The organism is Scandinavium lactucae (genome assembly GCF_033843265.1).
Taxonomy (GTDB): Bacteria; Pseudomonadota; Gammaproteobacteria; order Enterobacterales; family Enterobacteriaceae; genus Scandinavium; species Scandinavium lactucae.
The window spans coordinates 1-43,729 of sequence record NZ_JAWXRD010000007.1 but is presented as its reverse complement, the minus strand read 5'-3'; the positions used below and the strand labels follow the sequence as shown (position 1 = coordinate 43,729).

The following is a 43,729-nucleotide window of genomic DNA, read 5'->3' as shown; positions in this document are numbered from 1 at the left end:
GGTTCCGTTACTATGATACGGAGACGGGGCAGTACCTGACGCCGGACCCGATAGGCCTGGCGGGCGGCATGAATCCGTACGGGTATGTGCATAACCCGCTGAGCTGGGTGGATCCGCTGGGGCTTAAAAATGTTACTGTTGGTCGATGGATGGGCCCAGAAGAATACAAAAAAATGACTGAAACTGGCCAAGTTATGCAAAGTTCAACAGGAACAACTCATGTTGCCTTTCATGCAGATATTAATGCATTTGGAAAACAAGCCAAGAATGGAGCAATGTATGTCGAATTCGATGTTCCCGAATCAGCACTAATCCCAACGAATGAAGGATGGGCAAAAATTGTTGGCCCTGATTCTATTGAAGGTCGTCTTGCTAAACGTAAAGGTTTGCCAGCTCCGGAAATGCCAACAGCACAAAACATTAGAGTATTAGGAAGTAAAATTGATGGGGTAATAATAAAATGTTGTTGAATTTCAATGATTGGATATTGAAAAATACCAATTATAAATGTGTTGTTAATAACAATGAATTATCTGATAGCATTGTTATAGATGTAGATACTGATAAATACATTGCCAGATTTACTGTTTGGGATGATAAAAGCTGCATGTCAGAAATTATTGAAGTAAACACTGGAGAGTATCTTATAAATAAGAGGAGTGAATTTAATGATTTGAACGAGCTATTGTGTTTATTTCATATTTTCAATGAATTACTAAATTAACTTTCTACTTTATGATGATTAGACCCTGTAAATAAATTTGTGTAACTGCCTACGTGTTAAAGGTGATCGCTCAGGCGGTCACCGAATTCGATGATAAAACGGCTCATTGCCAGCCGCCAATTCTTCCACTTTCTCCACGCAGGCTGTATCGCTATATACACCACCTTACACACTGAATCATCTGTTGGGAACACCTTGCGCTTCCTAATGGTGGCACGGATAGCGCTGTCAGTGATTCGCTGGCATTTGACAGTAACGACCAGATAACGCGGTCGGCGTTTGGCGGCATGATGGCGGTGGAGGAGCGGTTCCGTTTCGACACGAACCTGAACATCCGCGAACAGAGCCGCCTGCCGCGCGGGGCGATGTCAGCGCTGGATCCGGTGCAGCAGCGGCAGGCACGGGGTCGGGTGGTGAGCCGTGGCGACTGTGAGTACCGGTACGACGCCGCCGGACGGCTGACGGAAAAGCGGTTGTGCCGGGACGGCTGGCGGCCACAGCGGTGGCGTTACCGGTGGAATGCCCTGAGCCAGCTGAGCGAGTTTATCACCCCGGACGGGGCACGCTGGCGCTATGCGTATGACCCGTTCGGGCGACGCATCCGTAAGGAAAAGCTGTCGGACAGCCCTCCGGCGACAAGACCGGTGGGGTGTGAATACCTGTAGAGCGGGGACCAGCTGATAGCGGGGACACTGGCTGTATGCCCCGGGAGGACTTACCCCGCTGGCGCGACAGGAAAAGGGCAGGCTGCATCATGTGGTGAGCGACCACCTGGGGACACCGCGGGAGCTGCTGACGGAGCAGGGAAAAAGGGCGTGGGCAGGGCGGCTGAGTATCTGGGCCGGTGTCGGCAGTGGGCGGTGGCGGCGAATGATGCGGACAAGCTGAGCTGTAATATCGAGCTTTACGCATGGTGATCTCCTCAGAGGACATAATCAGTATGTCGGAAGATCTCTAAAAGTGAATGGTTCGTTTTGCCCGGATACTTTCACGGGGAGTATGACGGGCATAGAATGCTCTGCGCTTACCGCCTCCTCGGACGACGGCTTTAGTCGTCAGCACCTTACTCAGTTGTTAGCCAACCTTTGGGGTGCAATTCAACGTTGTGTCTGAAGGGCTCAGTAAAACTTTACCCAATCATCGGCAGTTTCAAATCATGTTTCTGTGCACAGGCGACCGCCTGTTCGTAGCCCGCGTCGGCGTGGCGCATTACGCCGGTTGCCGGATCATTCCACAGGACTCGGGCCAGGCGTTTATCCGCTTCCGGCGTACCGTCGCAGACAATCACTACACCGGAATGCTGCGAGAAGCCCATTCCCACGCCACCGCCGTGATGCAGGCTGACCCAGGTTGCGCCGCCTGCGGTATTGAGCAGGGCGTTCAGCAGCGGCCAGTCGGACACCGCATCGGAACCGTCTTTCATCGACTCGGTTTCACGGTTGGGTGATGCGACGGAGCCACAGTCGAGGTGATCGCGACCGATAACGACCGGCGCTTTCAGCTCGCCGTTACGCACCATTTCATTAAACGCCAGGCCCGCGAGATGACGCTCACCCAGCCCCAGCCAGCAGATGCGGGCTGGTAAGCCCTGGAAGGCAATGCGCTCCTGCGCCATGTCCAACCAGCGGTGCAGGTGGGTATTGTCCGGGAACAGTTCCTTCAATTTGGCGTCGGTTTTGCGGATGTCGTCTTCATCGCCCGACAGCGCCACCCAACGGAACGGGCCTTTTCCTTCGCAGAACAGCGGGCGGATATAGGCCGGAACGAAGCCCGGGAAATCAAAGGCATTTTCCACCCCTTCATCCAGCGCTACCTGCCGAATATTGTTCCCGTAATCGACGGTCGGTACGCCCATATGGTGAAAATCGAGCATCGCCTGGACGTGTACCGCCATTGAGGCGCGGGCCGCTTTTTCGACCGCTTTCGGCTGAGTTTCGCGCTCGTCCAGCCAACGGGTTACACTCCAGCCTGCCGGTAAATAGCCGTTAATCGGGTCATGGGCAGAAGTCTGATCGGTAACGATGTCTGGGCGCATCCCGCCCGCTTTGGCACGTTTTACCAGCTCGGGCAGAATCTCGGCGGCGTTGCCGAGCAGGCCGACGGAGATGGCTTTTTTCTCGGCATTGGCCTGCGCGATCAGGTCCAGCGCCTGGTCGAGACTGGTGGCTTTGTAATCGACGTAGCGGGTCCGAATGCGGAAATCAATCCGTGACTCCTGGCACTCAATTGCCAACACCGATGCCCCGGCCAGCACGCCTGCCAACGGCTGTGCGCCGCCCATCCCGCCCAGCCCGGCAGTGAGGATCCATTTCCCGCTGAGGTCACCGTTATAATGCTGACGACCCGCTTCGGCAAAGGTTTCATAGGTGCCTTGCACGATGCCCTGCGCACCGATGTAAATCCACGATCCGGCGGTCATCTGGCCGTACATCATCAGCCCGGCTTTATCGAGTTCGTGGAAATGATCCCAATTGGCCCAGTGCGGCACCAGGTTGGAATTGGCGAGCAGGACGCGCGGTGCATCAGCATGGGTGCGGAAAACAGCGACCGGTTTGCCGGACTGGATAACCAGCGTCTCTTCCGGCTGCAGGCACTCCAGCGAGCGCAGGATCTGCTCGAAGCATTCCCAGTTCCGTGCCGCTTTGCCGATCCCGCCGTAGACCACCAGATCTTCCGGACGTTCGGCGACGTCCGGGTCGAGGTTGTTCTGGATCATGCGGTAAGCCGCTTCAATCAGCCAGTTGGCGCAGTGAAGTTTTTCGCCACGAGGCGCGCGAACCGTACGGGAGAGGGCGGTGGTCTGATGGGTAGTCATGTCATTCCTTCCAGAGACGTAAGTCGTGTCGGTTATCGGGTAAACGCAGCTGCGTTTGTTATGGATATGTAACAATAAAAGCGTTAATGTACATTCCTGTCTATACAACCAGGTGTAATTTCCAGCGCAGATCACATTCGCTTTTATAAAATCTTGCTGTAACAGTCAGATAGCCGAAGCGGTTTAGACTCGCTTAACGCAGCATTACCTCTGCCAGCAGCAGGGTGGCGTCGGTCGACAGTGGAACCAGCTCGCCCGGGGTCTGGTCTTGCCAGCAAATACCGCTCTCTGCTTCATAGCGTTCCCCGGCCAGTTCCCAATTGCCCTGCAACACAAACGCCACGCCGTTGAGGGCAGGCGTCTGCGCGGTGGTAACCACCTTCACCTGTGCCGTCGCCCGGCGGCGCTGGGTCATGATGTTAAAATCTCGACCCGGCGTGATAATGCCTTCCGTCGCCAGCGGCCACTCTCCGGCAAACGACCACGGCTGCCAACGCAGCAGCCGATGGTTAACTTCGCCTCCTCGCAGCCAGAGCGGCCCGCCCACCAGCAATGTAATCACCCGATCGACACCGTCAAACAGCGAAAAAGCGCCATCGCTTTGTAGGGTGGCAACGCTCGCCCGCCATAGAAACGCCGCATCCGGCGAAACAATGTTGACGATTTCCCGGGTTTCGCCACCGCCGTTTTTCCAGTGGGAGACCGGCAGCGAACCTAACTGAAAGGGTTTGATCATCGGGCTTACTCCCTGTTTTATCCGTTTGGCTGTTGTGGTGATACATTTGATATTCAAATTGATTACAAATTATTTACAACATGGCTCACAAATCCATCATTCGACGAGTGTGATGGAAAGTCAATGGTTGTATATACATGTTCTGTCATTTGTTGCACGCCATGCCTTAAGCATGAAACACGCTAATGAAATCGGGAGAATCATCATGAAGCAGCGCACCACTTTTCGCGGGATCTGTCTGACCACTCTGCTTTCAGGCCTGCTGTTGAGCGCCGGGGGCGTGAATGCCAAAGAATGGACCTCGATTACCATCGCCACAGAAGGGGGCTATGAGCCGTGGAACCTGACGTTGCCGGGCGGCAAGTTGAGCGGTTTTGAGCCTGAGTTGATGGAGAATCTGTGTCCGCGGATGGGCATCCAGTGCAAGCTGGTAGTACAGAACTGGGACGGGATGATCGCCGGACTGAATGCCGGAAAATACGACGTCATCATGGATGCGATTGTCATCACCCCGGAGCGTAAAAAAGTCGTTAGCTTCACCGTGCCTTATGCCGCCACCCCGGCATCGTTTATCACCGTGAAAGGTACGCTGCTGCCGCCTGCGCCCGTTATCAAATTGCACGATAACGAAAAAGAGATCCAAGCGGCCATCGCCCCGCTCAAGGCCGCGCTGAAAGGCAAGACCATCGGCATTGCCTCCGGCACGGTCTACACCCCGTTTATCGACAAATACTTTAAAGACGTGGCCGACATTCGCGAATACAACAGCTCGGCTGACGCAATACTTGATTTGCAATCAGAACGCATTGACGCGGTATTCGACGATATCACTTTCGCTAACTCCACGCTTGCTCGCCCGGAAAACAGCAACCTGACCTTCAGCGGCCCGCAGCTGAGCGGCCCTATCTGGGGCGAGGGTGAAGCGATGGGCGTGCGTCCCGCGGATGCGGAACTGAAAGCCAAACTCGATACCGCCATTAACGCCGCACTGGCAGATGGCACGGTGAAGAAACTGAGCGAAAAATGGTTTAAAGCCGACGTCACCCCATAAGCGAGGTTGAAGATGATGAATTTCCTGAGTCTGGGGGAAGACGGCTGGGGACGATTGATCCTCAGCGCCACACTGACCACGTTGCTGCTCTCGATGGTGGCGCTGATGGTGGGGGCGGTAGTCGGCGGAGTGGTGGCTTCCGCTAAATTATCGCCCCGCGCGCCAGCTCGCTGGTTCGGCTCGGCGTACTCTGTGGTGTTTCGCGGTATTCCTGAACTGTTGATTATCTATCTGTTTTATTTCGGCGGCTCCGGTCTGGTCTCGCTGATAGGCCAGATGTTCGGTGCAGACGGCTTTATCGAAATGCCGCCGTTTCTGATTGGCGCCCTGGCGATTGGCCTGATTTCCGCCTCGTATCAGGCCGAAGTCTACCGCGCCGCGCGTCTGGCGCTGTCGCCGGGAGAAGTCGAAGCCGCCCAGGCCATCGGTATGCCGCGCTGGCGCATTCTGCAACGGGTGATGTTGCCGCAGATTTTCCGTTATGCCTTACCTGGGCTGTCAAACGTCTGGCAGATGAGCCTGAAAGATTCGGCCCTGGTGTCGGTGACCGGCATCGTCGAACTGATGCGCGCCAGCCAGATTGCCGCCGGATCGACCCGCGATTATTTCCTGTTCTATCTGATTGGCGGCGGCGGCTATCTGCTGCTGACGCTGCTGTCGAACCGGGCTTTTATCAAGGCGGAAACCCGTCTCAATCGCGCATGGCAGCGCCGTACCGTGGCACAGGCTTAAGGAGCGCACATGGTTATCGACTTCGCTTTTCTCGGCGACACCTTCCTCAAACTGAGTGCCGCATTGCCGGTGACGCTGGGGCTGTTTGCCTGCTCGTTCCTGCTCGGCGGCGTGCTGGCGTTGGGGATTCTGGCGATGCGCATGAGTCAATGGCGCGTGCTGAGCAGCGTTGCCCGGGGCTATATTCTGGTGTTTCGTGGTTCACCGTTGATGATCCAGCTGTTTCTGATTTATTACGGCCTCGGACAGTTCGGCGTTATCCGCCACAGCTTCCTGTGGCCACTGCTGCGCGAGCCGTTTATCTGCGCGGTGCTGGCATTGGTGCTGTGTACTGCGGCGTATACGGCGGAGATCCTGCGCGGCGGTTTGCTGGCTATTCCGGCCGGACAAATTGAAGCCGGGCGCGCCTGTGGGATGTCACGCCTGCTATTGCTGCGGCGGATTATCGCCCCGGTGATGCTGCGTTATGCGCTGCCGGCCTATTCAACCGAAGCCATTCTGCTGGTGAAGTCGACGGCGCTGGCGAGCCTGGTTACGGTGTGGGATGTCACCGGCGTGGCGCAGCAAATCATTCAGCGTACCTATCGCACCATGGAAGTGTTCCTCTGCGCGGCAGCGATTTACCTGATCCTCAACTTTATTATCGTCCAGCTGTACGCCCTGCTTGAGCGTCGGTTGACGCCCCATACCCGTCAGAGCCCGAGAACCCTCGCGCTGAAGCCTGCCAGCAAAGGAGAATAACATGCACGATTTGCGTCCAGTCACCCTGTCGGTCAGCGGTATCCACAAATCCTTCGGCATGCTTGAGGTGTTGAAAGGTATCTCCATTGAGGCCCAAAAAGGTGACGTCATTTCGATTCTGGGGGCCAGCGGCTCCGGGAAAAGTACGCTGCTGCGCTGCATCAATCTGCTGGAAACCCCGGATGCGGGTGTGGTCAGCGTCGGCGGGGAAACCATCGAGATGAAGCAACATGCCCGCGGGCACCAGCTGGCGGCGAACCCTAAACAGATAGAGCGTCTGCGTTCGCGTCTCGGGATGGTGTTCCAGAGCTTCAACCTGTGGTCGCACATGACGGTGCTGCAAAACGTGATTGAAGGGCCGCATTACGTGCTCAAGCGCAGTAAGCGCGAATGTATTGAGCAGGCGGAGCAGCTGCTCGATCGCGTGGGTCTGCTCAACCGCAAAGATTATTACCCGGCCCAGCTTTCCGGCGGTCAGCAGCAGCGCGTGGCGATTGCCAGGGCGCTGGCGATGGATCCTGATGTGATGCTGTTCGATGAGCCGACTTCGGCGCTTGATCCGGAGCTGGTGGGTGACGTGCTGAAAGTGATGCGTAGTCTGGCGGAAGAGGGGCGCACCATGCTGGTGGTGACGCACGAGCTCGGCTTTGCGCGGCATGTGTCTAACCGCGTGGTGTTCATGCATCAGGGCAATATCGATTGTGAAGGTACGCCGGACGCACTGTTTGGCGAACAGGGATCGCCCCGTTTTCAGCAGTTCATCTCCAGTCATTATCAGAAGGAGCAGTCCCTGTGAATGCAACGGTAGAGTGGGGCGATGAGCCTTTACGCTGGCAGGATGTGGCGCGCGTCGCGCGGGGCAAAGCGATCTTAACCCTCAGCGACAGCGTCTGGTCACGCCTCGCGCAGGGACGCGAAATCGTGGCCCTGATTGTGGCTTCAGGCCATGTAGCGTATGGCGTTAACACTGGGTTGGGCGCGTTATGCAATATCAGTTTGCCGGAAGAACAACTCAGCCAGCTGTCGCGCAATACCCTGCTCAGCCACGCCTGTGGCGTCGGTCCGCTGCTGGATGAAGCGCAAACGCGGGCCATCATGTGCGCGGCCATTGCCAATTACAGCCACGGTAAATCCGGGATTTCTCCGGCGATTGTCGAACAGCTACTGGCGTTTCTGAATCAGCAGATTACCCCGCAGGTGCCATCGCAGGGATCGGTCGGCTATCTGTCGCACATGGCGCACATTGGTCTGGCGCTGATGGGCGTTGGCGATGTCGGCTGGCAGGGCGCGGTAGTTCCCGCCGAACAGGCGCTGGCCGAGGCCGGGCTTAAACCGATTTCGCCCGGCGCGAAAGAGGGGTTGAGCCTGGTGAACGGCACGCCGTGCATGACCGGCCTCGCCTGTCTGGCGCTGGACGACGCACAGCGTCTGCTGGATTGGGCAGACGTCACTGGCGCGATGAGCTTTGAAGCGCTGCGCGGGCAAATTGTCGCCTTCGATGAAGAGATCCTCGCCCTGAAAGCCAGCCCGGGTATTCAGCACAGCGGTGCCCGCCTGCGCAGATTATTGGCTGACAGCGCATTACTGGCCGAAAGCGTCGGGGTACGTACTCAGGATGCGCTCAGCCTGCGCTCAATGCCGCAGGTTCACGGCGCGTGTCGGGATCAGTTCAGTCACGCGCGTCAGCAGGTTGAAACTGAACTCAACGCCTGCACCGATAATCCGCTGGTGCTCGGCACGCCGGAGAATTGGCGTGTGGTGTCGCAGGCCAATCCACACGGTGAATCGGTGGCGATGGCCTGTGATGTGCTGGCGATCGCTATGGCGGAGTTGGGCAGTATGTCTGAGCGTCGCCTCGACCGGCTGGTTAACCCGCTGGTGAGCGGCTTACCGGCGTTCCTGGTGGCGAAACCCGGGGTCAATTCCGGAATGATGATCGCCCAGTACGTGGCGGCCTCGCTGTGCGGTGAGAATAAACAGCTTGCCCAGCCTGCGGTGCTGGATAACTTCGTGACTTCCGCCTTGCAGGAAGACCACTTAAGCCTCGGCACGGGTAGCGCACTTAAGCTTCATCGCCTGCTCGGCAACCTGTATCACATCATCGGGATCGAATATCTGCTGGCGGCCCAGGCGCTGCATTTCCACGGTGAAAACAAACTGGCCCCCGGCACCCGTCAGAGCCTGGCGTTGCTGCGCGAAACCGTGGCCCCGTGGGAAGACGACCGCTGGCTGGCTCCGGAGATTGGCAAAGCGGTCAACGTTCTTAAACATCATCAACCGGGATTTTAGCGAGGCATCCATGTCGTCATTTTCATCAGCCGACCCGCAGGCGGGGCAGAAACAGGGGCGCATTTCTGAAACGCGCTCTATTGATTACATCCCGGATAATGAGCGCCACGGGCAGATTTTCAGCCAGTTCACGCTGTGGTTTGGCGGCAATTTACAGATAACCGCGATTGTCACCGGAGCGCTGGCGGTGGTGCTGGGCGGCGACGTGGTATGGTCGCTGATTGGCCTGCTGGTGGGGCAAGTTCTTGGGGCGGCGGTGATGTCACTGCATGCGTTGCAGGGGCCACGTCTGGGCCTGCCGCAGATGATAATCAGCCGCGCGCAGTTTGGCGTTTTCGGGGCTGTTATCCCATTGGCGCTGGTGTGTGTGATGTACGTCGGCTTCTCGGCCAGCGGTACGGTGCTGGCCGGGCAGGCGATGGCCAAACTGCTGTCGGTGAGTAATGAAGCCGGGATGATCATTTTCAGCGCCATTATTATTGTCATCGCGGTGCTGGGATATAAGGTTATCCATAAACTCGGCAAGGTGGCGAGCATCGTCGGTGTGCTGGCGTTTGCGTGGCTGTTTGTGTCACTGCTGTTGGCGACTGATCTCAACACTATCGCGCAGAATAACCATTTCTCATGGGCCAATTTCCTGCTGGCGATTTCCCTTTCGTCTTCCTGGCAGATCGCATTTTGCCCTTACGTGTCTGACTATTCGCGCTATCTGCCGCGAGATGTCTCCGGTAAAAAGACCTTCTTCGCCGTTTTCTGCGGCACGGTGTTAGGCACCCAGGCGTCGATGACCCTGGGGGTGATCGCTGCCGCCATCGCCGGAAGCGCGTTTCCGGGGCATGAGGTGAGTTACATCGTCGGCCTGGGGAAAAGTGATGTGATGGCGATGATTATCTATTTCGCCATCTGCTTTGGCAAAATCACTTTCACCACCCTGAACGCCTACGGCAGCTTTATGTCGCTGACCACCATCGTGTCCGGCTTTCGCCAGCAGGTGACGCTGAGCCAGAAATGCCGGGTGAGTTTCGTGGTGTTAATGGTGGCGATTTCCTGCGTGATAGCCCTGCTGAGCGAACCGGCGTTCCTGAAACACTTCACCCATTTCCTGCTGTTCCTGCTGGCGTTCTTCGTACCCTGGAGTGCGATAAGCCTCAGCGATTACTATCTGATTTCCCGTCAGCAGGTGGATATCCCGGCGTTGTTTGATCCGAAGGCGCGCTATGGTTACTGGAACCTGTTTGGCATCGGGGTGTACGTAGTGGGCGTGCTGATTCAGCTTCCATTCATCGAAAACCCGTTGTTCCATGGCTCACTGACGTGGTTGTTTGCCGGGAATGACGTGTCGTGGATTATCGGCTGGTTTGGTACTGCGCTGCTGTATATCGGCTTGCACAAGCTGGATCGCAGAGTGTTGCCTGCGCAGACAATTTACCCGTCATAAAAATTAGCTCGGCGGCGCTTCGCTTGCCTGGCCTACGGGATCGGAATGTAGGCCTGTGCAAGCGAAGCGCCGCCGGGCAATTTGTGTGTTATGCCTGCGGGTCAACCAGCCAGGTGCCGGGCTTATCCACGGTGATGGTCACGTTCCGGGTTTGTTGCCCGTTGCGCAGGGTCAGCAGGTATTTGCCCGGCGAGAACTGTACCGCCGCATAGCCGTTCACCGGGGTCGGCATTTTCTGCACTTTGCCGTTCACTTCCAGTTGGTCGCCATTGGCAACGTGAATATAGACCCGGGTCTGGGCAGCACCCGCGCCTGCGGGTTTGACGGCTGTTTCGATTGGCGCGACGCTGCGTGCCGGGGCGGTGGATGCCATCTCGGTAGAGGCATTGCGACCAAACAATAATCCTCCGGCCACCAGACCCACCAACACGCCAGCGGCAATCTGTAACGGCATGCGCTGTTTTTTCCACCAGGGATCGGTGACGTTAGATTCTTCCGGTGGCTGTTCAACCGGGACTAACATCGAACCGGTCGGGCTGGACGGTGTCCGTTCACCAGCCTCATTGAGTGCAATACCCGCCAGCGCGGCAAATTCCGCGATGGTCTGCGGTCGGTCTTCCGGTCGCAGGGCCAGCGTGCGGTCAATGGCCTGCAACAACGGCAGGGAATATCCTTCCGGAGCGTTTTCAGCCAGCGGAACGCAGTTATCCTGAATACTGCGCGTGACGCTGGCTGGCGGACGATTGCCGGTGATCAGCGTATAGAGGATCGCGCCCAGCGAATAGATATCGGTCCACGGGCCGGGTGGATTATCGATATCATCAGAATATTGCTCCAGCGGGGTAAAGCCTGGATGCAGCAGCGTTTTATTCACTTCGCCACTTTCACCGCGGGTCTGGCGCAGAGCCCCAAACTCCAGCAGCAGCGGCAGGCCGTTGTCCTGGATTTGGATGCTGTTGAGCGACAGCCGACAATGGATAAAGCCTTTGTCATGCAGCGCCGCCAGCGCCCCACACAGCATCGGCAGCATGCGGCGCAACCAGGCTTCGTTAATCAGCTCAGGATGCTGCTGGAAGAGATCGGCCAGTGAGACACCGCTATAAACCGGGGTCGCGGCGTAGGCCGTTTCGTTATAGGTCCAGAAGCGCAGAATTTGCACCACGTTCGGATGGTTCAGGCGTGCAAGCTGACGGGCTTCGTGAATGAAACCGTCCAGTCCAACGCTAAACGCCGACTGGTCTTGCTTACTGCGCGGCACCAGACGCTGGCTCTCGCTGCGAACGGTCAGCGTGCGCGGCAAAAATTCGCGGATTGCCACCTGACGTTCGAGTTGATGATCCAGGGCGCGATAGACGATGTTGTCATTACTGGTGTCAATGACATCCTGAATTTCAAACTCATCAAAACGATAACCTGGGGGCAGAGCGTCGGGCGGTCGCTGTGTGTAATCGGTATCTGTCATGCTACGATCTCAGCTCTTTAAGTGACAACATCAATTCTGGGTGCGCCATGGGCCGACTGCCGGATCGCGCAACTGCGTTTGCAGCGAGTCAATCAACAGCAGGGTCATCGGGGATTTCGGCTCCAGCCAACCCGCCCAGGCTTTACGCACCTGATTGAGCTGCGTTTGCAGGCTGGCTTCATCCATCGCCATTTCACGTGGGACTTTGACGGCAATGGTGCCGGTCGCCACCCAGGCGTTGAGTTCAGGTTTGTACGGCAGGATCATCCAGCTCTGCGGTGCCTGTTCGTTGCTCACCACCATCCGCTCGTTATTGAGCGTGGTAATCAGCAGGCTGTTGGCATCGGCTCCGTCGCGCAGACCGCTGACCGGGAAACCGTGAACGAAGGTCATCGGCAGACGTTTCTCGCCCGCGCTGCCGCTCTGGACAACCTCGCTGCGACCGCTTAACCAGCCGCCTTTTTCACACAGGCCGTCGGGGATAAACAGCGCCGACGCGCCGGAGCGAGCGGTCCAGAAAGTGCGCAGATGGCAGCCATCCTGCAAGGTAAATTCCTGCCACGGGGTTCTGTCCGCGGGAACGGACTTTTCGGTGGATTGCGTTGGGGCGGCGGCATCGCTTTCCTGAATGGGCGTCACGTTGACATCCCAGTCGCTGTCGCGATCGGCTGTACCAAAGGCCAGCATCGCGCCCTGCGGATCTTCCATTCGCCAGTGTACCCGTTGTAGGGTGGAACACTGGCTTTCGAGCAGCGTGCCCAGTCGCGGCATAAACCCATTCAGGATAGACGGGTTCTGGTCGCCGTTAGCCACAATGCGCAACGGTAATTCTTTCGCACACCAGCTCTGCGGCGAATTACTTTTGATGTTATCAATCCAGATATCCAGCTTCTGCGAGGGTGACTGGACAAAACGGTAGTTCTCCGCCCAGACGCCAGAAGATGCCAGCAGTAATGCCACACCTGAAAGCCAGAATTTCATAGATTTCCTTTATGCATCCAAAAACGGGTAAACAGAAACGCAGGGGCAGAATAAAGATTAGTTAATAATCCACGTTCCGCTGTTGGCGTTCTGACAAGCTTTACTGTTGCTATCCACGTTGACGCAGGTGGTTTTTTTGCTGCCACCCTTCCGGGCGCGCGGGCGATCTTTCTTCAGCGTTTGCGCATACAGTTCGCTTTTGACCAGCGCGCGCGGCGGCACGTAACCCATCAGCTCCTGCTTATCTTCTTGGGCAATCGCCAGCCAGTCATTCTCCACGCTACCGAGCACGGTATACGTTTTGCCGTTTTCCAGCTCGCCGAGAACCTTGCCGCCAAAATCAGGCGTATTCATGACGGAACCGGCATACAGCGCCCGATAGCTGGTATTAATGGGGGTAAATTCTTTAGGTACGGCAACGATATAACGATGGGTAAGCGTGACACCATTTACCTGGCTTGTCACCAGCGTGTCGTCAGTCATTTTCGGCGCAGGGGCTTTACAGCCGACCAGCACAGTGACGACCAAGAGAGGCAATAAATTTCGCAATTTCATTCTGACGTTCCCTGCAACTCGAATGGTTTTGGGTATGGATATTTAACAAGTGTTTAGCACGGATGGGTTGATTTTACATAGCCTGATTAACAATACAATGCTGCTTACACGGATATTTCTGGTGCATCGGTTTGATTTATAAGCAAAGGCAGCGGCTGACAGCGGTTTCTGTCGAGATTTACCTGAATGTGGGAGGCGAAAGGAATGGCTCCCGACGAGGGCGGGAGTCATTTATGGCGTGAATGATTACTGCTTTTTATCCATCTCTTCTCTGGTGTCTATGGCCTTACAGTAGGACGGTCAGGGTTTGGCGTAAACGACAAAATTGCCTTTGTAACCCGCGATGAACTGATTGCTGACCCGATAAAAATAACCGATGAAAAACAGGCGTAGAAGCGTGATATTCATGCCCCGCCAGCTGCATGATACGAATTAGCCTATAGCGGACGGATCTCTTTTGAGTGCAGGGTGACCCTGACCGGCACCGATTTATATGACGGGGTGCCGCTGTCTTCATCCAGATAATTCAGCGGCACCAGCACATTGGCTTCGGGGTAATACGCCCCGACCGAGCCGGACGCGATGTTATAGGCCACCACGGTAATATCCTGTAAGCGCTGGTCACTGCCGGGTAGCGCGGTGGCAATATCCACCCGATCGCCATGTTCCAGCCCAAGCTGCGCCATATCGCCCTCATTCATAAACAGCACATCCCGTCGACCAAACACGCCGCGGTAGCGGTCATCCAGCGCGTAAATGGTGGTGTTGTACTGATCATGGCTGCGCAGGGTTATCATGCGTAAAGTCTGTTCCCCTTCACCCTTGGCATTCTCATCAACGCCGTGAAACACCGAGAACATTGCTTTGCCGCTGGCAGTGGGCCAGACACGTTCCGTTGGCGGGAGTGGCATGCGAAAACCGCCCGGAATGCGGATCCGTTGGTTGTAATCGGTAAAGCCCGGAATGGTTTTTTCAATCAGATCGCGAATGCGGTCGTAATCAGCGATCAGTTCGGTCCATGCGACTTTGCTGTTACGCAGCGTCGCTTTCGCCATCCCCGCGACAATCGCCGGTTCGGAGAGCAGCTGTGGCGAGGCGGGTTTTAACTTGCCGGAGGAGGCGTGAACCATCGACATTGAATCTTCCACGGTGATCGATTGCCGACCGGTTTGTTGCAAATCCAGTTCGGTGCGGCCCAGACACGGGAAAATGTAGGTTTCTTTGGCAACCAGCAGATGGGTGCGGTTGAGTTTAGTGCCGACGTGGACGCTCAAATCGAGTTTTTGCATCGCCGGGAATGCCTGAGCGTGGTCGGGCATCGCCACCGCAAAGTTGCCCCCGAGGCAAATCATCGCTTTGGATTCGCCGCTAATCATCGCCTCAGTCGCCATCACCGCATCGTGCCCGTGGTGTGCCGGAGGGGTAAAGCCAAACACCTCTTCGAGCCGGGAAAGGAACGTGGGTGTCGGTTTTTCGGTGATGCCGACCGTGCGGTTGCCCTGCACGTTGGAGTGCCCACGCAACGGACAAATGCCCGCGCCCGGCTTGCCGATATTGCCGCGCATCAGCAGCAGGTCAGCAATTAAGCGCACGTTGGCGGTGCCTTTATTGTGCTGGGTCACGCCCATGCCGTAGGTGATGATGGTGGCGTTCGATTTGGCGTAGGCCGTGGCCACGCTTTCCAGCTGCGCCCGGGTCAGGCCGGACTCCCGCTCGATAGCGTCCCAGCGTGTGGCGCGAATATCAGCGGCGAAATCTTCAAAGCCCTCGGTGTGGGTGCGAATAAATTCTGCATCCAGCACGCCGCCACGTTCCGCATCAAACCCCAGCAGATGTTTGGCAATGCCTTTTAAGGCCGCGGCATCGCCTCCAGCTTTGACCTGGAAATAGGTCGATGCGATATCCGTCGAACTGTAGGTCGCCATTTCGATAACGCTCTGCGGGTCAGCAAAACGCTCCAGGGCGCGCTCGCGCAGCGGGTTAAAGACGATGATCGGCACCCCGCGTCGGGCCAACTCGTGCAGAGTGCCCATCATCCGCGGGTGATTGGTGCCCGGGTTATGACCAATAGAAATCACCAGTTCGGTTTTATCAAAATCGTCGAGCGAAACCGTGCCTTTGCCGATGCCAATCGAGCGCGGTAAACCGGTGCTGGTGGCTTCGTGGCACATATTGGAACAGTCGGGGAAGTTATTGGTGCCGAGTTCGCGGGCAAACAGCTGGAATAAATACGCGGCTTCGTTTGAGGCGCGACCGGAGGTGTAGAACTCGACCTCGTCCGGGGCCAGGCCGCGCAAAATTTCGCCGATACGTGCAAAGGCTTGCTCCCATTCGACCGGACGCAGGGTATCGCTGGCAGGGTCGTACACCAGCGGATGGGTCAGACGACCATAGCCTTCGAGCTCAAAATCACTTTTCGCCAGCAGCGCCGGGACGCTATTAGCGGCAAGGAATTCCGGGGTAACGCGTTTGCTGGTCGCTTCCCAGGTCACTGCTTTGGCACCGTTTTCGCAGAACTGAAAGGTAGATTTATGTTCCTTATCCGGCCATGCGCAGCCGGGGCAATCGAAGCCGTCCGGCTGATTGGTTCGCAGCAACGTGGCGGGGGCTTCAAGGGTGTCCATTTGGGTCCGCACCGCAATCGCCGTGGCTTTCAGTGCTCCCCATCCACCAGCAGGCCCGTCGTAATGTCTTATTCCGGGTACTGCACGTCGTTTGTTGCTCATATTGGCTCCTGCTGAAGGGTTTACAGGAACTATTTTATACAGATCTGCCAGTAAAATCCGTTTGTTGGCTTTTTGTATAGTAATTTGTAAAAACGTAACTGTTTGGTTATATTTGAAGTCGATGATGTTCAAAGATAAATATTGTTATGTTATTCAAAGAATTATTACCACGTGTAATTATTCGGACAATACGAGTCATTCGAGAGTTACCTATGAGGAAGAGATATGAGGCTTAAACCGATCGTCAAAAGTCTTGCCCTGGCAGGACTGCTTACATCTACTGCGATGACGCCGTTGTTTGCGCAGGAATCTCCCAAAGAAGCGACCGCTTCAACCAAACAAGCCAACGACGCACTCTATAATCAGCTTCCCTTTTCTGATAACACCGATTTCACTAATGCCCATAAAGGCTTTATCGCTGCCCTCCCTACCGATGTCATCAAAGGCGAGCAGGGTAATGTAGTCTGGGATCCGCAGAAATATGCCTTTATCAAAGAAGGCGATAAATCTCCGGATACCGTTAACCCAAGCCTGTGGCGTCAGTCACAGCTGATCAATATCAGCGGTCTGTTTGAAGTGACCGAGGGTGTGTATCAGATTCGTAACCTCGATTTATCCAATATGACCATTATTGAGGGGAAAGAGGGGGTTACCGTCGTCGACCCGCTGGTTTCTTCTGAAACAGCCAAAGTGGGCATGGATTTGTACTTCAAAAATCGGGGTAAAAAACCGGTTGTTGCAGTGATTTACACCCACAGTCACGTTGACCATTACGGCGGCGTACGCGGGGTTGTCGATGAAGCGGATGTGAAGTCGGGCAAAGTGAAGATTTACGCCCCGGCAGGCTTTATGGAAGAAGCTGTGTCCGAGAACATTATGGCGGGTAACGTCATGAGCCGCCGCGCCAGTTATATGTACGGCAATCTGTTGAAACCTGATGTGAAAGGTCAGGTTGGCGCAGGCCTGGGGACCACCACCTCAGCGGGTACAGTGACGTTGATCGCGCCGACCAACTACATCACTAAAACCGGGCAAAAAGAGACTATTGATGGCCTGACCTACGATTTCATGATGGCCCCAGGATCCGAAGCGCCGTCTGAAATGCTGTGGTATATCGAAGAGAAAAAACTCATCGAAGCGGCGGAAGATATCACCCACACGCTGCATAATACCTACTCGCTGCGCGGGGCGAAAATTCGTGACCCACTGGCATGGTCCAAATACATCAATGATGCAATTAACCTCTGGGGTGATAAGGCTGAAATCATCATGGCTCAGCACCACTGGCCAACGTGGGGGAACGAAAACGTCGTTAACCTGATGAAAGGTCAGCGTGATATGTATCGCTATATCAACGACCAGACCTTACGTCTGGCTAACACCGGCCTGACACGCGATGAAATTGCTGCCAACTTCAAACTCCCTGAAGGTCTGGCTAAGACCTGGGCAAGCCGTGGTTATTACGGTTCAGTGAGCCACGATGTTAAAGCCACCTATGTGCTTTACCTCGGCTGGTTCGATGGCAACCCGGCAACCCTCGATGAACTGCCGCCAGAAGAAGCTGCGAAGAAGTTCGTTGAGTATATGGGCGGTGCCGATAGCATCCTGAAAAAAGCGAAAACGGATTACGACCAGGGGAACTACCGTTGGGTTGCGCAGGTGGTGAGCAAAGTCGTCTTCGCCGATCCTAACAATGAAGCGGCCCGTAATCTGGAAGCGGATGCCCTCGAGCAATTGGGTTATCAGGCAGAATCTGGCCCGTGGCGTAACTTCTACCTGTCCGGTGCGCAGGAATTGCGCAATGGGGTTCAGAAATTACCTACGCCAAATACGGCAAGCCCGGATACGGTGAAAGCGATGTCGCCGGAGATGTTCTTCGATTACCTCGGGGTCCATATCAATGGTGAAAAAGCGGCCAACGCGAAAGCGGTATTTAATGTCGATCTCGGCAACGACGGCGGCAAATATAAGCTGGAGCTGGAAAATGGCGTACTGAACCATACTGCGGGTGCCGAAGCCAAAGACGCAGATGCGAGCATTACGCTGAACCGCGAAACGCTGAATAAGATCATCCTGAAAGAAGAGACCCTGAAACAGGCTGAAGATAAAGGTGATGTGAAGGTAACGGGTAACGGAGCCAAGCTCGACGAAATGTTGGGCTATATGGACAAGTTTGAGTTCTGGTTCAACATCGTTACACCATAAGGCGGTCCCCTGCGGCTTGCGCGCCGCAGGGGAGTTAAAGCAGATGGCAGATTATCTTCGGGTAAAATCTATAGTTACTGGATTAATACAGTCAAGGTAAATCCGTTTAATTAAACGCGGTGACCATTAGCCTGATAATTGTACTCTGTCGGCATTTGCTTAAAATAGTGGGGAAATCTATTCTCAGGCCCGAATGCCGGGTCTTTTTTATTAATTTTGTGGGTTATTATATTCTACGGAAGGATATTTTATGCGTTATACACCTTTTTTAATTGTGCCTTTATTAAGTGCCTGTAGTATGAGTTTTATGAAGTTTGATAACGACCCGCTGGTGCAGGCGACATATGCCACTGATGCGACAAAAAGCTCGGTAATGGCCGCGGGGGGGAAACCAGACAGTGAGATGGTTGTGCCTGAAATTAACGGGACATGCATCAACTACACGCTAAAACAAGACGCAGAGTCCATGCCATTTTATGTGGCGTTCGATAAGAATGGAAAGCGCAAACACTACGGCTATATCACTTGCCAACAGGCGAGAGCAAAGGGTGTATTCAGTCAGTAAATCCGGTTAACACTATTCCTCTTCTCACGCTTAACAGCTGGAAGAGGAATGTGTGAATGGATTTAACGCTTAGTAGCCGGCTGCCTTGTTAGCGGCCTTTATGCGCTTATTTCTGGCATCTTTTTCTTGTTGGTCTTTTGCCTGCATAATTCCACCCGCAGCATCTATCCAATCATTTGCGGTACAGCCTGATAATCCCACACTCAACAGCAGGGCATAGACATACTTCATATTCGCTCCATTATTTGATTATTGTATAAATAACGTCCGTGTGAAAAACAACGTATTTGACGCCAGGGCCGCTATTTTAACAAATAATAAAGGGGAACGGGGAGTGTTTATTGCCAGTAAAGCGGTTTGCCGAATACGTCAATATAGTAATCAATGACTGTCCGGACGTTGAGCGGCGGGTGGCGGGCATTGGGATAGATAGCCGCGATGTTCTGTGGCTCAGTCTTGATGGAGGTCTCCATTTCCGGAAGCAGCGCAACCAGTTCGCCGCTTTGTAATCGCTCCCCAATAAGCCAGTCAGGGAAAAGCACGATGCCCATCCCACCCAATGCGGCGATCAACAGCGTTTCCGCATTGTTGGATAACATCAACGGCGAGACAGGGTAATGGACCCACTCCCCGTTAGGCTGGCGCACTAACCATCGATTCGGCCCGGAAGAGCCACGATAGACCAAACATTGATGCTGGTTGAGGTCGTCTGGCTTCTGAGGTGTACCGTTCTTACGCAGATAGTCCGGTGACGCTGCCAGATGATAAAACTGCTGCCCGAACACCCGCGCGTGAAAAGAGGAGTCGGTCAGCGCCCCGATGCGGAAGATAACGTCCGCGGCATCCCGATGCGGATCGATAAAATCATCGGTCAACGTCAGTTCGATACTGAGCCGGGGATAACGTTCCGTCAAGCCGGGCAGGGCCGGGGCAACGTGACGTTGCCCGAAAAATACCGGGGCGTTGATCCGAATAACCCCGGACGGTTCCTGCGTTCTGGCATCCAGTTCCCGACGCGCGTCCTCAAGATTACTGACCATCGCCCGCGCATAACGGATAAAGAGATGGCCACTTTCGGTGGGGATGACAGCCCGGGTATTACGGTAAAACAACTGCTGACCGAGGGCATCCTCTAGCTGATGAATGACGCGTGAAACCTGAGAGGCAGAGATCCCTTCCCGACGTGCGACCACGGAAAAATTCTGCGTTTCATACACATCAATAAAGAGCAGTATCCAACGAATGCTGATGTTTCCGGGGTTATTCATTAATGCATATCCTGCACAGGTGTTTCCTGAATTATGGCATTTTTCTCATCGATGAACATGGGTAGTCTTCACCATCTGAATAATGGGAGACTATTTTGCTATGCAAGTGTTATTGATTTTACTCGTCATTGCCGCAGGGATGGGGCTGTCCGTAGAGGCAGGATTGCTGGGGCCGCTGGGCAGTAAAGTGGGAGATTTATGGGCCACGTTCAGCATTTTCGGCGTTGGGGCTGCACTGACCTTTCTGCTGATGCTATTTTTCAGCCCACGCAACAGCCCATCGTTCTTTGCACAGCCTTCATGGACATTATTAGGCGGCATCCTGGGCCCCATTTACGTCATCATTTTAACCGTAGTCACCCCCGCTATTGGCATCGCCATGACAATGATCGGCATCCTTGCAGGTCAGGTATTTAAAAGCCTGGTGATTGATCACTACGGCCTGCTAGGGACGGCGCATCGTAAAATCGACAATAAACGCATCATCGCGCTGGTTTTCATCATTGCCGGGCTAGTTCTGGTTGCACAGGGGTAAGATGACACTATGACAATTATCATGATTTTGTTAGCGGTGGCAGGTGGTGCCACGCTGAGTATTCAGGCCGCCATTAATGGGCAGTTGGGCAGTAAAGTGGGGGTCTTCAAAAGTGCGTTTCTGACGTTTTCCGTCGGAGCGCTGGTGACCGCCTTGCTGATTTTCTTCTTTGAGCCTCAACATGCCCTAAGCCTGATGGATGTCCCAAAATGGCAACTGCTGGGGGCGATGTTCGGCGTGCCCTACATTGTTGTTATGGTGTTAGCCGTGCAACGTATTGGCACAGCGGTCGCCACGGTGGCGGTGATATTCGGTCAGTTAACTATGAGTATGCTCATCGATAACTTTGGCTGGCTGGGCAATGCGTCGATCCCGTTCTCGATCAGCCGTCTCGGGGCGGTTGCCTGCTTAGGGATCGCGCTGTTCTTTATATACTCCAGCAGCAAAACAACGGTGCCACAGGATAAGAAGACGCTTGAAAAGCGTGCCGTAAACGAGTAGGCATGAGTCGATAAGCGGCCATAAAAAAATCCACGCGCGAGCGTGGATTTTTTTCGTTTCATTGTAAATATCCCTGGAAAAGGAACTATTCACTTGTAGCTCTCTTCCGACAGCCACGAAATATCGCAGTACTGTCCAGAATACGTGTGACCTGAACAAATGCGCATCAGCCATCGACGGCAAGTGGACAGGGACACACCAGCCTGCCGTCGTCCGCTTAGCGGCTATATTATGAAGAGGATTCTACGTGCTTTTTAATGCGTGGCAGGTAGTCAATGATCGCTTGAGTCTGATCCTGGGTGAAATACTTTATGTTTCCTAGATCCTTAAACGTGACGCCATCAACTTTTTCCGCTAGTAAAGCCGTGTAGGAATCGACTGAAGGGGAGGTAGCAGGGTCGGAGTCCAGATGTACAAGACCTTGTAAACACGTTACCACTCGACGTACTTGCCCATCTTCAAGGGATTCTGTGTCGCCAATTTTCTCACAGAGCTTGATCAGATTGCCTTTAAGGTGATTGACATGTTCACTGCTTTTTAAATAATCCTCCATAGCCTTGACTTGAATCTTAGTGAGTTCTGCCGTGACTTGATTTTGATTTCCTGGCATGGAGGATGATTTTTGTTTCACCTTGGCCTTATTGTTATCCATGCCAGAGGGTGTGATGGTTTTGAGTCGATTATCCAAATATTTTCTGGAATAAGCTGCATGCTCGCTTAATTTATAAAGTTTATGTACCTTCGCAAGGTCATACTTCGTTGAACTATTACGTGCCTTCTTCAGATCTTTGGCAATAAGTGATTCGGCTCTACGACAATACTTATCAGCTTTCTTGAGCTCATTCTTGGCGGAATAAAATCTTGACATGTCAAGGTTTGCGTTACTATTGCCGAAAAAAGCACTAACACGGGTAGTAATCCCAAACATATTATTTCTTCCATATCAGTTTATTAATTAGTAATTATCATTCATCTGCGCATAAATAACTTTAAAAAAACGATTTTGGGCATAATTGGGTATACCAAAAATGAGCGCAATTTGGTAGTCATGAACGCGTGGATATTTTAACTTATCAAGCTCAGAATTTAATGGTTTAAAGTAACAGAGGATATTAACGAATACTACGGAATCAAACAACACTCGACGAAATGGCGTTGCTTACAAAAGCGATGAACATCCATTTGGGGTGAGACATGAACAAAGTGCTGCTACCAAATGAAATTAATAAGCATAATCTCTGCACTCACTACAAGTGGTGCGAGGAAAATGGAATAGAAAATTCTGGCGATAAGGAGAGACATGGCTGAATACGTATGTGTTCAGCCTTTTTATCAGTGAAACCCTGAATTGCCAGATACAAAAGGAGGTCATAAATGTTCGATAATGAATGGGGAAAGCAATTTCTCGCTGAATACTGCTTTGGCGACTACTGTCTTAAATTCAACGAGGTTTTGTTGAAAAATGGTCGTGTAATACCTATTCCACCAAAAGAGTTGCACATTCTGAGTCTTCTTGTTGCCAATGCGGGTCGCCTTCTGAGCAAAGAGTTTTTAATCAAGACGGTATGGAACGGCGGCATCGTGAGCGATGAATCGTTGACCCGATGCATCTACTCCTTAAGGAAAATTTTAGAAAAGAATGGTGATTCTTGCTATATAGAAACGATATATGGCAAAGGTTATGCATTCGCATCTGAGATATCGCTGAAACCCTGTGCTAAACATAATGCGCAAGAGATGTTGGCGGTTTTCCCCTGTGAGACGTTTTCTGAGTTGGCATTTATTGATGTCTACGAGATGTTTTCTGAGAGTCTGCCTCGGGATGTCAATATTTACCCCTATGCGTTATTGAGCAAATGCCGGAGTCCCGTGGATTTTGAGAAGTTTATCAAGCATCACAACCCAAAATATGTTGTCTATTACACGCTTACCGATGTTAATCATAATGAAAAAATCGTTAACTTTAGCATCAAAAACCGAATGGAGGTTGAGCAGGTAGTCTGGCTGACGCTTGACATTTCGCAGCTGAAAGAACACAACTATACTTATTTCAAGCATCGCATGCAGCGCTGTTTTAACCATAAATTCTCCAATGACGATGGTCATCAGGCATTTGAACCGACAGGTTTTCCAGAAGAAACACATTTGCATCACTCTTTAGTGAATTATCTGATTGATGATTACAGCCACTCCAGCCTCACCACTACGGTCAATGTATTGCTAAAAAATGCAAACTTCATGAATCACAACGTTGATGGAATCATAAAGCTTGCTGAGTGCTATCTGGGCTTCATTTTGTCAGGGGATAGCAATGTTTATAAACTGATTTATAAAGTCAAAAAGATCGTTGATGGTCTGCTGCTGGTCGAGCCCTTAAACGCCAGGGCGCTGGCTCTGATGGGGGTGGTTAAAAGCATCGATAAAGAGGGCGAGCATTCACATCATTGTTTCTCACAGGCCAATTATTTAGCGCCGCATGACGATTTCGTGATCTACTATTATGCGTTGCATTTTTTTATCCAGGGCCAATATGGGCTTTTTCTTGATGAAGTACAGAAGCTTAGCCAGTCATCTGCTTTTAAAGGCCGCGTTCAGTTTCTGAAACATAAGATTCAGGCCCAGCAGTTCGGAGGCGATGGTTATTCGGAAAAAAGGCTACGCCAAATTACGGCTGATGACATGACCTTGGATGATGTTTCTGATGAAACCCATCATGTTTATGCTAAAGATAAACGTAATACTCTCCGGGGTGGGCATAAACAATTGCTCAATGCCCGGTTGAATGAACTTAAAGAAATATCTTATCACCCCCTTAGAATACGCAATAGTATTGACTGGATGTAAAGAGAGAGTTAGCAAAGAGATGAAGTTGATAATGGCAGTTGTTCTTACTGTGCCGTTCATTCGTCATGTTCATGCTGATTGCTGGGAGTTTACCGCTAAACGGTTCAATGTTGAAGTCAGGCTCCTGCAGGCCATTGCGCAGGTAGAATCAAGAATGGATCCGGCATCGATTGGCAAAAACAGAAATGGCACTCGTGATTATGGACTGATGCAAATCAATAGTGTCCACCTTAATCGACTAAGCAAAAAAGGGATCAGTGAGTCAATGCTGGTGAGCGACCCCTGTGTTTCATTATTGGTTGGCGCATCCATTCTGAAAGATATGGTTAATATCTATGGTTACGGTTGGGAAGCTGTGGGCGCTTATAACGCTGGGGCAGCCAAAGGGCGCTACAACCTGCGAATGAAGTATGCACGGCAGGTATGGCAGATCTATCAACGCCCTGTTGGTGAACGTCTTCATATTCCGCTACAGGAATTCCATCGCCGAATACATTTATGATTAAATTACGATTTAAATATAATGAAGTGATTTGTGGGCAGTGACTTTTCCATCATCATTTCATCATGATTGTGGTGCAGTGAAACACTATAGTGATTGTATCTTTCTTCGCAAAAGAACTTATCATGAAAATTGCTACCCGTGACAACAGATTGGCTGCTGGGGATGAGATTACCTTTGTAGGGCATTCATTGCTTTATATCGCCATCGGAAGTGATGGTTGCAATATTAATATATCCTCTCGTGCGCAAGAGTCGGTTAAATTCATCGGCGAAAACCAGCAAGGAATGCTGGTTTTGAAGCCGTGTACGTTGACTGTTGAATCCGGGCTATTACACTACAGCATCGTAAAGTTCCCGTTCCTGGTTAAACTTCAGGTTTTTATTGATCGCGCTCGTAAGCACAAGAAGACCTACGATGAAATTAGCCCTTTTGGTTATTTACCGGCAGAGCTAGGTGCTCAGCCCTCGTTGAGAAAAGTGGAATACTGGTTCTTAAACCAGATATTTATGAATACTGAGGGAGTTAATCAGTTCTCCAGTATATTACAGCATAACGAATGGTATGACCTGGTTGAATTTCTACTTGATGAGTCTTGCGGCAATAACACCCAGCACTTGCGATCATTGTGCGAGCGTTATGGGTTATCCGCCTCTCATTTCAGACGGCTAACCAGAGCTGCTTTAGGCAAAACAGCGAAAGTTGAATTGCGCGATTGGCGACTGGTACGAGCTTTATTTGATATGTTGGAAGGCAACCATAACCTGACAACTATTGCGATGAATCATGGCTACTCATCGCTTTCTCATTTTTCCAATGAGGTTAAAGAGGCATTTGGTGTATCGCCGAGAAATTTAAAAAAAGTTTTATACGTGGATTAATGATGATTTTTAACAAATACCCAAATGTTTGCATTTTGATCGCAGCATTAATGACGTCAATAATACCGAATACGAGTATTGCAAATACATCAGCTGCGCAAGGATATGTTGCACGTGATGAGGGGGTGAAAGGCATCTTTGACGCACTATCTTCGGCCATGCACAAGCCTATCGTTATCAGTAAAATTGCCGCTCGCAAGAAAATTAGCGGTGAGTTCGATATGGCGCGTCCTGAGCAGGTGGTTGATGCTGTGGCTAATCAACTGAGTCTGATCTGGTATAACGATAACCAGGCTATCTATATCTATGACTCCTCGGAAATTCGCAATGCGGTCATCGTGTTAAAAAATACCTCACTTAACGTGGTGGTTAATTTTTTGAAAACCTCCGGGCTTTATGATACTCGCTATCCAATCCGCGCCGATAATCGTAGCCAGACATTTTATGTGTCAGGGCCACCTATTTATATTGACCTGATTGGCAATGCAGCAAAATTCCTCGATCGCAAAAGCGATGGTTTTGATGGTCGGGAAAACTTAGCGGTTATCCCGTTGTTCAATACTTTTGTTGACGACCGGGAATATACCTACCGTAGCGAGAAAATCATCATTCCCGGCATTGCCAGCGTGGTGAACCGCGTGATGTCCAGCGGTCAGGCACCGGGCGGAGTGGTGCAAATGAGTCCACCTGTAAAGGATGATGCGCTCTTGCTCAAATCATTTCCCGGCGATACCAATGAATCCGAACCAAGCGAGATCAAACGCTTGGAAACCGAAACTAAAGCGCTGCCAACAGGCCATGGGATGAGTATTATTGCCGACCCTGGAACCAATAGTCTTTTAGTCCGGGGCAGTGCTGAGCAAGTTTCTTATATCCGTAATCTGGTTAATTCCTTAGATATCTCTAAGCGACACGTCGAGCTTTCAGTATGGATTGTCGACCTGCAAAAAGATGCCTTTAACAATCTGGGTGTTGAGTGGTCAGGCAGTATTAACGTGGGCAACAGTTTTGGACTATCGCTGAATGGCGGATCCAGCACCATAGATGGTGCGAGTTTTATGGCAGCGGCCTTAGCGCTGAGCGAAAAAAATAAAGCCAATATCGTTTCCAGACCGATGATTCTGACACAGGAAAATATTCCGGCAATCTTCGATAACAGCAGAACGTTCTATTCAAAACTGGTCGGTGAACGCACGGCTCAGTTGGAAAGTGTGACTTACGGAACGCTAGTGAGCGTATTGCCGCGTTTTACTGAAAACGGAGAGATAGAAATGATGCTCAACGTAGAGGATGGCAATCAATTTGATAACACCCGCACCGGCACCGATGATCTCCCTGAAGTGGGTAGGACGAAGATCAGCACCGTGGCCAGAGTCCCGAAGGGGAAAAGTCTGCTGATCGGCGGTTATACCCGGGATGAAGAATCAAAGGTGGAAGGCAAGATCCCACTGCTCGGCGATATCCCATGGTTAGGGCAGTTGTTTAGCTATACGCGTGACCGTAACTCAAATATGGTGCGAGTGTTTATGATACAGCCACGTGAAATTGATGGGCCATTAACCCCGGATGCCCACAGCCAGATTGCTGAGATGAAGAAGGACTTCTCACGCGATGACTTGCAAAACTGGATGACCAACTATCTGGATAGCCAAAAATGGCGTTAGGAATCAATAATAACAGCCCGTCGATGCAAATCTATATGCAGCGTAGGGACAAGCTATCGACAGAAAAGCAGACGCTTTCAGATCAGAATGAAATTAAAAATGCGCTAGCCGGTGACGATGCGGCGATAGTCGAGGACGAATCTCCAGCAGCTTTATTGCAGCGCTTTGCAAGCGCCACGGATGAAATGTCTGCCGCAATGTCACAATTCCGTAGTCGTCGCGATTACGATAAGAAAATGGGATCATCGGCAGAAAGCAGTTTTGACCAGGTACTTGATGAGGATGTTTTCCCAAAAGCCGATCAGCTTGTGAAAATTATGAAAGGGGAGAAAGGCGCTAACATTGAAAATATGCTGCGCAATGCTCGTTCACTTTTCCCTGATGACAGTGATTTGGTGCTGGTATTACGTGAAACGCTTCGCCGCCGAGAGCTTGATGAAGTTGTACGTAAACGCCTGAAGAAATTATTAAGCCAGGTTGAAAAAGAAGCCGATCCTAAGCGGCTTAAAGCGGGTATCAACGTAGCATTGAAAGCGCGCCTGTTTGGCAAGACGCTGAGCATGAACCCGGCAATCATGCGCGAAAGCTATCGCAGTTTTCTGGAGAGCGAAGATCACGAAATTGAGGTTTATCAGGATTGGGTCACGACGTATGGCGTCGAGCGTCGCAGCATCGTCGTTAATTTTATGGAGGATGCGATTCTCTCTGATATTGATTCCGCTGATCCCAGTTGCAGCCATGTTGAGTTCAGTTATTTGCTCGGGCGTATCGGGCAAATAAAAACAATCCGCTCCTGTGATGCTCTTTTTATTAAGAATGTGCTCAGCGATCAGGCTGTGAGAGAGGTCAATCATGATGAAGGATCGTGGTTGTTCTTTATGTTTGGCATATTACGTGGTCCGCAGGATATTAATGAACTCCTGACTCTAACGGTGGGTGATTATCTGCGTTTTGTTAAACGCTCAGAACAGGCACGCTTTTTACAATCAGTCTATACCAATTGTAAAAAAATGCCTTGTGAAGCATTTCCTTCGCTTGAAGAAAGAAACGATTTATTGATGTATTTTGAAATGCTAATTAACAAAGCACTGCACAATGAGAATATTGAAAGGCGTAACGCCGCTGATGCGCAAAATATTAAAGAGCATGAATAATAATGAATAAGTTTTTACATCAGATACGACATCATCCAGAGCTGTTTATTCTGGTTTTGATTGTTGTCATCATCTCAATGCTGGTGATTCCGCTGCCGACCTTTCTTGTCGATTTTTTAATCGGCTTGAATATGGTGCTGTCGATACTCGTGTTTCTGGCATCATTTTACGTTGACCGTATCCTTAATTTCTCAACGTTTCCCTCGGTGTTATTAATTACGACACTATTTCGCCTGGCTTTATCCGTCAGCACCAGCCGTTTGATCCTGAATGATGCTGATGCCGGTGATATTATCGCCACCTTTGGTGAATTCGTTATCGGCGATAACTTAGTCGTTGGTTTCGTTATCTTCGCAATCGTCACCATCGTGCAGTTTATGGTTATTACAAAAGGTGCCGAACGCGTCGCGGAAGTGGCGGCTCGTTTCTCGCTTGACGGTATGCCAGGCAAGCAAATGAGCATTGATGCTGATTTGCGCGCGGGTTCAATTGATGCTGATGCCGCAAAAGAGCGACGCAGCGTCGTTGAACGCGAAAGCCAGCTCTATGGTTCCTTTGACGGCGCGATGAAGTTTATTAAAGGCGATGCCATCGCGGGCATTATCGTCATCTTTATTAACTTTATTGGCGGTATTAGCGTTGGCGTCTCGCAGCACGGCATGGATATGTCCACTGCACTGTCAACCTACACCATGCTGACCATCGGCGATGGGTTAGTTGCCCAGATCCCGGCGCTACTTATCGCGATTGGCGCGGGCTTTATTGTTACGCGCGTGAATGGCGAAGCCGATAATATGGGCCGAACCATCGTTGGTCAATTGTTTAAAAATTCGACGGTGCTGCTGATTGCCGCAATTATCGCGCTGGGCATCGGGAGCCTGCCGGGCTTTCCGCTTGGTGTATTCGTCATTCTGGCACTCTCACTGGCCGGCATGTTTTATTATCAGCAGCGAATAGAGAAAAAGAGCAGTAACGCCGCCGCTGACTCAGCGCCTGTCAGCAGCTTTGATCCCGATGCTCAGCCCGATGAATCAGGCAGCTCACTGGGCATGCTCACCGATCTTGACAACATCGCTTCGGAAACCGTGCCGCTGATTATTCTGCTTAATGATAAAGATCTCGAGTTATTCGAAAAGAATAAGCTCGCACAGCGCTATCGCAGCCAGTTCTTTATCGACTATGGCATTAATTTGCCTGAGTTTACTTTGAAATCATCGGTAAATATCGAGCCCGATACCGTGACGCTGCTGATTAATGAAATTAAGGCGGAGCAATTCCAGACCAAATTTAATCATTATCATGTGGTGAATAGCTCACCCGAGATTGAGCAAATGGGGATCCCTTATGTCCTGATTGATAATCTGGTTTGGGTCGATGAGCATCAGCGTAAGACGTTAACCCAATTAGGCTACCAACTGAGAAACAGCATTGACGAGGTTTACCATACGCTTGCGGCTATTCTTATTCGCCACATTAATGAATATTTTGGCGTTCAGGAAACAAAAAATATGCTTGATAAGCTTGAGGCAAAATATCCAGATCTGATGAAAGAAGTTATGCGTCATGCCACCGTACAGAGGATCTCGGAAGTTCTGCAAAGACTTCTGGGCGAAAAAATATCGGTGCGTAATATGAAGCTAATCATGGAAGCCATTGCCCTGTGGGCCCCCAGAGAAAAGGATGTAATCTCGCTGGTTGAACATATTCGCGGAGCAATGTCCCGCTATATTTGCCATAAATTTGCGCACTCGAACAGCCTACAGGTAATCATGCTATCTGGAGAGTTTGAGGAGCGGATAAGGGCAGGGATTCGCAATACTTCGGCGGGTACTTTTTTAAATCTCGACCCCGCCGTGTCGGATGAACTAATGGATAAATTCGCTCTGGCCATGGACGGCGTAACTATTTCCTGCCGTGATTTGGTGGTCCTGACTTCAGTTGATATTCGTCGTTTCTTAAAGCGATTTATTGAAACACGTTTTAAAGACCTGGAAGTTATGTCATTTGGCGAAATAAGTGACAGCGTATCTATAAATGTCATAAAGACGATTTAACAGGAGTTAACAGTAATGAATATTGATATCGTTTCTTTAGTTAGTGCGGCACTCGTTGAAAGCGGCTGCGATGAATCGCTGCTGGGGGATTTTGACGCCCACTCAACGATTTCGCTCGATTTTGAAAACTCGCCAAGCCTGTTAATTAGCATGGTGGATGACAATGTCTGGATCTGGTCAAAAATATGTGAGGCCCATGAAACCCTTCTGCATCACAGCGCCAGTGCGATTCTGGAAAAGATGATGAGCGGCTGCCAGTTTTCAATCACCGAGCAGCTCCAGCTAACGCAAAATGATGGCTACCTTGAGCTTCGCGGAATGGTACATCCTAGCTACCTGGAGAGCAGCCAGCGCTTTGCCGATGCGCTGGACGAATTCTTTTCCCACCAGGAAGATTTTCTGAGGCTTATTCGTTAATGACTATTGGAATGCTATTACGGCAGCAGGCTCATCCTCTGCGTTTGTCCGGCCCGTTGATCGAAGCAGTTTTGCCCGGGGTAAAAGTGGGAGAGCTTTGTGAAATTCGCCGCAGCTGGGACGAACCGGAAGTTGTGGCCAGAGCGCAGGTACTAGGATTCCACGCCGATCGAACGATCCTCAGTTTGATCGGCACCGCCCAAGGCTTGTCTCGGGATGCTGTGATTAGCCCCACCGGTGCGGGACTCTCGGTCACCGTGAGTCATGAATTACTGGGCTGTGTACTCGACCCGGCTGGGAATATCGTCGAACGATTTGGTGAACAGTATGAAAGCTATGCCAGGCAAGTTCGTCCTGTTGATGCCGCTCCGCCTTCCTATCAGGACCGCGTCGGTATCCGTGAGCCATTTTTAACGGGCGTACGCGCAATTGATGGGCTCATGACCTGTGGCATTGGCCAGCGACTTGGAATATTTGCCGCCGCTGGCTGCGGTAAGACAACATTGATGCATATGCTGATTGAACAGTCTGAGGCGGATGTTTTTATTATCGCTTTAATTGGCGAGCGTGGCAGGGAGGTTACCGAATTCTCAGAAGCCTTGCGCCAATCTGAGCATCGCCATAAATGTATTCTGGTTTATGCCACCTCAGATTATTCGTCACTCGATCGCTGCAATGCCGCGCTGGTTGCCACAACCGTCGCCGAATATTTCCGAGATTCAGGAATGAATGTCGTGCTGTTTCTTGACTCGATGACCCGCTATGCCCGCGCACTGCGTGATGTTGCGCTTGCCTCCGGCGAGTCGCCAGCACGAAGGGGCTATCCGGCATCGGTATTTGATGCACTGCCAAAGCTGCTTGAGCGGCCAGGCTGTACCCGCGATGGCAGTATTACCGCCTGGTATACCATTTTATTGGAAAGCGATGATGAGCCGGATCCTATCGCCGATGAAATTCGCTCTATCCTTGATGGGCATCTGTATTTGAGCCGTAAGCTTGCCGCAAAAAATCATTATCCGGCCATTGATATCCTCAATAGCGTGAGTAGGGTTTCAAGCCAGGTTTGTGACGCGGAGCACCTGCAGCTGGCGGGTGCCGTACGGCGTATTCTGGCCAAAATCGAAGAGCTGCAAATATTTGTCGATCTTGGGGAGTATCAGGCGGGTGAGAATGCGGAGAACGATCGCGCGATGGAGTTGCGCGATTCGATATTAACCTGGCTTCGTCAACGCGGCGATGAGCATGCCAGCTTTAATCAGATCCTGCAGGAGATGAGACATTTTGCGTCGTAAAATACATTCACTGATTGTGCGCTCGGAATTTAAGCTACAACAGAATGATTTTCTGATCGCCAAAAATGAGAGTGAGCACAAGAGCCTCAGCAGCAAAATAGCGGATTTCCATCAGGAAATGGATGCGGTGAAGTCGCTTAGTCAGAGTCTCTATCCTCAGGGAGTCCTTAATAAAGAAAAACTGCTGGCAATTCAGCGTCGTCAAGGGGTGCTAAAGCGAAAACTTGCCGATATGAAAATGCAGGTATCTCAGGTTCTGTTAGAGAAAGAGCGTTGTGAAACAGATAAGGAAACACTCTCTGAAAAAAAGAAACTGTTTCTCAAGAAAATCGATAAATACCATTTTCTGAGAATGAGGGATCGCCGGGAAAGGCGGCTAAGGGAGGTGCGAATGGAAGAGTCAGAAATTGAAGAGAGGGTGTCATGGCAACGATAAATAACGTAACTAATTATTCCAATATTCCGCAGCCTAATCAGGTTTCAGGTGAGTCCAAAAAACTCGATGATATTGTTCGAAAGAAAAAAGTTGAAGATAAAGATGTCCAGACGGCATTACCCACTGCGTTAACCGGCGGCATCGTACAGCAGAATTCATTGCTGCGTCTTTCGCTTGCTTTGCGTGGACACGATGAAAAGGTCACGGAACGCAGTCCTAAAGCGGTTGTTGCCGCTCCGGACGTCATCGCTAAAGTGATGACGGTTGCTGCCGCTCCAACCGCCATCGCTAAAATGATGACGGTTGCTAACGCTCGAACCGCCATCGCTGAAGTGATGCCGGAGCAGTTGCTTGCCAGCGAAAAGTCTGCCGTAGAGCAGAGCCTAAAAACTGACAAACCTGCGGAACGAAAAGAGTTCGGAGAGGTTAAAAAAGTTGTTATAGATCCGGCTCTGGCAAAAAGCCCACCGAGCGAAGGGGTCGGAACCAATCCTGAGAGCCGTGCCGCGACGCCAGTGACCGTGGCGGATAGCATTAAAGTAGCCCAGCAAACTGATAACAGGCCGACGGCAGAGCAGGAACACCGCGATGTATCAGATAAGCCGCTCAGCCATAGAAATGATGTGACATTGATACCGCCGCAATCGACGCAGCAGGGCGCACGACACGTTGAGATGAAAGAGAGCGCAGGGGTGAAAAGAGAAAGTCAGCAGATGCTCTTACGCAATGCGGAGGGCGTTGATGCTGGGCGCACCGTAGCGAACGAACCCGTCAAGAGCAGCAGCAACCTGACTTACAACTTTTCGGAATGGGGAAGCGGCCATCGAGTCAATGTGCAACTCACTGCCCAGCAGGGTATGCCGCTAGTGCTCAGCCCATCGGATAACCTTGTTCAGGATCGCCTTGCCGACCAGGGCGGGCAGGATGAGCGCGGGCAACCGCTGTGGATATTCCAGGATGAACAAGATCAGCAGCAATCCCGTGGCGGTAAACCGCCAAAATATGCTGAGGAACCAATGTGATCAGAGAACATTTGCGGCGCTATTCCAGAGAAGAACGGGCCTGGCATCAATGTATTGCCTACTGGAGTACCCAGGGCTATCAATTCGAGCAAGGCATAGAAGCGGAAGGACCTCTGCTGCATTTTACTACCGATAACGGCTGGGAGGGCTTCATTGATCTTCGAGACTGGTATGCGAGTGTTATGCCGCAGCAGGCACGGATGGCCAGCGCATCCTGCACTGTTGAACAGTTGAAAACGTTGTTTCTCAACAGCACTGAACCGCTGGTCGGGCTACCTGCAGGGCTTGAATATCAGCGCGTTGAAAGCCGGGGCCTGGTGGAAGACACGAAAACCGTTAAATCTTTGTTTTCATGTTTACTTCCACACGGCCGAATGTGGTTGAACGGTAAACGACCGGACGCTATTTCTCCGCCAGAGCGCGAAAGCGCAATGGACATTGCCCGTGTTCCCGTGACGTTGTTTTTTGAAATAGGGCATAGCTTCATCAGCTATCGTCTGTTGAAAAAAATTCGTTGTGGCGATGTTTTGCTGGTTAATCATGTTGAAAACAAAATGAAAATTCACGGTGAGTCTCTCGCTAAATTTGTCCGCAATGAGGAAGGTTTTATGTTTGATGTTGAAGATGGTCATGAATATATCGAAAACGCCGACTCTGTCGCTGCCGATGAATCATCAAGTTCGGTTGAAAAAACAGGGTTACTGCCTGTAGAAAAGGTCAAGATTGAACTTGGTTTTGTATTACAGAGAAGCACCGTGAGTCTTCAGGCGCTTGAAGCGTTTTATCAGGGTGAGATTTTGCCTTGTAACCTTGATGCTGAGAAAAATATTGAGATTACCGCCAACGGCGCTGTCGTAGCAAGGGGGGAGTTGGTATGGTTTGACGAGCGGTTTGGCGTGGAAATTAAAGCGTTATGCCATGAGGTCAATAATGATCCAAGGTAATGATATTTCGCTGATTGCCATCCTGGCTTTCTCCACGCTGCTGCCGTTTATCATTGCCTGTGGGACCTGCTACATCAAATTCTCGATCGTATTTGTGATGGTACGCAACGCCCTCGGCCTGCAACAAATTCCGTCAAATATGACGCTGAACGGCATCGCTTTAGCATTATCTTTTTTTGTGATGATGCCGGTGGTCAAGAACGGTTATGAAGAATATAAACGCTCTGATATGGATACCAGTAATCCAGAATCAGTGGCGTATTTCATCGAGCATGGCCTGGATAGCTATCGTGACTATCTGCAAAAATATTCCGATCCTGAACTTACGCAATTTTTTGAACGTGTTCAGTTACAAAGAGATGCAGATACGATGGGGGCCGCCGAGGAGGAGGAAAAACCTTCTATATTATCGTTGTTGCCCTCTTATGCGCTCAGCGAGATAAAAAGCGCCTTTATCATGGGGTTTTATATCTATTTGCCTTTTGTGGTGATTGATTTATTGGTATCCAGTATTTTGCTGGCTCTCGGAATGATGATGATGAGTCCGGTAACGATATCTGTACCAATAAAATTGGTGCTGTTTGTGGTCATGGATGGATGGACGCTATTATCCAAGGGTTTAGTTTTGCAGTATATTAATCTGGCCACTTCATAGGTTTTTATAACAATGAATGAAATAGCATACGCGGGTAATAAAGCGCTGTATCTGATCCTCATGCTATCGGCGCTCCCGATTATCGTGGCGACGGTTGTTGGCCTACTGGTCGGTCTTTTTCAAACGGTTACGCAGCTGCAAGAGCAAACATTACCCTTCGGCCTGAAGCTATTGAGCGTGGCTTTATGTCTGTTCCTGGTCACCGGTTGGTATGGTGATGTGCTGGTCGGGTTTGCTAAAGAGGTGATCCGCATGGCAATGGTAAGCTGACGATGTACACGTTACTTTTTTACGATCTACATCGATGGTTATACGAGATGGCTATGGCATCGGCGAGAGTAATGCCCGCCTTTATCTTATTACCCTTTTTTAACTCCAGCACCCTGACCGGGGCTATTCGTATGCCGGTTGCCATGCTGGTTGGCGTTTCTCTATGGCCTTATTCTGGTGCTCCAATCGCCGGTTTTGACAATGCCTGGTTTTTAATTGTTATTGCTAAAGAGCTAATGCTAGGGCTGATTATCGCCTTTTTTTTGTGTTTGCCCTGCTGGGTGCTTCATGCCACCGGCAGCTTTATCGACAACCAGCGTGGGGCAACGTTAAGTAGTTCTATTGATCCCCTTTCTGGTGTTGATACCTCGGAGCTAGCCAATTTTTTTAACTTATTTGCGGCCGTGGTGGTGTTGCAAAATGGCGGGCTACTGCTGCTGCTGGAAGTTTTTGAAAGGAGCTATCTTCTTTGGGCCCCCTATCAAATGGAAATGCCGGGTTTTATGCTGGTGGTTAAATTTATCACGCTGGTCATCAGCCACGCGGTTGTACTTGCCAGTCCGTTGATCATCATTTTTTTGCTTACCGAACTCTGCCTTGGCTTGCTTGCTCGATTTGCGCCGCAGCTTAACGCCTTTGCATTAGCATTGACCGTGAAAAGCATCATCGCATTTTTCCTTCTGCTTCTGTACTTCACGCCAATCATTCCCGGGAAAATAATGTCTCTACAGATTGTCCCGGATATTTTAAATGGATGGTCAGTTAAAACAATTTATTGAGTAACCAGTCGAGGGGTAAATGTCAGGAAGTAAAACCGAACAGCCAACAGCGAAGAAGAAAAAAGAAGCCGCCGAAAAAGGACAATCTTTTAAAAGCAAAGATCTGATTATCTCCTGCTTAATACTGGTTGGTGTGCAATACCTTATTAATACTCATGATGCCGTGGAGTTTATGACCCTGCTACGCAGGGTCATTGAAAACGGTTTCGCTAATGACATGGAGGGATATGCTAAAGCCGTTTTCTGGACCGGTATCAAGATATTTCTACCTTTTTTATTGCTTTGCATCGTGGCATCGGCGCTACCTGCGCTCTTACAAACGGGGTTCTTGCTCGCTAGCAAGGCTCTTAAGCTTAATTTTTCAGCGCTTAACCCGGTGAATGGCGTTAAGAAATTGTTTAGCTTGAGAACCGTAAAGGACGTCATCAAATCATTACTGTTTTTGGTCAGCTTTGTGTGTGCTGCCATCATGTTCTGGAATAAGAATAAGGTTACAGTTTTCGCTCAGGTCAATACAGATGCGGTCAATATGTTCCCAATATGGGCCCAACTATTTGGCTCGTTGGTTTATCTTAGCCTGGGTTGTGCATTAATGGTGTTACTTCTTGATGCCCTTGCTGAATATTTTCTGCACATGAAAGATCTGAAAATGGATAAGCAGGAGGTCAAAAGAGAGCATAAAGAGCAGGATGGCGATCCGGAGATTAAATCGAAGCGCAAAGAACTCCATATGGAATTGCTCTCCGATCAGGTGAAATCTGATATTGAAAACTCCAAGGTTATAGTCGCGAACCCAACCCACATCGCGGTCGGTATTTATGTCAACCTTGAAGTGGTTGGGATACCCTTTATTTCTGTGCTTGAGACCAATCAACGCGCCCTGGCCGTCCGCGCGTATGCGGAGAAAGTGGGGGTGCCGGTTGTAGAAAACATCCATCTTGCCCGACGCATATACAAAACGCACCGTCGATATTCATTTGTTAGCCTCGAGGAACTCGATGAAGTTATTGAAGTTTTAATCTGGCTTGAACAGGTTGAGAATGCCTGGAAGAGTGAACATGTTACCCCTCCTGAACGTGAATGAGCGTTCTTTGTGCGTACGCCTCAATTCCTTATGTTGTAATGCAGTCATCAGTCGGTGATGACGTAATCAGAGAGTAAATAAATGATGAAGAAAGATATTACCGAGCAAGAGGCATCCTTAGTTCTTACAGCTACTCTGGAACATGGTGCTACGTTAAGAGAAATCCATGGCATCCCTGATAATACCATGGAAAACATTTACGCCCATGCCTACCAATATTACAAGGAAGGGCGATTGGATGAAGCAGAGAATTTTTTCAACTTTCTTTGCATGTATGATCTTAAGAACCCCGATTACTTCATTGGTTTAGGGGCGGTCAACCAGTTGAAGAAAAATTATATTAAAGCCTGCGATTTTTACGCTTTGGCGTATGTGCTGGCTGATAATAATTTCACCCCAGTATTTTACTCGGGGCAGTGCCAGCTATTAATGGGTAATTTTGTTAAAGCCCTTCAAAGCTTTGAGATTATCTGTAATCGTTGTCCCGACGAGGCCTTGGTTAATAAAGCGAAGGTATATATGAAAACCATTCGAAGTAATCGCTTCGAACAAGCAGAGAGTGAAGATACCCAGGAGGTGGAAGCGTAATTTTTAAAGTGTCTGTTTAAGTGCTGAAAGCAAATAAGTTATAAGGAAATAAGATGAGTTTAACTTTATCTAATAATGTCCCCGCTGCGAATGTGACCAATTCCACAGTGTCCAGCGATGCCATTAGTCACAAAACGCATATTTCCAGCACTCAAGGCGCGCGGATTAATTTGATCGCGCAGCAAAAGAGCATGGATGAAATTGCAACGGGTGTTTCTGATGAACTTGCTCAGGATGTTGAAACTGAGATTGACCGGCCCGTTATTCGGCAGTCAACCGGTAAGCTGACCAATAAATCGCAAATGCTGTTAACAATGCTGCGTTATCAGTCGGCCAGCAACTCGATGAGTGAGAGTATGTTGGCCAACGCGGCGGCTGTTTTTAATGCCCAGGCCAATGCTAATATTCAGAAGGCCCAAGAATTATCCACCGAACTTGATAAGTTAAAGGAGGAATTTGATACCCAGTCAGGCGTGATTAATAACATGCAGGACGCCTTTGATTCGGCGAAAACGGATTGGGGGAAAGCTAACAGTAAGTTAACCGATGCGCAAAATACACTTAATAACTTGCTCGACGATCCCGATGCGCAAAGCGAAGACATTCAAAAAGCGCAAACGGCCGTTGCTGAGGCCCAGCAGGGATTAACCCAGGCTGCGCAGGCAATGTCCACCGCTCAGCGTAATCTCGATAAGGCGCTGGACGGCGGGCAAAAGATACTGAATAACATCAACGCCAAAACGGCTGAGATGAATACCAAATTTAGCAACGTTCAGTTTAACAATCCAGCAAGCAAAACTGCAGAACAGCATTCAGAACAAGCACTTACCCGCACGGCAATCATGATCCAATTGATTACCGAGTTCATCATGAAGATGGATGATGTTTCTTCTGATAAGCTTAAAAATGATCTTGAGATCAACAAGATGCAAACTCAGGCTCGTCAGGCCGAAATGAAGCGTAAATCTGATGAGTATGAAGAGCAGGTACGCAAAGCCGAGGAAGCGCAAAAAACGGCAGGATGTATCGGCAAAATTTTAGGCGGCCTGGCTGTCGCTTTCGGCGCGATTACCACCATTTTTGGCGGCGGCGGCGTTGCGCTGATGGCCGTTGGCATTGCCCTGATGGTTGCCGACCCAATTGTTGAAGCGATTACCGGTCAATCGCTGACAGGCATGATCATGGATCCTCTTATGGAACATGTCCTCATGCCGCTAATGAATGTTCTTGGTGATATTGTCAGCGCGATCTTTGATTATACCCCGTTGGGGCTGCTTTTGAACGCTATTGATAAAGCAACCGGCGCTAACATGATGGACACGATCCATACTGTGGTAACCGCGGCGGTGGCGATTGCCGCCATTGTTGCTGTGGCCTTTGTTGCCAAAAGCGCGGCAAAATTCCTGATTGAGAAAATGTCGCAGGCGATGACCTCTGCCATCGTTCAAACGGTGAAAGCGGCCATTGCTAAAGCGATAAATAAGCTCATCCCGACGCTGGTCAAAAATGCTGCGAAGCAGGGAGCAACTGCCACCAGGGCGGTGGCGTCGCAGGTTTCGAAAAGCATTCAAAATGTTACCCAGAGTGTCACTAAAAATGTTACTGGCTTTCTTAAAGGTAGTGAGTCGACCGTTCTGAATAATCTTAGCAAGATTAATATGAACCATATCATGATGGCGAACGTCGGCGTTAACACTTCCAATGGCATTATCCAGTCTGGCATGAGCATGAATATTGCCAATATTCAGCTGGAAGCCCAGAAAGCATTGGCAAGTGTCCAACTCGCGCAAACCGATCTGAAGATACTAAGTGATATCATCACCAGTTATTTGTCACGTTTCAAACAAGATCAGGATCAAGTGCAGAAAATGGGGCTGACGCTCTCTGATATGCTGCAAAGCCAGGCAGCAGTCGGTGCTTCTGTTATTAAAAATATGAAAGCTTAATTTTATTCAGGATATATTATGACTACTATTTCTAACTCTGTTGTATCACAGCGTCCAATTACCACGCTCGATAATAATTCCTATGTAAAAAAGGCCGAGTCGGCACCGTTAAAATCTCAGGAGATTGCGCAAAGCACGGCTACGCCTGTATTTGTAGACAGCGCGGCAAAAGATGTGGTGTCTGCGGCAGCGCTAAAAAACATCGCTCCTGATATTGTGCCTAGCCCAGTGCAGGCTGACCCAGAGGCCTTCTCTAAACAGGTTTCTCAGGCTTTGGGTTCTGTGTCTAATTTAACCCAGTCCGAAGCCTCAAAAGCCATGGAGCAGATGAACGATTCTCTGGTTGTTCTTTCAAATAAGAGCGGCTTCGATATCACAACTATCGCCAATGGGTTTAGCGGCAAAGCGGCAGAAGTTCTGCAAACGATTTGCCTGGCCGCACAATATAGCCAGTCCATTATGCGTGAACAGTCTAGTGCCAATAACATTATGGCGCGCAGCCTGGGTGAGATGAGCTCTAAGCAAATTGTTCAGGCCGGTATCGAAAATAAAACGATGGTGGATAAACAGGCCGGTATTGCGTTAGCGACGACGGCAGTGTCCGGCGGTATCCAGACCAAAGCGCTGAGTAATTCAAACCAGGCGATTAAAGTCCACGGTTCAAAATCTATCAACCTTAAACGCGAGTCAGATTCTCTTAGCGCCAGCGCAGCACCAGGCTCACGTTCGAGACTGGATAAGCTGACGTCACAGGATGCCTCTGATATCAAGCTGCTCAAGAAAGAGTCTAATCGATTAAAGCATGACTCTTCGGACGAAAATCTGCAGCAACAACTGCGCGCGAATGATGCAAGCAAACTGCAGACGCAGGGGATGATGCTTGGTCAGGGAGGGCAGTCGGTCGCTAACCTGGCTTCTTCAAACGGTCATGTGGACAAAGCCAACGCTGAAGCAAACGCCCAGCTCCTGAAAACGGATGAAAGCGTCTTTGCATCTCGTAAGGAATCCGATGAACGCGAGCAGCAGGCAATTGGCCAGTTCAAGGCTGAATTGATGCAATTGCTTAACCAGATTCTTGCTAACCGTGCCGGTACCGTCAGGGCCATGACGGCTAACCTCAAAGGTTAATTCTCCTGTTTTAATCAAGTCTAGCCTCCTGATCCGGGAGGCTTTTGAGAGCAAAAATGCCGATTAATACTATTACGCCGAACCCTACAACTTCAGCCTGGTTATTAAACAAAACGCTGGAGAGTGACTCGTCTGTTGATAATAGCCAGGATCTGAATGCGGCAAATGATACGACCCAGGTATCAACCACCACGGTCAAGAGCCTGCTGCCAGCATCTGTTGTTCGCGATCTGTTAAAACCGATGCCATCAACCAGTGATGATGCCGCGAAGCTTAATAAGCTGCTGGAAAATGGGCAGATGACAGAATTTCAGAATACGTTGCAAGTTATCAAGGCTAAAAATGCCATGACGAGGCTGGCGGTTGAGCAGAAGAAAGCGCTGCTGGCGGGCATTGCTGAAGGGCTATCTTCATCAACCAGCGCCGCTGAGGGCAGCGCCAGCGACGAGACGCCAGCGGCGTTGACCCAGCCCGACCTGGATTTTCTTAATTCGGCCAACAAGGCGGCGACGTTTACCCGCGACACGCTAACGGCTGGCGATGGCGTTTCGGAGGCGGACCTTCTTAGCATATTCAATGAAGTGGTTAAGAAAAGTGAATATTCCACTTCTAGTAGTAAAGAGATTTGCGATGCCGTCGCCGATACAATTGCCTCAATGGGCGAAAACTATCTCGATGTTTTTCAAGAAGCTGTGGAAGCCTATGCCAGCTTTTATGCCGATTTTTCTGATGCGATGGCGAATCTGAAAAAATACATCACTGTTGATGGTGAAGATATTAAATTTGATGGCAGGGGCTTTGCTGCTGAATTAAAAGCTGTGATTAATAAGTACAGCGGTGATGCTGGGGTATTATATAGTGCTTCCTCCCCTGAGGAGGCAAAGGCATGGGCTAAAGAAATGGGGCTTGATCCTGATAAATGCGTCAATGGAAATGATGTTCGCATAGATTTGTCATCGGTCAAAAAACTACAGTCAAGCTCTTATTCCGATTACAATAATAAAAAACTTAACTCGGCGCAGTGGGCAGCATATCAAAGTAGTGTCGATATTGCGAAGGATTCTGTGCAGACTGGTATGCAGTCACTGACGCAGAAATATTCAAATGCAAACTCGACCTTTGATAATTTAGTCAAAATATTGAGCAGCACAATTTCTCAGCTTTTAGATTCTGACAAGTCCTTCTTTAATATTTAACAGGGAGTCGTTATGATACCTTCTTCAAGCGCGGCGTCCGCATCATTTCGTTTATCATTCAATAACTCTGCAACTCAGGCGCGGGGACCGTTTAATAAACTTACTGGCGTTTCCAACACCAACTCACAGCTTGTGCGCAAAGACGCCGAACAACAGTTTATCTCTCACTCTAAATCTGTTAGTGAGCTCCTGACCCAGGCCGTATCGCTTGCGAAGAGCACGCTAAATACCAGCGAAACAGATTCAGCGCATACCGTTCAACGTTCAGTGAGTGGCAATATCTCGTGCGATACCGTTGATAGTCGTGCCGACGTCGCTCAGGTCTCTCGTGGGGCCGGCAGCGCATCGCTGAATGAGAAAATAGCGGTTGCACTGGATAGCCTCCCGTCTGGTAGGCAGTTCTCTGTCGGCAAGTCAGAAGCAGCAAAGACAGAACTGTTTAATGACTTAACGTTTTCATTTAAAGACAATACGCTAGATAAATTCGCTGCAATTATTGAGAACGCTGACGGCAAAAGCGACAGAAGTTCAAAAGCCATGCAATGCGTTAACGATTTTATGGTCATGCGGCATGAGATAAAATCGCGCCTTTCGCCTGACGACAGCAAGACGCTAAAAGAGCTTGATAATGTCACCAAATCTTTCATTTCCAAAATTGTCAAAAACGGCGTGGGAATGAATTCTTTTGCGGCTGGTTCAAGTAAGAATTACTCCGGTTTAAAACAGTTTCAGGGCATCTGTAACAAACTTGTTGCGCTCGACAAGCAGTCTCAGGGGGCTTCTGGCCTGAGTCATAACGTCGACATATCAAATCGTATTTTAAATGCACTGAATGCTGCGGGTTTGAGTCACGAAGAATCTCTTCAGGTGGAAAGCCTTTTCAGGGATTCGATCGAACAACATAATGATATGCTCTCTGGCATCAATAATAGCCAGAATTTGACACCCTTTGAGCAGGCACAGACCCGGCTTGGCCATGAGACGATCATATTCGATCTGTTAGCGAATAAGCTGGCTGATATGGCGCAGCCTAAAGCGGATGACGCTGCCAATACAGGCCCTGAGGTTAAAGCGGGACCTTCGAATCAACCGGGTATCAACATTACGATCAATGCCCCGTTTACTTACTCCTACCATGAAGGCAACCAGGGGAGTGAGATCCCGGGCATGGTCTCTGGAAGTCAACCGGCCTCAGCGACAACGCCCGATGCGACCCAGACAGATGAGACGGCAGAGGTGGGAACATTGTCTGAGGATATTGATTCATCTACTGATCCTCAACAAAATACTCAACGCCGTGAGGTGGAAAACATCTTTGAAAGGTCAGTTCAGCAGACACCTGATCTTTCTGAGCGGCATATTCAGACAACATCAGCCGCCGGGTCCCCGGGTCAATTAGTTAGTCGTGGTTCGGGTGATGCCACTGATGCTGTAAATGAACAGCATCACGATGTTACTGATGCGGTGACGGGGCCAGCCGTTCAACCTACGCGTCAAGATACTCAACGCCGTGAGGTGGAAAACATCTTTGAAAGGTCAGTTCAGCAGA

The 43,729-nt window shown here is 50.5% G+C and carries 43 protein-coding genes and 1 pseudogene; 34 read left to right on the top strand and 10 right to left on the bottom strand.

Annotated features, from left to right (window positions below; all coding sequences use genetic code 11):
- Together SIK69_RS07145 and SIK69_RS22975 are read left to right on the top strand one after the other, a co-directional pair.
- Positions 1 to 470 (top strand): RHS repeat-associated core domain-containing protein (locus SIK69_RS07145; RefSeq protein ID WP_319785741.1); only part of this gene is annotated, 470 nt, incomplete at its 5' end.
- A complete protein-coding gene (locus SIK69_RS22975; protein WP_445582684.1) occupies positions 461 to 724 on the top strand; it encodes an immunity protein TriTu family protein in 264 nt (87 codons plus the stop codon). The genes SIK69_RS07145 and SIK69_RS22975, both read left to right, overlap by 10 nt.
- 56 nt (positions 725 to 780) lie before the next feature.
- Here SIK69_RS22975 and SIK69_RS07140 read toward each other — a convergent pair.
- A pseudogene (locus SIK69_RS07140) lies at positions 781 to 971 on the bottom strand (IS256 family transposase); the annotation flags it as partial.
- A 118-nt stretch (positions 972 to 1,089) separates the two neighbouring features.
- Here SIK69_RS07140 and SIK69_RS07135 point away from each other — a divergent pair.
- Complete coding sequence (locus tag SIK69_RS07135; protein WP_319785740.1) at positions 1,090 to 1,389, top strand: RHS repeat domain-containing protein; 300 nt, start codon at positions 1,090 to 1,092, stop codon at positions 1,387 to 1,389.
- A 91-nt stretch (positions 1,390 to 1,480) separates the two neighbouring features.
- Positions 1,481 to 1,612, top strand: a complete 132-nt coding sequence (locus SIK69_RS07130) for an RHS domain-containing protein (protein ID WP_319785739.1) — start codon at positions 1,481 to 1,483, stop codon at positions 1,610 to 1,612.
- Between the two features lie 241 nt (positions 1,613 to 1,853).
- On the opposite strand, the gene hutU is transcribed toward SIK69_RS07130, so the two are convergent.
- Positions 1,854 to 3,539, bottom strand: coding sequence for a urocanate hydratase (gene hutU / locus SIK69_RS07125; RefSeq protein ID WP_319627927.1), 1,686 nt, complete (start codon positions 3,537 to 3,539; stop codon positions 1,854 to 1,856).
- Between the two features lie 193 nt (positions 3,540 to 3,732).
- On the bottom strand, positions 3,733 to 4,275 hold the full coding sequence (locus SIK69_RS07120) for a HutD/Ves family protein (RefSeq protein ID WP_319785738.1): 543 nt from the start codon (positions 4,273 to 4,275) through the stop codon (positions 3,733 to 3,735).
- A gap of 205 nt (positions 4,276 to 4,480) precedes the next feature.
- Here SIK69_RS07120 and SIK69_RS07115 point away from each other — a divergent pair, with 205 nt between their 5' ends.
- From SIK69_RS07115 to SIK69_RS07090, 6 genes are all read left to right on the top strand, one after another.
- The gene (locus SIK69_RS07115; protein WP_319627929.1) at positions 4,481 to 5,326 is read left to right on the top strand and encodes a transporter substrate-binding domain-containing protein; all 846 of its coding nucleotides are present in this window, start codon (positions 4,481 to 4,483) and stop codon (positions 5,324 to 5,326) included.
- Positions 5,327 to 5,338: 12 nt separating this feature from the next.
- On the top strand, positions 5,339 to 6,058 hold the full coding sequence (locus tag SIK69_RS07110; protein WP_319627930.1) for an ABC transporter permease: 720 nt from the start codon (positions 5,339 to 5,341) through the stop codon (positions 6,056 to 6,058).
- A gap of 9 nt (positions 6,059 to 6,067) precedes the next feature.
- On the top strand, positions 6,068 to 6,799 hold the full coding sequence (locus tag SIK69_RS07105) for an ABC transporter permease (RefSeq protein WP_319785736.1): 732 nt from the start codon (positions 6,068 to 6,070) through the stop codon (positions 6,797 to 6,799).
- Between the two features lies 1 nt (position 6,800).
- On the top strand, positions 6,801 to 7,595 hold the full coding sequence (locus SIK69_RS07100) for an ABC transporter ATP-binding protein (protein WP_319627932.1): 795 nt from the start codon (positions 6,801 to 6,803) through the stop codon (positions 7,593 to 7,595).
- Complete coding sequence (locus tag SIK69_RS07095; protein ID WP_319785734.1) at positions 7,592 to 9,088, top strand: HAL/PAL/TAL family ammonia-lyase; 1,497 nt, start codon at positions 7,592 to 7,594, stop codon at positions 9,086 to 9,088. The genes SIK69_RS07100 and SIK69_RS07095 overlap by 4 nt, the downstream gene beginning before the upstream one ends.
- A 61-nt stretch (positions 9,089 to 9,149) precedes the next feature.
- Complete coding sequence (locus SIK69_RS07090) at positions 9,150 to 10,526, top strand: purine-cytosine permease family protein (protein WP_319785743.1); 1,377 nt, start codon at positions 9,150 to 9,152, stop codon at positions 10,524 to 10,526.
- An 88-nt stretch (positions 10,527 to 10,614) separates the two neighbouring features.
- Here the strand turns inward: SIK69_RS07090 and SIK69_RS07085 are convergent, their stop codons facing one another.
- The 4 genes from SIK69_RS07085 to SIK69_RS07070 all read right to left on the bottom strand — a co-directional run bounded on the left by SIK69_RS07085 (position 10,615) and on the right by SIK69_RS07070 (position 16,250).
- Positions 10,615 to 11,988 carry a serine/threonine protein kinase gene (locus tag SIK69_RS07085; protein ID WP_319785733.1) on the bottom strand — a complete coding sequence of 458 codons (1,374 nt, stop codon included), beginning with the start codon at positions 11,986 to 11,988 and terminating at the stop codon, positions 10,615 to 10,617.
- A gap of 30 nt (positions 11,989 to 12,018) precedes the next feature.
- Positions 12,019 to 12,969 (bottom strand): hypothetical protein, encoded by a 951-nt coding sequence (locus tag SIK69_RS07080; RefSeq protein ID WP_319629280.1) that lies wholly within the window; start codon positions 12,967 to 12,969, stop codon positions 12,019 to 12,021.
- A 57-nt stretch (positions 12,970 to 13,026) separates the two neighbouring features.
- A complete protein-coding gene (locus SIK69_RS07075; protein ID WP_319629281.1) occupies positions 13,027 to 13,524 on the bottom strand; it encodes an SH3 domain-containing protein in 498 nt (165 codons plus the stop codon).
- A gap of 437 nt (positions 13,525 to 13,961) precedes the next feature.
- Positions 13,962 to 16,250: an FdhF/YdeP family oxidoreductase gene (locus tag SIK69_RS07070; protein ID WP_319785732.1), complete on the bottom strand. Its 2,289-nt coding sequence runs from the start codon at positions 16,248 to 16,250 to the stop codon at positions 13,962 to 13,964.
- A 225-nt stretch (positions 16,251 to 16,475) separates the two neighbouring features.
- On the opposite strand from SIK69_RS07070, the gene SIK69_RS07065 reads away from it, so the two are divergent.
- Together SIK69_RS07065 and SIK69_RS07060 are read left to right on the top strand one after the other, a co-directional pair.
- Entirely contained in the window at positions 16,476 to 18,455 is a 1,980-nt protein-coding gene (locus SIK69_RS07065; protein WP_319629283.1) for an alkyl/aryl-sulfatase, read from the top strand.
- Positions 18,456 to 18,705: 250 nt separating this feature from the next.
- Entirely contained in the window at positions 18,706 to 19,020 is a 315-nt protein-coding gene (locus SIK69_RS07060) for a hypothetical protein (protein WP_319785731.1), read from the top strand.
- Between the two features lie 69 nt (positions 19,021 to 19,089).
- On the opposite strand, the gene SIK69_RS07055 is transcribed toward SIK69_RS07060, so the two are convergent.
- A complete protein-coding gene (locus SIK69_RS07055) occupies positions 19,090 to 19,251 on the bottom strand; it encodes a hypothetical protein (RefSeq protein WP_319629285.1) in 162 nt (53 codons plus the stop codon).
- 107 nt (positions 19,252 to 19,358) lie between these two features.
- On the bottom strand, positions 19,359 to 20,288 hold the full coding sequence (locus SIK69_RS07050) for a LysR family transcriptional regulator (RefSeq protein ID WP_319785730.1): 930 nt from the start codon (positions 20,286 to 20,288) through the stop codon (positions 19,359 to 19,361).
- A 100-nt stretch (positions 20,289 to 20,388) separates the two neighbouring features.
- Here SIK69_RS07050 and SIK69_RS07045 point away from each other — a divergent pair, with 100 nt between their 5' ends.
- Both SIK69_RS07045 and SIK69_RS07040 read left to right on the top strand, forming a co-directional pair.
- Positions 20,389 to 20,823 carry a DMT family transporter gene (locus SIK69_RS07045; RefSeq protein WP_319629287.1) on the top strand — a complete coding sequence of 145 codons (435 nt, stop codon included), beginning with the start codon at positions 20,389 to 20,391 and terminating at the stop codon, positions 20,821 to 20,823.
- Positions 20,824 to 20,832: 9 nt separating this feature from the next.
- Complete coding sequence (locus SIK69_RS07040) at positions 20,833 to 21,324, top strand: DMT family transporter (RefSeq protein WP_319785729.1); 492 nt, start codon at positions 20,833 to 20,835, stop codon at positions 21,322 to 21,324.
- Positions 21,325 to 21,553: 229 nt separating this feature from the next.
- On the opposite strand, the gene SIK69_RS07035 is transcribed toward SIK69_RS07040, so the two are convergent.
- Positions 21,554 to 22,252, bottom strand: coding sequence for a hypothetical protein (locus SIK69_RS07035; RefSeq protein WP_319785728.1), 699 nt, complete (start codon positions 22,250 to 22,252; stop codon positions 21,554 to 21,556).
- A 446-nt stretch (positions 22,253 to 22,698) separates the two neighbouring features.
- Between SIK69_RS07035 and SIK69_RS07030 the strand changes: the two genes are divergently transcribed.
- The 20 genes from SIK69_RS07030 to SIK69_RS06935 all read left to right on the top strand — a co-directional run.
- Positions 22,699 to 24,168 carry a winged helix-turn-helix domain-containing protein gene (locus tag SIK69_RS07030; RefSeq protein WP_319785727.1) on the top strand — a complete coding sequence of 490 codons (1,470 nt, stop codon included), beginning with the start codon at positions 22,699 to 22,701 and terminating at the stop codon, positions 24,166 to 24,168.
- A gap of 19 nt (positions 24,169 to 24,187) precedes the next feature.
- The gene (locus tag SIK69_RS07025; protein ID WP_374941315.1) at positions 24,188 to 24,670 is read left to right on the top strand and encodes a transglycosylase SLT domain-containing protein; all 483 of its coding nucleotides are present in this window, start codon (positions 24,188 to 24,190) and stop codon (positions 24,668 to 24,670) included.
- 125 nt (positions 24,671 to 24,795) lie between these two features.
- Positions 24,796 to 25,551: a helix-turn-helix domain-containing protein gene (locus SIK69_RS07020; RefSeq protein WP_319629292.1), complete on the top strand. Its 756-nt coding sequence runs from the start codon at positions 24,796 to 24,798 to the stop codon at positions 25,549 to 25,551.
- Positions 25,551 to 27,215, top strand: coding sequence for a type III secretion system outer membrane ring subunit SctC (gene sctC, locus SIK69_RS07015; protein WP_319785726.1), 1,665 nt, complete (start codon positions 25,551 to 25,553; stop codon positions 27,213 to 27,215). The genes SIK69_RS07020 and sctC overlap by 1 nt, the downstream gene beginning before the upstream one ends.
- Positions 27,206 to 28,369: a type III secretion system gatekeeper subunit SctW gene (sctW, locus tag SIK69_RS07010; RefSeq protein ID WP_319785725.1), complete on the top strand. Its 1,164-nt coding sequence runs from the start codon at positions 27,206 to 27,208 to the stop codon at positions 28,367 to 28,369. Before sctC ends, sctW begins: the two co-directional genes overlap by 10 nt.
- Positions 28,369 to 30,423, top strand: coding sequence for an EscV/YscV/HrcV family type III secretion system export apparatus protein (locus SIK69_RS07005; RefSeq protein WP_374941319.1), 2,055 nt, complete (start codon positions 28,369 to 28,371; stop codon positions 30,421 to 30,423). Before sctW ends, SIK69_RS07005 begins: the two co-directional genes overlap by 1 nt.
- 15 nt (positions 30,424 to 30,438) lie before the next feature.
- On the top strand, positions 30,439 to 30,840 hold the full coding sequence (locus tag SIK69_RS07000; RefSeq protein WP_319629296.1) for an InvB/SpaK family type III secretion system chaperone: 402 nt from the start codon (positions 30,439 to 30,441) through the stop codon (positions 30,838 to 30,840).
- Complete coding sequence (gene sctN, locus SIK69_RS06995; protein ID WP_319629297.1) at positions 30,840 to 32,132, top strand: type III secretion system ATPase SctN; 1,293 nt, start codon at positions 30,840 to 30,842, stop codon at positions 32,130 to 32,132. The genes SIK69_RS07000 and sctN overlap by 1 nt, the downstream gene beginning before the upstream one ends.
- Positions 32,122 to 32,568: a SpaM family type III secretion system protein gene (locus SIK69_RS06990; RefSeq protein WP_319785724.1), complete on the top strand. Its 447-nt coding sequence runs from the start codon at positions 32,122 to 32,124 to the stop codon at positions 32,566 to 32,568. The genes sctN and SIK69_RS06990 overlap by 11 nt, the downstream gene beginning before the upstream one ends.
- Positions 32,556 to 33,590 (top strand): SpaN/EivJ family type III secretion system needle length determinant, encoded by a 1,035-nt coding sequence (locus SIK69_RS06985; RefSeq protein WP_319785723.1) that lies wholly within the window; start codon positions 32,556 to 32,558, stop codon positions 33,588 to 33,590. Before SIK69_RS06990 ends, SIK69_RS06985 begins: the two co-directional genes overlap by 13 nt.
- Positions 33,587 to 34,534, top strand: a complete 948-nt coding sequence (locus tag SIK69_RS06980) for a FliM/FliN family flagellar motor switch protein (RefSeq protein ID WP_319629300.1) — start codon at positions 33,587 to 33,589, stop codon at positions 34,532 to 34,534. The genes SIK69_RS06985 and SIK69_RS06980 overlap by 4 nt, the downstream gene beginning before the upstream one ends.
- Positions 34,521 to 35,189, top strand: coding sequence for an EscR/YscR/HrcR family type III secretion system export apparatus protein (locus SIK69_RS06975; protein ID WP_319629301.1), 669 nt, complete (start codon positions 34,521 to 34,523; stop codon positions 35,187 to 35,189). Before SIK69_RS06980 ends, SIK69_RS06975 begins: the two co-directional genes overlap by 14 nt.
- A 12-nt stretch (positions 35,190 to 35,201) precedes the next feature.
- Entirely contained in the window at positions 35,202 to 35,459 is a 258-nt protein-coding gene (locus SIK69_RS06970; RefSeq protein ID WP_167575681.1) for an EscS/YscS/HrcS family type III secretion system export apparatus protein, read from the top strand.
- Positions 35,460 to 35,461: 2 nt separating this feature from the next.
- Positions 35,462 to 36,238 carry a type III secretion system export apparatus subunit SctT gene (gene sctT, locus SIK69_RS06965; RefSeq protein ID WP_319629302.1) on the top strand — a complete coding sequence of 259 codons (777 nt, stop codon included), beginning with the start codon at positions 35,462 to 35,464 and terminating at the stop codon, positions 36,236 to 36,238.
- Positions 36,239 to 36,257: 19 nt separating this feature from the next.
- A complete protein-coding gene (locus SIK69_RS06960; protein ID WP_319785722.1) occupies positions 36,258 to 37,322 on the top strand; it encodes an EscU/YscU/HrcU family type III secretion system export apparatus switch protein in 1,065 nt (354 codons plus the stop codon).
- Positions 37,323 to 37,403: 81 nt separating this feature from the next.
- Positions 37,404 to 37,910, top strand: a complete 507-nt coding sequence (gene sicA, locus SIK69_RS06955; RefSeq protein WP_319629304.1) for a type III secretion system translocator chaperone SicA — start codon at positions 37,404 to 37,406, stop codon at positions 37,908 to 37,910.
- A gap of 53 nt (positions 37,911 to 37,963) precedes the next feature.
- Positions 37,964 to 39,856 (top strand): type III secretion system translocon subunit SseC family protein, encoded by a 1,893-nt coding sequence (sctE, locus tag SIK69_RS06950; RefSeq protein ID WP_319785721.1) that lies wholly within the window; start codon positions 37,964 to 37,966, stop codon positions 39,854 to 39,856.
- A gap of 18 nt (positions 39,857 to 39,874) precedes the next feature.
- Positions 39,875 to 40,984: a hypothetical protein gene (locus tag SIK69_RS06945; protein ID WP_319629306.1), complete on the top strand. Its 1,110-nt coding sequence runs from the start codon at positions 39,875 to 39,877 to the stop codon at positions 40,982 to 40,984.
- Between the two features lie 56 nt (positions 40,985 to 41,040).
- Positions 41,041 to 42,180: an IpaD/SipD/SspD family type III secretion system needle tip protein gene (locus SIK69_RS06940; protein ID WP_319785720.1), complete on the top strand. Its 1,140-nt coding sequence runs from the start codon at positions 41,041 to 41,043 to the stop codon at positions 42,178 to 42,180.
- A 12-nt stretch (positions 42,181 to 42,192) separates the two neighbouring features.
- Positions 42,193 to 43,729, top strand: a 1,537-nt coding sequence (locus tag SIK69_RS06935) for a hypothetical protein (protein ID WP_319785719.1), incomplete at its 3' end; no start/stop codon positions are given.

Coding starts and splice junctions, on each gene's coding strand:
- SIK69_RS22975 (WP_445582684.1), top strand. CDS start 461: ATGTTGTTGAATTTCAATGATTGGATATTGAAAAATACCAATTATAAA.
- SIK69_RS07135 (WP_319785740.1), top strand. CDS start 1,090: ATGTCAGCGCTGGATCCGGTGCAGCAGCGGCAGGCACGGGGTCGGGTG.
- hutU (WP_319627927.1), bottom strand. CDS start 3,539: ATGACTACCCATCAGACCACCGCCCTCTCCCGTACGGTTCGCGCGCCT.
- SIK69_RS07120 (WP_319785738.1), bottom strand. CDS start 4,275: ATGATCAAACCCTTTCAGTTAGGTTCGCTGCCGGTCTCCCACTGGAAA.
- SIK69_RS07115 (WP_319627929.1), top strand. CDS start 4,481: ATGAAGCAGCGCACCACTTTTCGCGGGATCTGTCTGACCACTCTGCTT.
- SIK69_RS07110 (WP_319627930.1), top strand. CDS start 5,339: ATGATGAATTTCCTGAGTCTGGGGGAAGACGGCTGGGGACGATTGATC.
- SIK69_RS07105 (WP_319785736.1), top strand. CDS start 6,068: ATGGTTATCGACTTCGCTTTTCTCGGCGACACCTTCCTCAAACTGAGT.
- SIK69_RS07100 (WP_319627932.1), top strand. CDS start 6,801: ATGCACGATTTGCGTCCAGTCACCCTGTCGGTCAGCGGTATCCACAAA.
- SIK69_RS07085 (WP_319785733.1), bottom strand. CDS start 11,988: ATGACAGATACCGATTACACACAGCGACCGCCCGACGCTCTGCCCCCA.
- SIK69_RS07080 (WP_319629280.1), bottom strand. CDS start 12,969: ATGAAATTCTGGCTTTCAGGTGTGGCATTACTGCTGGCATCTTCTGGC.
- SIK69_RS07075 (WP_319629281.1), bottom strand. CDS start 13,524: ATGAAATTGCGAAATTTATTGCCTCTCTTGGTCGTCACTGTGCTGGTC.
- SIK69_RS07070 (WP_319785732.1), bottom strand. CDS start 16,250: ATGAGCAACAAACGACGTGCAGTACCCGGAATAAGACATTACGACGGG.
- SIK69_RS07065 (WP_319629283.1), top strand. CDS start 16,476: ATGAGGCTTAAACCGATCGTCAAAAGTCTTGCCCTGGCAGGACTGCTT.
- SIK69_RS07060 (WP_319785731.1), top strand. CDS start 18,706: ATGCGTTATACACCTTTTTTAATTGTGCCTTTATTAAGTGCCTGTAGT.
- SIK69_RS07055 (WP_319629285.1), bottom strand. CDS start 19,251: ATGAAGTATGTCTATGCCCTGCTGTTGAGTGTGGGATTATCAGGCTGT.
- SIK69_RS07050 (WP_319785730.1), bottom strand. CDS start 20,288: ATGAATAACCCCGGAAACATCAGCATTCGTTGGATACTGCTCTTTATT.
- SIK69_RS07045 (WP_319629287.1), top strand. CDS start 20,389: ATGCAAGTGTTATTGATTTTACTCGTCATTGCCGCAGGGATGGGGCTG.
- SIK69_RS07040 (WP_319785729.1), top strand. CDS start 20,833: ATGACAATTATCATGATTTTGTTAGCGGTGGCAGGTGGTGCCACGCTG.
- SIK69_RS07035 (WP_319785728.1), bottom strand. CDS start 22,252: ATGTTTGGGATTACTACCCGTGTTAGTGCTTTTTTCGGCAATAGTAAC.
- SIK69_RS07030 (WP_319785727.1), top strand. CDS start 22,699: ATGTTCGATAATGAATGGGGAAAGCAATTTCTCGCTGAATACTGCTTT.
- SIK69_RS07025 (WP_374941315.1), top strand. CDS start 24,188: ATGAAGTTGATAATGGCAGTTGTTCTTACTGTGCCGTTCATTCGTCAT.
- SIK69_RS07020 (WP_319629292.1), top strand. CDS start 24,796: ATGAAAATTGCTACCCGTGACAACAGATTGGCTGCTGGGGATGAGATT.
- sctC (WP_319785726.1), top strand. CDS start 25,551: ATGATGATTTTTAACAAATACCCAAATGTTTGCATTTTGATCGCAGCA.
- sctW (WP_319785725.1), top strand. CDS start 27,206: ATGGCGTTAGGAATCAATAATAACAGCCCGTCGATGCAAATCTATATG.
- SIK69_RS07000 (WP_319629296.1), top strand. CDS start 30,439: ATGAATATTGATATCGTTTCTTTAGTTAGTGCGGCACTCGTTGAAAGC.
- sctN (WP_319629297.1), top strand. CDS start 30,840: ATGACTATTGGAATGCTATTACGGCAGCAGGCTCATCCTCTGCGTTTG.
- SIK69_RS06985 (WP_319785723.1), top strand. CDS start 32,556: ATGGCAACGATAAATAACGTAACTAATTATTCCAATATTCCGCAGCCT.
- SIK69_RS06975 (WP_319629301.1), top strand. CDS start 34,521: ATGATCCAAGGTAATGATATTTCGCTGATTGCCATCCTGGCTTTCTCC.
- SIK69_RS06970 (WP_167575681.1), top strand. CDS start 35,202: ATGAATGAAATAGCATACGCGGGTAATAAAGCGCTGTATCTGATCCTC.
- sctT (WP_319629302.1), top strand. CDS start 35,462: ATGTACACGTTACTTTTTTACGATCTACATCGATGGTTATACGAGATG.
- SIK69_RS06960 (WP_319785722.1), top strand. CDS start 36,258: ATGTCAGGAAGTAAAACCGAACAGCCAACAGCGAAGAAGAAAAAAGAA.
- sicA (WP_319629304.1), top strand. CDS start 37,404: ATGATGAAGAAAGATATTACCGAGCAAGAGGCATCCTTAGTTCTTACA.
- sctE (WP_319785721.1), top strand. CDS start 37,964: ATGAGTTTAACTTTATCTAATAATGTCCCCGCTGCGAATGTGACCAAT.
- SIK69_RS06945 (WP_319629306.1), top strand. CDS start 39,875: ATGACTACTATTTCTAACTCTGTTGTATCACAGCGTCCAATTACCACG.
- SIK69_RS06940 (WP_319785720.1), top strand. CDS start 41,041: ATGCCGATTAATACTATTACGCCGAACCCTACAACTTCAGCCTGGTTA.